Source organism: Sphingomonadaceae bacterium OTU29LAMAA1, assembly GCA_024072375.1.
Taxonomy (GTDB): Bacteria; Pseudomonadota; Alphaproteobacteria; order Sphingomonadales; family Sphingomonadaceae; genus Sphingomonas.
On record CP099617.1, the window covers coordinates 793,576 to 849,620 of the forward strand.

54 protein-coding genes and 2 tRNA genes (2 of these 56 only partly in view) are annotated in these 56,045 nt (G+C 65.8%); 23 read left to right on the top strand and 33 right to left on the bottom strand.

The genetic code is table 11. The annotated features are described in order from the left end of the window. The 3 genes in view from argC to NF699_04055 are tightly spaced (at most 52 nt apart) and all read right to left on the bottom strand, a layout consistent with a single transcriptional unit that may run on beyond the window. Nucleotides 1-449: the beginning of an N-acetyl-gamma-glutamyl-phosphate reductase gene (gene argC / locus NF699_04045; protein USU05872.1), read on the bottom strand. 481 nt of this gene lie to the left of the window's left edge; 449 of the gene's 930 nt are visible here — the first part of the coding sequence; its start codon is at nucleotides 447-449; its stop codon lies beyond the left edge, outside the window. Next, nucleotides 446-712 (bottom strand): SH3 domain-containing protein, encoded by a 267-nt coding sequence (locus NF699_04050; GenBank protein USU05873.1) that lies wholly within the window; start codon nucleotides 710-712, stop codon nucleotides 446-448. The genes argC and NF699_04050 overlap by 4 nt, the downstream gene beginning before the upstream one ends. Before the next feature lie 52 nt (nucleotides 713-764). Beyond that, complete coding sequence (locus tag NF699_04055; protein USU06987.1) at nucleotides 765-1,085, bottom strand: MarR family transcriptional regulator; 321 nt, start codon at nucleotides 1,083-1,085, stop codon at nucleotides 765-767. A gap of 234 nt (nucleotides 1,086-1,319) precedes the next feature. On the opposite strand from NF699_04055, the gene secG reads away from it, so the two are divergent. Continuing rightward, entirely contained in the window at nucleotides 1,320-1,664 is a 345-nt protein-coding gene (gene secG / locus NF699_04060) for a preprotein translocase subunit SecG (protein ID USU05874.1), read from the top strand. Nucleotides 1,665-1,753: 89 nt separating this feature from the next. Further along, a complete protein-coding gene (locus NF699_04065; GenBank protein USU05875.1) occupies nucleotides 1,754-3,388 on the top strand; it encodes a CTP synthase in 1,635 nt (544 codons plus the stop codon). A gap of 120 nt (nucleotides 3,389-3,508) precedes the next feature. On the opposite strand, the gene mltG is transcribed toward NF699_04065, so the two are convergent. From mltG to fabD, 6 genes are all read right to left on the bottom strand, one after another. Then, the gene (mltG, locus tag NF699_04070) at nucleotides 3,509-4,477 is read right to left on the bottom strand and encodes an endolytic transglycosylase MltG (protein USU05876.1); all 969 of its coding nucleotides are present in this window, start codon (nucleotides 4,475-4,477) and stop codon (nucleotides 3,509-3,511) included. Nucleotides 4,478-4,481: 4 nt separating this feature from the next. After that, a complete protein-coding gene (gene fabF, locus NF699_04075) occupies nucleotides 4,482-5,741 on the bottom strand; it encodes a beta-ketoacyl-ACP synthase II (protein ID USU05877.1) in 1,260 nt (419 codons plus the stop codon). Between the two features lie 182 nt (nucleotides 5,742-5,923). After that, nucleotides 5,924-6,160, bottom strand: a complete 237-nt coding sequence (locus NF699_04080) for an acyl carrier protein (GenBank protein ID USU05878.1) — start codon at nucleotides 6,158-6,160, stop codon at nucleotides 5,924-5,926. 120 nt (nucleotides 6,161-6,280) lie between these two features. Then, a complete protein-coding gene (fabG, locus tag NF699_04085) occupies nucleotides 6,281-7,021 on the bottom strand; it encodes a 3-oxoacyl-[acyl-carrier-protein] reductase (protein ID USU05879.1) in 741 nt (246 codons plus the stop codon). A gap of 2 nt (nucleotides 7,022-7,023) precedes the next feature. After that, a complete protein-coding gene (locus NF699_04090; protein USU05880.1) occupies nucleotides 7,024-7,452 on the bottom strand; it encodes a GxxExxY protein in 429 nt (142 codons plus the stop codon). Nucleotides 7,453-7,517: 65 nt separating this feature from the next. After that, nucleotides 7,518-8,477, bottom strand: a complete 960-nt coding sequence (gene fabD, locus NF699_04095; protein ID USU05881.1) for an ACP S-malonyltransferase — start codon at nucleotides 8,475-8,477, stop codon at nucleotides 7,518-7,520. 195 nt (nucleotides 8,478-8,672) lie between these two features. Between fabD and NF699_04100 the strand changes: the two genes are divergently transcribed. From NF699_04100 to rplI, 4 genes are all read left to right on the top strand, one after another. Further along, complete coding sequence (locus tag NF699_04100; protein USU05882.1) at nucleotides 8,673-9,050, top strand: RcnB family protein; 378 nt, start codon at nucleotides 8,673-8,675, stop codon at nucleotides 9,048-9,050. A 158-nt stretch (nucleotides 9,051-9,208) separates the two neighbouring features. After that, a complete protein-coding gene (gene rpsF, locus NF699_04105) occupies nucleotides 9,209-9,652 on the top strand; it encodes a 30S ribosomal protein S6 (protein ID USU05883.1) in 444 nt (147 codons plus the stop codon). Next, on the top strand, nucleotides 9,652-9,876 hold the full coding sequence (gene rpsR / locus NF699_04110) for a 30S ribosomal protein S18 (GenBank protein ID USU05884.1): 225 nt from the start codon (nucleotides 9,652-9,654) through the stop codon (nucleotides 9,874-9,876). Before rpsF ends, rpsR begins: the two co-directional genes overlap by 1 nt. 11 nt (nucleotides 9,877-9,887) lie before the next feature. Beyond that, a complete protein-coding gene (gene rplI / locus NF699_04115) occupies nucleotides 9,888-10,493 on the top strand; it encodes a 50S ribosomal protein L9 (protein ID USU05885.1) in 606 nt (201 codons plus the stop codon). 421 nt (nucleotides 10,494-10,914) lie between these two features. Here rplI and mutL read toward each other — a convergent pair whose 3' ends face one another. Further along, nucleotides 10,915-12,684, bottom strand: a complete 1,770-nt coding sequence (gene mutL, locus NF699_04120) for a DNA mismatch repair endonuclease MutL (GenBank protein USU05886.1) — start codon at nucleotides 12,682-12,684, stop codon at nucleotides 10,915-10,917. Between the two features lie 163 nt (nucleotides 12,685-12,847). On the opposite strand from mutL, the gene NF699_04125 reads away from it, so the two are divergent. The 6 genes from NF699_04125 (at nucleotide 12,848) to NF699_04150 (ending at nucleotide 18,711) form a co-directional block, all read left to right on the top strand. Continuing rightward, complete coding sequence (locus NF699_04125) at nucleotides 12,848-13,861, top strand: rod shape-determining protein (GenBank protein USU06988.1); 1,014 nt, start codon at nucleotides 12,848-12,850, stop codon at nucleotides 13,859-13,861. Between the two features lie 50 nt (nucleotides 13,862-13,911). Continuing rightward, nucleotides 13,912-14,790 carry a rod shape-determining protein MreC gene (locus NF699_04130; protein ID USU05887.1) on the top strand — a complete coding sequence of 293 codons (879 nt, stop codon included), beginning with the start codon at nucleotides 13,912-13,914 and terminating at the stop codon, nucleotides 14,788-14,790. 4 nt (nucleotides 14,791-14,794) lie between these two features. Continuing rightward, a complete protein-coding gene (gene mreD / locus NF699_04135; GenBank protein USU05888.1) occupies nucleotides 14,795-15,319 on the top strand; it encodes a rod shape-determining protein MreD in 525 nt (174 codons plus the stop codon). Continuing rightward, nucleotides 15,316-17,415 carry a penicillin-binding protein 2 gene (gene mrdA, locus NF699_04140; GenBank protein USU05889.1) on the top strand — a complete coding sequence of 700 codons (2,100 nt, stop codon included), beginning with the start codon at nucleotides 15,316-15,318 and terminating at the stop codon, nucleotides 17,413-17,415. Before mreD ends, mrdA begins: the two co-directional genes overlap by 4 nt. Further along, the gene (gene rodA / locus NF699_04145) at nucleotides 17,412-18,521 is read left to right on the top strand and encodes a rod shape-determining protein RodA (protein ID USU05890.1); all 1,110 of its coding nucleotides are present in this window, start codon (nucleotides 17,412-17,414) and stop codon (nucleotides 18,519-18,521) included. The genes mrdA and rodA overlap by 4 nt, the downstream gene beginning before the upstream one ends. A gap of 114 nt (nucleotides 18,522-18,635) precedes the next feature. Beyond that, nucleotides 18,636-18,711 (top strand) — tRNA-Lys (locus NF699_04150). Nucleotides 18,712-18,824: 113 nt separating this feature from the next. On the opposite strand, the gene NF699_04155 is transcribed toward NF699_04150, so the two are convergent. The 4 genes from NF699_04155 to NF699_04170 all read right to left on the bottom strand — a co-directional run bounded on the left by NF699_04155 (nucleotide 18,825) and on the right by NF699_04170 (nucleotide 22,674). Then, nucleotides 18,825-19,292 (bottom strand): DUF4411 family protein, encoded by a 468-nt coding sequence (locus tag NF699_04155; GenBank protein ID USU05891.1) that lies wholly within the window; start codon nucleotides 19,290-19,292, stop codon nucleotides 18,825-18,827. Further along, a complete protein-coding gene (locus tag NF699_04160; GenBank protein USU05892.1) occupies nucleotides 19,292-20,431 on the bottom strand; it encodes an XRE family transcriptional regulator in 1,140 nt (379 codons plus the stop codon). The genes NF699_04155 and NF699_04160 overlap by 1 nt, the downstream gene beginning before the upstream one ends. Before the next feature lie 715 nt (nucleotides 20,432-21,146). Beyond that, nucleotides 21,147-21,221 (bottom strand) — tRNA-Glu (locus NF699_04165). Between the two features lie 79 nt (nucleotides 21,222-21,300). After that, entirely contained in the window at nucleotides 21,301-22,674 is a 1,374-nt protein-coding gene (locus NF699_04170; protein USU06989.1) for a 3-deoxy-7-phosphoheptulonate synthase class II, read from the bottom strand. A gap of 129 nt (nucleotides 22,675-22,803) precedes the next feature. Here NF699_04170 and NF699_04175 point away from each other — a divergent pair, with 129 nt between their 5' ends. The 3 genes from NF699_04175 to NF699_04185 are packed head-to-tail and all read left to right on the top strand — an operon-like array spanning nucleotide 22,804 to nucleotide 24,125. Next, complete coding sequence (locus NF699_04175) at nucleotides 22,804-22,941, top strand: hypothetical protein (GenBank protein USU05893.1); 138 nt, start codon at nucleotides 22,804-22,806, stop codon at nucleotides 22,939-22,941. Beyond that, nucleotides 22,938-23,087: a hypothetical protein gene (locus NF699_04180; GenBank protein ID USU05894.1), complete on the top strand. Its 150-nt coding sequence runs from the start codon at nucleotides 22,938-22,940 to the stop codon at nucleotides 23,085-23,087. The genes NF699_04175 and NF699_04180 overlap by 4 nt, the downstream gene beginning before the upstream one ends. Nucleotides 23,088-23,096: 9 nt before the next feature. Further along, entirely contained in the window at nucleotides 23,097-24,125 is a 1,029-nt protein-coding gene (locus NF699_04185) for a M48 family metallopeptidase (GenBank protein USU05895.1), read from the top strand. Between the two features lie 13 nt (nucleotides 24,126-24,138). Here NF699_04185 and NF699_04190 read toward each other — a convergent pair whose 3' ends face one another. The 8 genes from NF699_04190 to NF699_04225 all read right to left on the bottom strand — a co-directional run bounded on the left by NF699_04190 (nucleotide 24,139) and on the right by NF699_04225 (nucleotide 35,727). Beyond that, entirely contained in the window at nucleotides 24,139-25,077 is a 939-nt protein-coding gene (locus NF699_04190) for a D-2-hydroxyacid dehydrogenase (protein USU06990.1), read from the bottom strand. 2 nt (nucleotides 25,078-25,079) lie between these two features. After that, nucleotides 25,080-26,501, bottom strand: a complete 1,422-nt coding sequence (gene cysS, locus NF699_04195; GenBank protein USU05896.1) for a cysteine--tRNA ligase — start codon at nucleotides 26,499-26,501, stop codon at nucleotides 25,080-25,082. A gap of 55 nt (nucleotides 26,502-26,556) precedes the next feature. Next, a complete protein-coding gene (locus NF699_04200) occupies nucleotides 26,557-27,030 on the bottom strand; it encodes a nuclear transport factor 2 family protein (protein USU05897.1) in 474 nt (157 codons plus the stop codon). A gap of 107 nt (nucleotides 27,031-27,137) precedes the next feature. Further along, on the bottom strand, nucleotides 27,138-28,646 hold the full coding sequence (locus NF699_04205; protein USU05898.1) for an MFS transporter: 1,509 nt from the start codon (nucleotides 28,644-28,646) through the stop codon (nucleotides 27,138-27,140). After that, a complete protein-coding gene (locus NF699_04210; protein USU05899.1) occupies nucleotides 28,643-30,055 on the bottom strand; it encodes a tryptophan 7-halogenase in 1,413 nt (470 codons plus the stop codon). Before NF699_04210 ends, NF699_04205 begins: the two co-directional genes overlap by 4 nt. A 154-nt stretch (nucleotides 30,056-30,209) precedes the next feature. Continuing rightward, the gene (locus NF699_04215; GenBank protein ID USU05900.1) at nucleotides 30,210-32,303 is read right to left on the bottom strand and encodes a glycoside hydrolase family 97 protein; all 2,094 of its coding nucleotides are present in this window, start codon (nucleotides 32,301-32,303) and stop codon (nucleotides 30,210-30,212) included. Continuing rightward, nucleotides 32,300-33,907 carry an alpha-glucosidase family protein gene (locus NF699_04220; GenBank protein ID USU05901.1) on the bottom strand — a complete coding sequence of 536 codons (1,608 nt, stop codon included), beginning with the start codon at nucleotides 33,905-33,907 and terminating at the stop codon, nucleotides 32,300-32,302. Before NF699_04220 ends, NF699_04215 begins: the two co-directional genes overlap by 4 nt. Beyond that, complete coding sequence (locus NF699_04225; GenBank protein USU05902.1) at nucleotides 33,904-35,727, bottom strand: alpha-amylase family glycosyl hydrolase; 1,824 nt, start codon at nucleotides 35,725-35,727, stop codon at nucleotides 33,904-33,906. Before NF699_04225 ends, NF699_04220 begins: the two co-directional genes overlap by 4 nt. Before the next feature lie 157 nt (nucleotides 35,728-35,884). Between NF699_04225 and NF699_04230 the strand changes: the two genes are divergently transcribed. Next, nucleotides 35,885-36,937, top strand: a complete 1,053-nt coding sequence (locus NF699_04230) for a LacI family DNA-binding transcriptional regulator (protein USU05903.1) — start codon at nucleotides 35,885-35,887, stop codon at nucleotides 36,935-36,937. An 84-nt stretch (nucleotides 36,938-37,021) separates the two neighbouring features. Here the strand turns inward: NF699_04230 and NF699_04235 are convergent, their stop codons facing one another. From NF699_04235 to NF699_04245, 3 genes are all read right to left on the bottom strand, one after another. Further along, complete coding sequence (locus NF699_04235; GenBank protein USU05904.1) at nucleotides 37,022-38,524, bottom strand: tryptophan 7-halogenase; 1,503 nt, start codon at nucleotides 38,522-38,524, stop codon at nucleotides 37,022-37,024. Nucleotides 38,525-38,601: 77 nt separating this feature from the next. Then, a complete protein-coding gene (locus NF699_04240) occupies nucleotides 38,602-41,541 on the bottom strand; it encodes a TonB-dependent receptor (protein ID USU05905.1) in 2,940 nt (979 codons plus the stop codon). Nucleotides 41,542-41,708: 167 nt separating this feature from the next. After that, entirely contained in the window at nucleotides 41,709-42,380 is a 672-nt protein-coding gene (locus NF699_04245; protein ID USU05906.1) for a DUF6445 family protein, read from the bottom strand. A 118-nt stretch (nucleotides 42,381-42,498) separates the two neighbouring features. Between NF699_04245 and NF699_04250 the strand changes: the two genes are divergently transcribed. After that, on the top strand, nucleotides 42,499-42,846 hold the full coding sequence (locus tag NF699_04250) for a hypothetical protein (GenBank protein ID USU05907.1): 348 nt from the start codon (nucleotides 42,499-42,501) through the stop codon (nucleotides 42,844-42,846). Nucleotides 42,847-43,034: 188 nt separating this feature from the next. Here NF699_04250 and NF699_04255 read toward each other — a convergent pair whose 3' ends face one another. Further along, entirely contained in the window at nucleotides 43,035-45,620 is a 2,586-nt protein-coding gene (locus tag NF699_04255; GenBank protein USU05908.1) for a M1 family metallopeptidase, read from the bottom strand. Nucleotides 45,621-45,773: 153 nt separating this feature from the next. Here NF699_04255 and NF699_04260 point away from each other — a divergent pair, with 153 nt between their 5' ends. Continuing rightward, entirely contained in the window at nucleotides 45,774-46,730 is a 957-nt protein-coding gene (locus tag NF699_04260) for a nitronate monooxygenase family protein (protein USU05909.1), read from the top strand. A 23-nt stretch (nucleotides 46,731-46,753) separates the two neighbouring features. On the opposite strand, the gene NF699_04265 is transcribed toward NF699_04260, so the two are convergent. After that, entirely contained in the window at nucleotides 46,754-47,212 is a 459-nt protein-coding gene (locus tag NF699_04265) for a DUF1465 family protein (protein ID USU05910.1), read from the bottom strand. Between the two features lie 88 nt (nucleotides 47,213-47,300). Beyond that, entirely contained in the window at nucleotides 47,301-47,498 is a 198-nt protein-coding gene (locus tag NF699_04270) for a DUF465 domain-containing protein (GenBank protein ID USU05911.1), read from the bottom strand. A gap of 168 nt (nucleotides 47,499-47,666) precedes the next feature. Between NF699_04270 and NF699_04275 the strand changes: the two genes are divergently transcribed. Then, nucleotides 47,667-47,822, top strand: coding sequence for a DUF465 domain-containing protein (locus tag NF699_04275; GenBank protein ID USU05912.1), 156 nt, complete (start codon nucleotides 47,667-47,669; stop codon nucleotides 47,820-47,822). 40 nt (nucleotides 47,823-47,862) lie between these two features. Here NF699_04275 and NF699_04280 read toward each other — a convergent pair whose 3' ends face one another. The 4 genes from NF699_04280 to NF699_04295 all read right to left on the bottom strand — a co-directional run bounded on the left by NF699_04280 (nucleotide 47,863) and on the right by NF699_04295 (nucleotide 50,793). Then, nucleotides 47,863-48,198 (bottom strand): PilZ domain-containing protein, encoded by a 336-nt coding sequence (locus tag NF699_04280; GenBank protein ID USU05913.1) that lies wholly within the window; start codon nucleotides 48,196-48,198, stop codon nucleotides 47,863-47,865. A 144-nt stretch (nucleotides 48,199-48,342) separates the two neighbouring features. Next, nucleotides 48,343-48,807: an RNA polymerase-binding protein DksA gene (gene dksA / locus NF699_04285; protein ID USU05914.1), complete on the bottom strand. Its 465-nt coding sequence runs from the start codon at nucleotides 48,805-48,807 to the stop codon at nucleotides 48,343-48,345. Between the two features lie 551 nt (nucleotides 48,808-49,358). Beyond that, entirely contained in the window at nucleotides 49,359-49,970 is a 612-nt protein-coding gene (locus NF699_04290; GenBank protein USU05915.1) for a hypothetical protein, read from the bottom strand. Between the two features lie 313 nt (nucleotides 49,971-50,283). Next, a complete protein-coding gene (locus tag NF699_04295; GenBank protein USU05916.1) occupies nucleotides 50,284-50,793 on the bottom strand; it encodes a host attachment family protein in 510 nt (169 codons plus the stop codon). Nucleotides 50,794-50,897: 104 nt separating this feature from the next. Here NF699_04295 and serS point away from each other — a divergent pair, with 104 nt between their 5' ends. From serS to NF699_04315, 4 genes are all read left to right on the top strand, one after another. Next, complete coding sequence (gene serS / locus NF699_04300; GenBank protein ID USU05917.1) at nucleotides 50,898-52,178, top strand: serine--tRNA ligase; 1,281 nt, start codon at nucleotides 50,898-50,900, stop codon at nucleotides 52,176-52,178. Nucleotides 52,179-52,188: 10 nt separating this feature from the next. Continuing rightward, nucleotides 52,189-53,313: a M23 family metallopeptidase gene (locus NF699_04305; GenBank protein ID USU05918.1), complete on the top strand. Its 1,125-nt coding sequence runs from the start codon at nucleotides 52,189-52,191 to the stop codon at nucleotides 53,311-53,313. A 32-nt stretch (nucleotides 53,314-53,345) separates the two neighbouring features. Beyond that, on the top strand, nucleotides 53,346-54,575 hold the full coding sequence (gene tyrS, locus NF699_04310; GenBank protein ID USU05919.1) for a tyrosine--tRNA ligase: 1,230 nt from the start codon (nucleotides 53,346-53,348) through the stop codon (nucleotides 54,573-54,575). Nucleotides 54,576-54,645: 70 nt separating this feature from the next. Next, complete coding sequence (locus tag NF699_04315) at nucleotides 54,646-54,957, top strand: PilZ domain-containing protein (GenBank protein USU05920.1); 312 nt, start codon at nucleotides 54,646-54,648, stop codon at nucleotides 54,955-54,957. Between the two features lie 6 nt (nucleotides 54,958-54,963). Here the strand turns inward: NF699_04315 and recG are convergent, their stop codons facing one another. Continuing rightward, nucleotides 54,964-56,045: the 3' portion of an ATP-dependent DNA helicase RecG gene (gene recG, locus NF699_04320; protein ID USU05921.1), read on the bottom strand. 970 nt of this gene lie beyond the right edge of the window; only the last 1,082 of its 2,052 coding nucleotides appear in the window; its start codon lies off the right edge, out of view; the stop codon is at nucleotides 54,964-54,966.

The window sequence follows — 56,045 nt, forward strand, 5'->3', positions numbered from 1 at the left end:
CCCGAATAGCCGGATGTGGCATTGTAGGTCAGCGGCCAGTCGGTCGGCACCAGCCCGGCGCGAACCAGCGGCGCCATCAGTGCGAGGAAGGCGGTGGGGTAGCAGCCCGGATTCGACACGAAGCGGGACATGGCGATCCGTTCGCCCTGTCCTGGCGCCAGTTCCGGAAAGCCGTAGGTCCATCCGTCGGCCACGCGGTGCGCGGAGGATGCATCGATGATCCGCGTCGTCCCGCCCCGTACCAAAGCAACGGCCTCGCGCGCGGCCTCGTCCGGCAGGCAGAGAATGGCGATATCCGCATCGTTCAGGGCTTCGGCGCGCGCCGAAGCGTCCTTACGCCGATCGTCATCCAGCGTCACGACCGTCAGGTCGGTCCTGCCGGCGAGTCGATCACGGATGTCTATACCGGTCGTACCGACCGCACCGTCGATGAAGACCGTAACACTCACGAATCGAAATCCGAAACCTTGTCGAGCGCCGTGCGATCGACATAACCAACCATTCCCGCCCGTACGGAAAGCCCCCAGGCATGCTTCCCGGCGAGTTCCAGCACCTCGAACACGTCTCCCGGAGCAAGATCGCCAATCGGCTCACTGAGGTTGCGATCGGCGAACAGGGCGATGCCAGTCAGCACCCGCGCCTTCAGCGGCGCCGCGTAATGCGGAGCAAATACCTGTTCAGCCAAGCGAACATCGGCGAGGTCGCCACGCACCGCGTGCGTCTTCGGGTCGAGGTCGACCGATGGGCCGGTGAGGGCGAAGGCCCTACGCGAGGGCTGGCTGGAGCGACCGGGGGTCGCCTTCGCCAAGGAATTGCCCGAACTCTTCAAGAAACTCTGCCCCTTCGGAAGTACGCGCGACGAAGATGTTGCGCTTGTCGCTGTCGTCACGTTGACGGCGCAGATAGCCGAGCGCACCCAGCCTGTTCAAGGCGCGCGTGACGACGGGCTTCGAGACGTTCAGCGCCCGCGCCAAACCGCGCACTGTATGAGGGCCGGGATTGAGGTAGACGAGAAGGAGCAGCGCCATCTGACGATTGGTCAGATCGGGCTCTCCCGACCGGACGTAATCGACCAGGGCCGTCATCCAGGTGGCAAGGGACTGCGCGGCTGTACCCACGATCAAATATCCGTTTCTGCGCCGTTTTCGGGGCTTTGTTTCGCGGTCATAACGCCCCCGCACGTCCCGGGTTTCCGTTAAATGAACAGGTATGTGTAATAAGTCGGACATCCTGCCGGTGACGGTCGGCAGGAACGGGCGGTTGATCGCGGGCCGGCCCTCGCCTATGTGCGCGCCTTCATCCGATATTCGGGACCTTAGATGTTCACCTTCCTTCTCGTCCTACATGCCATCATCGCCGCCGCGCTCGTGACGGTGATCCTGATGCAGCGGTCGGAGGGTGGTGGCCTCGGCATGGGCGGTAGCCCGTCGGGACTGATGTCGGCGCGCGGTGCGGCCGATTTCCTCACCAAGATGACGGCGATCCTCGCCACGGTGTTCGTCTGCATGTCGATCGCGCTCGCCTTCATCGCGGCCAGCCGCCAGACGCAGACGATCGATACGTCGCTCGCCCGGACGCCCCCGGCGGCTGCCGCACCGGCTCCGGCACAGGATGCCGTGCCGAACACGCCTGCCGACAACGGCGCGGTGCCGCTCCAGCGCTAAGCCGATCCACCGTTCATCGTAAATCGCGCGCGGGTCCCCCCCGCGCGCTCTTGTCGTTCGACCCCCAAACACGCTAGGCGATTTCTCCCATGGCGCGGTACATCTTCATCACCGGCGGCGTGGTCTCGTCGCTCGGCAAGGGCCTCATGGCGGCCTCTCTCGCAGCTTTGCTTCAGGCACGCGGTTATCACGTCCGGATTCGAAAGTTCGATCCCTATCTCAACGTCGATCCGGGCACGATGAGCCCGTACCAGCATGGCGAAGTCTACGTCACCGACGACGGCGCGGAGACCGACCTCGACCTCGGTCATTACGAACGCTTCACCGGCGTCGCATCGCGCCAGTCGGACAACGTCACCTCCGGCCGGATCTACAAGACGATCATCGAGCGCGAGCGGCGCGGCGACTACCTCGGCGCTACGGTGCAGGTGATCCCGCACGTCACGGACGCGATCAAGGCATTCGCGCGGGCGGAAACCGACGACCTCGACTTCGTGCTGTGCGAGATCGGCGGCACCGTCGGCGACATCGAATCGCTGCCGTTCATCGAGGCGATCCGCCAGTTGAAGAACGAAGTCGGCCGCGGCAATGCCATCAGCATCCACGTGACGCTGGTGCCGTACATTGCGGCAGCGGGGGAATTGAAGACCAAGCCGACGCAGCATTCGGTGCGCGAGCTCGCGGCGCTGGGCGTACAGCCCGATGTGCTGGTCTGCCGTTGCGAACACCCGCTGCCGCCGTCGGAGCGCGCCAAGATCGCCTTGTTCTGCAACGTGCCGGAAAGCGCCGTCATCCCGGCGCTGGATGCCAAGAGCATCTATGCGGTACCGCTGCAATATCACGGCGAAGGCCTCGATTCGGAGGTGCTGCGCGCCTTCGGCATCACGCCGTCCTCCGCGCCGGACCTGTCTCGGTGGACGGAGATCATGGATCGCCTGACCAATCCCGAGGGGGAGGTCACCGTCGGAGTGGTCGGCAAGTATGTCGGCCTCCAGGACGCCTACAAGTCGCTGAACGAGGCTCTGGTCCACGGCGGCATCGCCAACCGGGTTAAGGTCAACGTCCGCTGGATCGACGCCGAACTGTTCGAAAACGACGATTCGGAGATCATCGGCCAGCTCGAACCCTGCGACGCGATCCTCGTGCCCGGCGCGTTCGGCGAGCGTGGTGCCGAAGGAAAAATCAAGTCGGTCAAATTCGCCCGCGAGCGCGAGATCCCCTATTTCGGCATTTGTTTCGGCATGCAGATGGCCTGTGTCGAGGGTGCACGCGACCTCGCCGGCATCGCGGGCGCGTCATCGACGGAGTTTGGGCCCACCGAGGAACCCGTAGTCGGCCTCATCACCGAATGGATGGGCCGCGATGGTCTCGAAAAGCGTGAAGAGCAGGGCGACATGGGCGGCACGATGCGACTCGGCGCCTATGAAGCCGCACTGGATGGCAACAGCGTCGTGTCGTCGATCTACGGCGGCACCACGATCCACGAACGTCACCGCCACCGCTACGAAGTCAACACCAACTACAAGGATGCGCTGGAACAGGGCGGTCTGGTGTTCAGCGGCATGTCGCCGGACGGCACCCTGCCCGAGATCGTCGAGCGGCCGGATCACCCCTGGTTCGTCGGCGTCCAGTTCCATCCGGAACTAAAGAGCAAGCCGTTCGACCCGCATCCCCTGTTCGCGAGCTTCATCGAGGCTGCGGTGAAGCAGAGCCGCCTGGTCTGATCCGGGCGGCTCTGCCGGCGCTCTTCCCGCGCTTCGTTATCGCAGCGTAGCGAAGTGATCGCTGCGAGCGCGGATGTCGCGTCGCCTACATTCCTGACAATGACGGCAGCGGGTAAACGCCTACATCTCGCCGCGCTGGCGGCGGATCGCGTACCATTTGCGTACGTTCGCATTATGCTGATCGAGCGTGTCGGCGAAGACATGCCCGCCGGTGCCATCCGCAACGAAGTACAGTGCGTTGGACTGCGCCGGATCGAGCACGGCGTCGATCGACGCCCGTCCGGGATTCGCGATCGGTCCCGCCGGTAGCCCGGCCTCGGCATAGGTGTTGTACCCGTTCTTGGCTCGCAGCTCCGACCGCAGGATGCGGCGGCCGAGCGGGCGCCCTTTGGTGATCGGATAGATCACTGTTGGGTCCGCCTGCAGCGGCATGCCACGCTTCAGGCGATTGGCGTACACCGCAGCAACCGTGCGCCGTTCGGACGGCTTGCCGGTTTCCTTTTCGACGATCGAGGCGAGAATGATCGCCTGTTCGGGCGTGCTCACCGCAATTCCCGGCTTCCGTTTCGTCCATGCCTGAGCAAGATAGTCCCGCATCGCGGTCTGCATCCGGGTCACCACCGATGCCCGCGTATCGCCGCGCTGGAAGGCGTAGCTGTCGGGTAGCACCGAACCCTCGGCAGGCACCGGCACGCTGCCGGTCAGCCCGTCGGCCTTGGCCAGCGCATCATGGACCAGCACCGACGGATAGCCCTCCGGCACCACCACCAGCCGTTGCAGCACCTTTCCGCCCTGCAACATCTTCAGGATATCGGACGGGCTGGTGCGTGCGGGAATGCGGTACTCGCCCGCCTTGATCGGCTCGCCCGACCCGAACACTCGCGCCAGCAGCCGGAACCGGCTGGCGGACCTTATCGCACCTGCCTGCTCCAGTTCCCGGGCGGCGGCGGCGAGGCTGCTGCCCTCCGCTACCTGCACGGTCAGGGTCTTCGGCGCGGGACCGCTCCCGCCCCAGCCCTGTACCACGAGGAACGCGGCGACGATCGCCGCAAGGCCGATCAGCAAACCGAGGCAACCGACCTTGCGCACGCGATCAGAGCGCCTTCATCACCAGCGACGCATTGGTGCCGCCGAACCCGAACGAATTGTTCAGCACCGCCTTCACCTGCCGCTTCTTGGCGACATGCGGGACGAGGTCAACGCCGACACAATTCTCACTCGGATTGTCGAGGTTGAGCGTCGGCGGCACGATGCCGTCGCGCATCGCGAGGATGCAGAAGATCGATTCGACCGCACCCGCGCCGCCGAGCAGATGGCCGATCGCCGACTTGGTCGACGACATCGACACGCCGTCGAGCGACGCTCCGAACAGCTTGCGCACCGCGCCCAGTTCCAGTTCGTCGCCGAGCGGGGTCGAGGTGCCGTGCGCGTTGATATAGTCGATGTCCTCCAGCCGCAGGCCGGACTTGCGCATCGCCATCTCCATCGACCGGAACGCGCCCGAGCCCTCCGGATGCGGCGCGGTGACGTGATAGGCATCGCCGGACAGGCCGTAACCGATCACCTCGGCATAGATATGCGCGCCGCGCGCCTTGGCCCGCTCGTATTCCTCAAGGCACAGCACGCCCGCACCCTCGCCCATGACGAAGCCGTCGCGGTCGCGGTCGTAGGGGCGGCTGCCGCGCCACGGTTCGTCGCGGAAGTTGGTGGACAGCGCGCGCGCCTGCCCGAAGCCGGCGATGCCGATCGGACAGATCGCGCTCTCCGCGCCGCCCGCGAGCATCACGTCGGCATCGTCCATCGCGATCATCCGCGCGGCGTCGCCGATCGAATGCGCGCCGGTCGAACAGGCGGTGACGACCGCATGGTTGGGGCCCATCAGCCCGTATTTGATAGAGACCTGACCCGAGATCAGGTTGATCAGCCGACCATGGACGAAGTGCGGCGACACGCGCTTCGGCCCCTTGGCGGCAAGCACCAGCGATTCGCTCTCGATCCCCGGCAGGCCACCGATGCCCGACCCGATCGAACAGCCGGCGCGGAAGCGCTCGGCCTCGGTCATCTCGGTCAGGCCCGCATCCTCGAGCGCCTGACCGGCGGCATCGATGCCATAGACGATGAACGGATCGACCTGGCGCTGGATCTTGTGATCGACGCGCTTGCCCGCGTCGAAGCCATATTCGTGATCCGCCGGCTTCACTTCGCAGGCGTAATTCGAATGATAGTCTGTCGCATCGAAACGCCGGATCGTGTCCGCGCCCGACTTCGAGGCGATGATGTTGGCCCAGGCGGTTTCCACATCCGCGCCCAGCGGGGTGACGAGGCCAAGACCGGTGACGACGACGCGACGCATGCTGTTCTTCCTTCTTTCGTCATCTCCGGCTCGACACCGGAAACCTCATGCCGCCTGAGACCCCGCATTCGCGACGGGGCGACGTTCCTTACAACGCGAAACGGCTCCCCGCCCTCTAGCCGGGGACGGGGAGCCGTTCAAATCCGACCCGATGACATCGGGTTTGGCCTCAGCCGCGGATCTTAGGCCTTGTGCTCGTCGATATAGGTGATCGCGTCCTTGACGGTCGTGATCTTCTCGGCGGCGTCGTCGGGGATCTCGACCCCGAACTCTTCCTCGAACGCCATGACGAGCTCGACGATGTCGAGGCTGTCGGCACCCAGGTCGTCGATGAAGCTCGCGTCCTCGGTCACCTTGTCGGCTTCGACGCCGAGATGCTCGACGACGATCTTCTTCACGCGGTCGGCGGTCTCGCTCATGGTATATTCCCTCTTCGCTTTGGGGGTGTTTGTTTGTTCCTGAACGCCCGTAGAACGGGCAGGTTCAGGTGGCAAGCGTCTGTTCAGGGTCGTGCCGAACGGCCCATCCCCAAACCCGGCCTAGATCATGGCCATACCGCCGTTGACGTGCAAGGTCTGTCCGGTGACATATCCCGCCTCGCGGCTGGCGAGATAGACGACCGCGGCACCGATGTCCTCTCCGGTGCCGAGGTCGCCCGCCGGAATGCGGCCGAGCAGCGCGGTTTTCTGCGCCTCGGGCAGGCCGTCGGTCATCGCCGAGCGGATGAACCCGGGCGCGACGCAATTGACGGTGATATTACGGCTGGCGAGTTCCTGCGCCAGCGCCTTCGACATGCCGACGAGGCCCGCCTTCGACGCGGCGTAGTTCGCCTGCCCCGGATTGCCGGTCTGGCCGACGACCGAGGTGATCGACACGACGCGGCCGAAGCGCTGCTTCATCATCGGCTTGGCGGCCGCGCGGATCAGCCGGAATGCGGCTTCGAGGTTGACGCGGATCACCTGATCCCATTCCTCGTCCTTCATCCGCATCGCCAGATTATCGCGCGTGACGCCGGCGTTGTTGACGAGGATATCGATCCGCCCCCCTAACGCCGCCACCGCCTGCGGCACCAATGCATCCACCGCGGCGGCATCCGACAGGTCGCAAGGCACCGCGACATGCTCGCCCCCCAACCCGGCGCGAAACGCCTCCAGCTTGTCGGCATTGGACCCCGACACCGCCAGCTTGGCTCCCTGCCCCGCCAGCGCCTTGGCGATAGCGGACCCGATACCGCCGGAAGCGCCGGTGACGAGCGCGGTCATACCTGTGAGATCGAACATAATTAGTCTCCAAGAAGGTTGTTCACGCGGAGACGCGGAGACGCGGAGGGGCGATGATCGTTGACGATCCGTCGCACTCCCTCCTTGAGCGTCGCGCCACCGAAGTTGATGAGCAACCCGACGGGCTGCTTGGTGAGGCGTAGATAGGTAAGCAATTGTTTGGCGTGGATGATCGTCAGCCGCTCGACCGATTTGATCTCGACGAGCAGTCGCTCGTCGACAAGAAGATCGATGCGGAACGCTACGTCGAAGCGCATACCCTCGAACTCGATCCCGACCGGCCGTTGGCGGGCAACGGAATAGCCAAGCGCGATAAGCTTGCCAGCAAGCACGGTTTCATAAACGCTTTCGAGCAGTCCTGGCCCAAGATCGCGATGCATCCTCAAAGCCAGATCAAGAACGTCACCGCTGATCTGGTCGATGTCCCTCACTTCTTCTCCGCGTCTCCGCGTCTCCGCGTCTCCGCGTGAACAAACCTTCATGCGCTGGCTCTCGATCACACCTTCTTAAGCAAATCCTCGATGTCGTCCATCGTGACCACGCTGATCGCCTCCGCGTCGGGGGCGATGCGCTTGACCATGGGGGAGAGGACCTTGCCGCCGAATTCGACGAACTGCGTCACCCCCGCATCGACCATCGCGAGCACCGATTCGCGCCAACGGACCATGCCCGTCACCTGCTGCACCAGAGCCACCCGGATCGCGCCGGGATCGGCGATTGCCACCGCATCGACGTTGGCGAACACCGGCACCAGCGGCGCGGTGATGCGCGCCTCGGCAAGCGCCGCGTCCATTGCATCCGCGGCTGGCTGCATCAGCGGGCAGTGGAACGGCGCCGATACCGGCAGCAGAACCGCACGCTTGGCGCCCAGATCCTTCGCCATCGCCACCGCGCGCTCGATTGCGAGACGATGGCCGGAAATCACCACCTGCGACGGATCGTTGTCGTTCGCCACGGTGCAGACCAGTTCCTTGCCGCCTTCAGCGAAAAGCGCGTCCACTGCCGCCCCGGCGATCGTCTGCGCCTTGTCGAGGTCCGCGCCGAGCAGCGCCGCCATCGCCCCCTCACCGACCGGCACCGCCGCCTGCATCGCCTGTCCCCGCAGCTTCAGCAGTCGCGCCGTCGTCGCCAGATCAAACGTGCCTGCCGCGCACAGGGCGCTATATTCGCCAAGGCTATGCCCGGCGACATAATCTGCTTTGTCGGCCAGCCGCACGCCGCCTTCCTGCTCCAGCACGCGCAGCGTTGCGATCGCATTCGCCATGATAGCGGGCTGTGCATTCTCGGTGAGTTGCAGGTCCTCCGCCGGCCCCTCGGTCATCAGCCGGAACAGATGCTGGCCCAGCGCCTCGTCGACCTCGCCGAACACCTCGCGTGCGACCGGGCTGGCTTCGCGCAACGCCTTGCCCATGCCGACCGCCTGGCTCCCCTGCCCCGGAAAGATGAATGCCCGCATCGCGCGTCTCCTGTGATTGCAGGGTCGCGGCACTAGGCCCGCTCCGGCCGACACGCAACCTGAACGAACCTTGCCGAGTTGCGACACGTTGCGACCGTTTTGCGAGGTTGTTGAAAGAGGTATGCGACATCTCGCTCCTATCTCTTGCTTCGACGCCGGACAGAACGGCGCCTGTAATCAAATGGGAGTTTTGTCATGAAGAAGCTGATCCTGAGCGCCATCGCCGCTACCCTGGTCGCCAGCCCGATGGCCGTAAGCGCCGCGGAGGCTGCGCCGGTCCAGCGCGAGCGCACCGTCACGACCGTCAAGGAGCGTCCGAACGGTCGCACCATTGTGACGCAGCGCACGACCGTCCGCAATAACGGCATTCGCAACAACGGCCCGCGCAACTGGCGCGCCGGCCAGCGCTTCGACCGCCGTTACGCCACCAACTACCGGGTTGTCCGCGACTATCGCACCTATCGTCTCGCCGCTCCGGGGCGCGGGCAGTATTGGGCGCGTTCGGGCAACGATGCGATCCTCGTACGCAACAACGGCACTGTGGTCCGCGTGATCCAGCGTTCGTTCCGCTAACCGCCAAGTCACCTTGCTATTAGTGGCGAGGTCGGTATGAGGCCCACATCCGGGGTGGAGAGCCAGTCTCTCCGCCCCGGTTCGTATTGCACGAGAGAAGACAGCCGGAGGGGCGTCGCATGGGGCGGCGTCAGCGATCGGCCAACGAAGGACAAGGCATGGCTCTGTACGAGCACACGTTCCTTGCGCGCCAGGATCTGGCACAGGCGCAGGTGGACGCGCTGGCGGAAAACGCCACCAAGATCATCGAAGACAATGGCGGCAAGGTCGTCAAGACCGAGACGTGGGGCCTTCGCAGCCTCGCCTATCGCATCGCCAAGAACCGCAAGGCGCATTACGTCATGCTCGAGATCGATGCCCCGGGCAACGTGGTCGCCGAGCTGGAGCGCCAGACCCAGATCAACGAGGACGTGATCCGCTACATGACCGTCAAGGTCGATGAGCTGGAAGACGGTCCGACCGTGATGATGCGCAAGCAGGAGCGTGATCGTGAGCGTCGTGGCGACCGTGAAGGTGGCCGTGATGGCGGACGCGATGGTGGCCCGCGCGGCGACCGTCCTGATCGTGGCCCCCGTCGTGACCGTGAAGAGGAGGCCGCATAATGGCTCGCCCGTTTTTCCGCCGCCGCAAGTCCTGCCCGTTCTCGGCCAAGGATGCTCCCCGGATCGACTATAAGGACGTCCGGTTGCTCCAGGGCTTCGTGTCCGAGCGTGGCAAGATCGTGCCGTCGCGCATCACCTCGGTAAGCGCCAAGAAGCAGCGCGAGCTGGCCCAGGCCATCAAGCGCGCCCGTCATCTGGGCCTGCTGCCCTACGTCGTTAAGTAAGGAACGGACACATGGACGTTATTCTGCTGGAACGCGTCGAGAAGCTCGGCGCCATCGGCGACGTGGTGAAGGTGAAGGACGGTTTCGCCCGTAACTTCCTGCTGCCGAACAAGAAGGCGCTGCGCGCCAACGAAGCCAACCGCAAGGTGTTCGAGGCCAACCGTGCCCGCATCGAATCGGACAATGCCAACCGTCGCGGCGAAGCCGAGAAGGATGCGCAGAGCTTCAAGGACGCGTCGGTCACCCTGATTCGTCAGGCATCGAACACCGGCCAGCTCTATGGCTCGGTCGCGGCTCGCGATCTGATCGAGGCGCTGGAGGCCGATGGCCACAAGGTCGCAAAGAACCAGATCGTGCTCGACAAGCCGATCAAGTCGATCGGCGTGTACGAGGTGCGCGTCGCGTTGCACCCGGAAGTTGCGGTGACCGTCAAGGTCAATGTCGCACGCTCGCCCGAAGAGGCCGAGATGCAGGCGACCGGCGTCGATGTCATGGCATCGATGTTCGAGCGCGACGAAGCCGGCTTCGTCGAGGATTACGATCCCAACGCCGAGCCGGGAGCGACTGCCGAAGTGCAGTCGGACGACCGTGCTGATGCGGAGCAGGCGCAGGGCTAATCTGCCTCTGCCGGCCCATCGCCGACATACGAAAAGGCCGCCCGGTGGATCACCGGACGGCCTTTTCTTTGTCGAAATGGTCCGTCGATCAGGGGCAGCTGAAGCACGCACCCACCACCGCGGCGAGTGGGATCAACGCGAGGACGACCGGAAAAATCTGCTTCATGATACGGCAACCCAGAATGATGGTGTCAGAGTCTGAATGCACGCCGACCGCAAAGGTTGCGATTGCATGAACGCCGCAGGAACCGGCATCCCAAACCGGCACATCACTTTAGGCATGACAACACCTCCGCGAAAGCGGCTTTGACAAGGATGTCTGCGACTGTGCTTGCGGAGGACTGATCAAAGGGTCCGGCAAGCGGCTTTTTTGCCGCTGCAGACGCGCCCAACTAACGCACCGGGAGCTAGGCCAAGCTGATCATTTTCGGCCGAAAAGCTTTTCCACATCCGTCATCGACAATTTTACCCATGTGGGACGACCGTGGTTGCACTGGCCGGAATGCGGCGTCACCTCCATCTCGCGGAGCAATGCATTCATCTCGGCCACGCCGAGCACCCGCCCCGCGCGGACCGAACCGTGGCACGCCATCGTTCCGGCTACCGCATCCAGTCGCTCGCGCAACGACAGGGCTTCGTCGAAGGCGGAGAGTTCGTCGGCAAGGTCGGTGACCAAGCCGGTCGGGTCCGCCTGCCCCAGCAGCGCCGGCGTCGACCGAACCAGCATCGCAGCGGGACCGAATCGTTCGAGGTCGAGGCCCAGCTCGGCAAGTTCATCCGCACGCGCCTCCAGCCGGTCGCATGCCGGCTCGTCCAGCTCGACGACCTCCGGAATCAGCAAGGCCTGGGCCGCGATTTGTCCCCCGGCGAGCGCCGCGCGCATCCGTTCGAGCACCAGTCGTTCATGCGCGGCATGCTGGTCGACCAGCACCAAGCCATCTTCCGCCTCCGCGACGATATAGGTCTGGGCAACCTGCCCGCGGGCTACGCCGAGCGGATGCGCTACGGTTTGCGGCGCCGGCGCCCATGCGGGTTCGGCGCGCGCCGCCGGCGGCGCCGTAAAGAACGTCGGGCGATCGCGCACGCCCTGATAACCCGCTGCCCCCGGGCCGGCATCCGCCATTGGCCCCCATCCCGGCACTGGCACGGCAGCCACCTCGGGCCGCCACATCGCCAGCGCATCCTCGCTCGGTCGCTGGACACTGCGATGTCCGGCCGCATCCAGCGCCCGGCGCAGACCGGATACGATCATCCCCCGCACCATCGCAGGATCGCGAAAGCGCACTTCGGTCTTCGCCGGATGGACGTTCACATCCACCTCGCTCGGCGGCACGTCGAGGAACAGCGCCACCACCGCGTGTCGATCCCGCGGCAGCATCTCCGCATAGGCGCCCCGGATCGCGCCCATCAGCAGCCGGTCACGCACCGGTCGCCCGTTGACGAACAGATATTGGTGATCCGCGACCCCGCGATTGTAGGTCGGAATGCTCGCCACCCCGCCCAGCACGATCCCGTCGCGCTCGAGATCGACCGGCACCGCATTGTCGGCAAGCGCCCGATCCGTCAGCGCCGCGACCCGTGCCGGTCGGTCGTCCGCCTGAGCCACACCAAGCGCCCGTCGCCCGTCATGTTCCAACGTGAAGGCAAGGTCGGGTCGCGCCATCGCGAGCCGGCGTACGACATCGAGACAGGCGGCATATTCCGCCCGCGCTGATCGCAGGAACTTGCGCCGCGCCGGCACCCGCCCGAACAATTCCTCGACGATCACCCGCGTGCCCGGCGGCAGCGCGGCGGGCCCTTCGCGCACGACCGCGCCATTATCCACCACCCGCGCCCAGCCCTCCGCACCCACAACGCGGGACTCGATCGTCAGCCGCGCGACGCTGGCGATCGACGGCAGCGCCTCACCGCGAAACCCGAGGGTCGTCACCAGATCGATCGCCTCATCGGGCAATTTTGACGTTGCATGCCGTTCCAGCGCCAAAGCCATGTCGGCGGGCGTCATGCCGCAGCCATCATCCGCCACCTCGATCCGCGAAAGTCCTCCTTCGGAAAGGCTTACTGCGATCCGACTCGCGCCAGCGTCGATCGCGTTCTCGACCAGCTCCTTCAACGCGCTGGCGGGCCTTTCCACCACTTCACCGGCGGCGATACGATTGACGAGATGTTCGGGAAGACGGCGTATTGACACGCCGCAAGCTCTATACCAAGCGAACGCATCCCGCGAGCCTTCCGCACAACGTGACGAACTTCATGGCCGACACGGTCTGCGGCGGATCATGCGGAGCTTTTTGCGTCCCGAACACGGAACCCAGCGCCCGATGGCATTTCCATTCCCCCGCTTCTTCAAATTCATGTCCCACGACATGGCGATCGATCTCGGCACAGCGAATACGCTGGTCTACGTCCGCGGTCGCGGCATCGTGCTCAACGAACCGTCGGTGGTGGCGGTCGAGACGATCAACGGCGTCAAGCGGGTGAAGGCGGTCGGTGACGATGCCAAGCTGATGATGGGCAAGACCCCCGGCTCGATCGAGGCGATCCGCCCGCTCCGCGATGGCGTCATCGCCGACATCGACGTCGCGGAGGAGATGATCAAGCACTTCATCCGCAAGGTGCACGGACCGCGCAAGTTCGCCCGCTGGCCGGAAATCGTGATCTGCGTGCCTTCGGGATCGACCAAGGTCGAACGCCGCGCGATCCGCGACGCCGCCTCTAACGCCGGTGCGAGCCAGGTCTACCTGATCGAGGAGCCGATGGCCGCCGCGATCGGCGCCGACATGCCCGTCACGGAGCCGATCGGTTCGATGGTCGTCGACATCGGCGGCGGCACGACGGAAGTCGCGGTGCTGTCGCTTCGCGGCCTCGCCTACACCACCAGCGTGCGAGTCGGTGGTGACAAGATGGACGAGGCCATCGTCAGCTACGTCCGCCGCAACCACAACCTGCTGATCGGCGAAGCCACCGCAGAACGCATCAAGCAGGAGGTCGGCATCGCCCGCCCACCCGCCGACGGCATCGGCAAGATCATCTTCATCAAGGGCCGCGACCTCGTCAACGGCGTGCCGAAGGAGATCCAGATCAATCAGGGCCAGATCGCCGAGGCGCTGTCCGAACCGGTCGCGACGATCGTCGAGGGCGTCCGCGTCGCGCTGGAGAACACCGCGCCTGAACTCGCCGCAGACATCGTCGATCAGGGCATCGTCCTGACCGGTGGCGGCGCGCTGCTCGAAGGGCTGGATGAGGTGCTGCGCGACGAAACCGGCCTGCCGGTGACCGTCGCCGAAGACCCGCTGACCTGCGTCGCTCTCGGCACCGGTCGTGCGCTGGAAGATCCGATGTTTCGGGGCGTGTTGCAGACGGGCTGAGCCCGGCGAGCTATACGGCGTAACTTCTCAACAGACGGGGGGACCGGCGCATGGCGCCTGCCCGCGACCGTCGCACGGGTTTCTCGCGGCGGCGGCAATATTCGACGTTTCTCGGCTACGTACTCGCGGTGGCGGGTGCGGTGGTGGGGGCGGTTTTGCTCGTCGTCTCGACCTTCAATCCGCCAGCGTTCAGTGCGTTGCGGATGGGTGCCGCCAGCGTCACCACCCCGGTCGCATCGGGCCTCGATGCCGTGTCGGACGCGGTGATGACGGTGCCGCAGGCGATCGGGACGTGGTTCCGCGTTCATGGTGAGAACGACGATCTGCGCGCCGAGGCGAAGCGGGACCGCGCGTTGCTGACGCGGGCGCGTACGATTGCCTATGACAATCGCCGGTTGCGCGCCTTGCTGGCCGTGCGGGAGCGCACGCCAGAACCGGTGGTCACGGCGCGGCTGGTCGGATCAACTGCGTCGAGCGGTCGCCGCTTCGCCCTGCTCAATGCGGGCCGTTTCCAGGGCGTACGGCCCGGTATGCCCGTACGCGGTCCCAACGGCCTCGTCGGGCGCGTCCTCGAAACCGGCCCGGTCGCCGCACGTGTGCTGTTGCTGACCGACCCCGAAAGTCTGGTGCCAGTGCGCCGCACCCGCGACGGCCTGCCCGCAATCGCTGCCGGGCGCGGCGACGGGCGCATCGACATCCGCTCGGTCAACGCCACCAACGTTCGCTTCGCGCAGGGTGATATGTTCGTCACCTCCGGCACCGGTGGGCTCTATGCGCCCGGCGTACCGGTCGCACAGGTCGAACGGGGTGGCGCAGACAGCGTCACCGCTATCCCCTTCGCCGCGCCCGACTCGCTCGATTTTGCGCTGGTCGAGCGCCCGTTCATGCCGATGCCACTCCCGCCCGTACCCCGTCCCGCGGCACCTTGATACGGTGACCCGGAATACGATCGACTATCGGCCGTTCGAGCCGTCGTTGCCGCCGGGACGGGCCCGCGCCGTGCCATGGTCGACCGTGCTCGGCGGATCCGCGCTCACCGCCGTAGTGCCGGTCGTCGCCAGCCTGCCGTTGATGCCCCCGCTCGGCCTCATCATGCTGCTGACATGGCGACTGCTTGCGCGTTTCGCACTCCGTCCATGGGCCGCCGCCCCGCTCGGACTGTTCGACGATCTGGTCAGCGGTCAGCCGTTGGGTTCGGCGGTGCTGCTCTGGTCGCTCTGCTTTATTGCGATCGACCTCACCGAGCAGCGACTGGTTTTTCGCGATTTCTGGCAGGACTGGCTGATCGCAAGCGGCGGCATCGCCTTCTGCCTCACGATCGGGCGCTGGATCGCTCTGCCCATCGGCGCGCACGTCGATACCGTGCTATTGGCGCAGATCATGATCGCGGTGATGCTCTTTCCCCTCTCGGCCCGTCTGGTAGCGTGGATCGATCGCAAACGGGGTCCGGCGCAATGAGGCGTTCGCCGCGGATCGTTACCGAAGCGATGCAGCAGTACAGCTTTTCGCGGCGCGCCTGGCTGCTCGGCACCGCGCAAGCGGGTATCGGCGTGCTGCTCGCCGGGCGGATGGGGTGGCTGGCGATCGCGCAGAACGAGAAGTACAATCTCCTCTCCGAAAGCAACCGTGTCAATCTGACGATGATTCCGCCGCGGCGGGGCTGGATCGTAGATCGCCACGGCGCGCCGCTCGCCAACAACCGCACCGATTTCCGCGTCGACATCATTCCCGACCGGCTGGAGGGCGGAGACGAGGGCCGCGACCGCGTGCTCCGGCTGCTCGCGAGCCTCCTCGCGCTGCCGCCCGAAGAGGTCGAACGCATCAAGATCGATATCGAAAGCGCCGCGGGTTTTCAGCCGGTGCAGGTCGCCGAGAACATCAGTTGGGACAAGTTTGCCGCGGTCAGCCTGCGCCAGCCGGAACTGCCTGGCGTTGCGCCGACCCGCGGTTTCGCGCGTGCCTATCCCGCCGGCGCCGCAGTCGCGCATCTGACCGGCTATGTCGGTGCCGCCAACGCCGAACAATATAAGGAAACGCGCGACCCGCTGCTCGTCACGCCTGGTTTCAAGCTGGGCAAGGACGGGCTGGAAAAGCAGCTGGAAAAGCAGTTGCGCGGGACGGCCGGCGCCAAGCGTGTGGAGGTGACGGCGCGCGGCAAGGTCGTGGCGGAACTTCCGACCCGTGCCGATGTGCCAGGCAAGACGGCGCGTCTGACCATCGACGCCGGGCTCCAGGAATATGCCGCCAGACGCCTCGGCACAAATTCCGGTTCGGCGGTGGTGCTCGACTGCCGCACCGGCGAAATGCTGGCTTCGGTATCGATGCCTGCCTACGATCCCAACAGCTTCTCGGACGGGATCAGCCACCTCGAATGGCAGATGCTGTCGGAGGACGATCACGTTCCACTGATGAACAAGGTGACGCAGGGCCTGTATCCGCCCGGATCGACGGTGAAGCCGATGAACGGCCTCGCGTTGCTCTCCGCCGGCGTCGGCGCGCACGATCGAATCTTCTGCTCGGGCGCAATGCGGGTCGGCAGCGGCGTCTTCCACTGCCACAAGCGCGGTGGTCACGGTCCGCTCGACCTGAAGGGGGCGATTGAGCAGAGTTGTGACATCTATTTTTTCGAGATGGTCCGCCGGCTGGGCTACGACAAGATTGCTCCCACCGCGCGCCTGCTCGGGCTAGGCGAGAAATTCGACCTGCCGCTCGCTACCCAGCGCTACGGTACGGTGCCCGATTCGGCATGGAAGCGGCGTAAGTACAAGACGAACTGGACCGTCGCCGACGGCATCAACGCCTCTATCGGCCAGGGTTATGTGCTGACCAACCCGCTACAACTCGCGGTGATGGCGGCACGGCTCGCATCCGGTCGCGCGCTGCAGCCGAGCCTGCTTGCCAACCGCGTCCATCTCGACGCACCCGCCCTCCCGGTGGCGTCCGAACACCTCGCGATCGTCCGCGACGCGATGTACGGCGTCGTCAATCAGGGTGGTACCGGCGGGGCCGCCCGCCTGCTGATCCCCGGCGTGAGCCTCGCCGCCAAGACGGGGACGGCCCAGGTCCGGCGCATCACCATGGCGGAACGGCGGAGCACCGGCGTGCTCAAGAACGGCCAACTGCCCTTCAAGCTGCGCGATCACGCGCTGTTCGTCTGCTTCGCACCCGCCGACAACCCGCGCTACGCCGCGGCCGTCGTGCTCGAACACAACGGCCATACCGTCCGCAACCTCGACACACCGATGATCGGCCGCGACATCATGACCTGGCTGTTCGATCGCGATCGCGCGATGAAGAGCCTCGCCGAGGTCGAACCGAGCTGGGGCGGCGACATCGCGACGCGGATGAACGCACAGGCCGCCGCCTATCGCGCCGCCCAGTCGCCACCACCCGCCGCCAACGCGACGAAGACGGACGCCACCGTCCCCAGCGATTCGGACGCGGTGGAAGCCGCGACGGACCTCGCCAACCGGACGCAGGCGGCGCTCGCCCCCGAAAGCCCCTTCGGCAACAGCGTCGCCGAGGATGGCTCCACCGAACGGACCGAACCATGAACCGCGGCGGCTTCATCCCCGATCCCATCGCCCGGCTTCCCTGGCGGGTAATCCTGCTGGTCGTCCTGATCGGCGGTTTCGGACAGGTCGTGCTCTATTCGGCCGCTGGCGGCTCGCTGAGGCCGTGGGCGTTGTCGCAGGGCATCCGCTTCTTCGTGCTGCTCGCCGCCGCGCTGGGCCTGTCCTACGTGCCCGAAAGGACATGGCGATCGGCGGCGTTGCCGGCCTATGTCATCATCGTCATTGCCCTCGTGCTGGTCGAGCTCGTCGGAGCCGTCCGCGGCGGCAGCCAGCGCTGGCTCGATGTCGGCATCCGCCTGCAACCGTCCGAATTCATGAAGCCCGCGATCGTGCTCGCCTGCGCGCGCTTCTACGACATGCTCCCGCCGAACGAGACGCGGCGCTTCGGCGCGATCTGGCCAGCGGCGCTGCTGATCGGAATCCCGGCGCTGCTGATCATGAAACAACCCGACCTCGGCACTGCGCTGATGGTCTGTGGCGGCGGCGTCGTGGTGATGTTCCTCGCCGGCGTGCCATTGCGGCTGTTCATCGGCGGCGCGCTCAGCCTCGCCATCGCCGTACCAATCGCGTTCAACTTCCTGCTGCACGACTATCAGCGCAATCGGGTACTCATCTTCCTCGATCCCGAAAGCGATCCACTCGGAACCGGCTACCATATCAGCCAGTCGAAGATCGCGATCGGCTCCGGCGGGCTGTGGGGCAAGGGGTTCCTCAACGGCACGCAGAGCCATCTCGACTATCTGCCCGAAGGTCACACCGACTTCGTCTTCGCGACCATGGCCGAGGAATGGGGCCTGATCGGCGGCTGCCTGTTGATCCTGGCGTTCCTGCTGGTGATTCGCTGGGGCATCAACGTCGGCCAGCAGGCGACCAGCCGTTTCGCGCGCCTGACGGCCGCAGGGCTGGCGACGACGATATTCTTCTACGTCGCGATCAATCTCTCGATGGTCATGGGCCTGGCTCCCGTCGTCGGCATCCCCTTGCCGCTCGTCAGTTTCGGCAGTTCCGCCCAGATGACGGTGTTGCTGTGCCTCGGCATCCTGATGTCGATCGACCGCCAGAACCGCCGCACCGTCCGCTGGTGATGAAAAATTTCGCCGCAGTGCGAAAAAGGGTTTGCACGATCCGAAACCACTGCTAATTGGCCGCCTCCCGACGGGGCCGGCGCCTCTCCAAAGCGCCACTTACAGGCCGGTCATGGACGCATAGCTCAGTTGGTAGAGCAGCTGACTCTTAATCAGCGGGTCCTTGGTTCGAGCCCAAGTGCGTCCACCACCCTCCAGGGCGATAACAAGCACTTAGCAGCCCCCGCGCGGCCACGGCATGAGGTCACCAGCGTGCCCATAAGCCAATCGTAAGTGCCAGCTAGGGTGGCACCCGATGCGCCGCTAGAACTGCCAGCCCTCGCGTTCCATGAAGGCCTCCAGCGAGAGGCATTCCACGCCGAAGTGGTCGCAGATGTTCGGGATCTTGGCGCCGTGCTCCTTGAACTGCTCCATGGTGACCACGCACCGCCCCTCTGTGGCAGCCTTGGCGATCACGAAGGGGTCAGCGTTACGGCCGCCCTTCAAAAGCTTCCGCTGTTCGATGTTCTGCTGGAAGTGCACGACGCCGTATATCTGCCCTACGAACCCACCCTCGGCGGCACCCGGGATGTGGAAGAACTCCTCGCGCTCTCCCGCCCAGTCGCGGAGGGTCTCGACTGGACCGTCGACGCACTCGCGGCGCACCTCCCGCGTGGAGATGATGCGCCCATCCGCCACAAGCCCATCGAAGCGGTCCCACAGGGTCGGGAAGCGGCGTCGGTAGTAGTTCTTGAACAGCGTCGAGAGGGGTGAGGTGTCGAACACATACATCAAGCAGCCCCCCGGCTAAAATACTCCTCGAGCGCCCCTACGTGGCGCGGCTTTGTGTCGAGGAAGTCGGCCAGCTGCCCCTCATCGATCCTGTTCTGATGGTACTGCGAAAGCGCCAGCGCCACGTACTCCCGGCCGAGATACGCGAGCTTGGTCCAGTACGGGTTGCCGCCCGGCGTGCGCTCGCCCTGGCGCTGAGCATTCCACCGTTCCACGGCTCGGTCGTACTGGTTCTGGGCGATCCTCCCGTGGTCGAGCAGGCGGCGGAAGACTACCTCCCTGCTGACGTGGAACTGCGCAGCCAGCGCCTCCGCGGTCGCCTCGGTTGCCTGCCGACCTGCCATCGCACGCTGGAAAGCGTCCTCCGGCATGAGCACGTGAGCCGCGAAGCTGTTGCAGATCACCTCGATCTGCCGAGCGTCGCCCGCGAGGCGCTCAACGTAACCGTCGCGAACCTTGTCGATGCCGCTGGTGTGGAAAACGAGGTGCGCCAACTCGTGGAAGTAGGTGAAAATCTGCCGCGTCTTCGTCGAGCTGTTGTTCGCGTAGATAATCGGGAACTCGTCGTCGTAGAGGCAGAACCCAGAGAAGTCCTCCGCTCGGAACGCGTCCTTGAAGACGAACACGCCGACGTTGAGCAGCGCGGTCCGCCACTCCTTCAACGCCGCGTCATCACCACGCCATGTCTGTTGCTGCTCGACGGACACACCGATGTACTCCCGCACCGTGGCCGCCATCGCGGCCATGTCCACGTCGGGTGCGAATTGCAGGTCTCGCGTGATGAGGCGGTCGGCAGGGTTCCTCCCCTGGGTAAGCTCCGCCAGGTTGATCTGCATGGCTTTGGCCTTGCGCATCAACATGCGGACCCGGCTCGGCAGGCGCTCCAGCTCGGCCTCCGGCAGCGTGCGGAACGTCTCATTAATCGAGGGCACGTCAGGCGGATCAGGGAAGAAGAAGACCGCAATCGGCACCTTAAGCGTGTCCGATAGCTGCTCAAGCTGCGGGTACGTAGGCGCGGACGCGCCCGCTTCCCAGTCGGCTATGCGCCTGAACTTCTGCGCGGCCTCGTCACGGCTCAGCCCCGCCCGTTGGCGTGCCCACACGAGTAGGGCTGGGTTGATGGGAATCTGCTCGACCATTGCGCCGGGGGTTATAGCCGAGGGCTGCATTCTTCCTATGCCAAAGATCGCGGCACTTACTCGACACTTACGCGTGGTAAGCAGGCCTCGCATCCGTTGTGCGAGACCTACGGTTTAGCGCCGCCATCCTCCTGATTAGATGTCTGAAGGTCGGCTGCGGCGGGCGGGGCCGGTTGCCGACTGGCTCCGACGCACGTCACTTGTTCTTGTCGGGCCGCTGCGACAGGACAGACCCTGCCGCGGTAGTCGAGTCCTTGCCGGTGCGGCCATTCCGGAGGACGTTGTAGGCAGCCTTGCCGGCCTCCTCGTTCGTGTGCTCGTTTTTTGCCATCGTTCAGGCTCCAAGCTCACACAATCTGGTGGTGCAAGACCGAGAACAGTCCTCAGTTGATTAGTTCCCGTCCTGTTCTGGTTTATCGCTGCAACAGCGCCCGGACCCTAGGAGTGCGGGTGCGGGGATTGTCGCGTCGGTAGCGTTCGCCGCTGAGCCGTCCGCTGGCCCATGCCCCCCGGACGGCTGTCCCTAGTGACAACATGGTTGATACTGACACCGGGACCTATTCATTCAACGCGATAAATTTCTCCCGCATTTCACTGAGGAGCGCCAATGTGTTCGGCTACAACAGCGCCGCGCAGTTCGCGCGGCCAACTCCGACACCGACCGGCAGCGTCACTGATGGCTATATCGGAAACGCCGTCGTCGGCGCGGTAGACCTGGTGACCCCTACGAGAATCGAACTCGTGCTTACGCCGTGAGAGGGCGTCGTCCTAACCGCTAGACGAAGGGGCCATGTCCGGTGGAGGGGCGCATTTAGTCCGGGGGCCGGGGGGCGTCAAGCATGATTGCCGGACGCCCCCGCTTTTGTCACTCAGGCCGCGACCTTGCGGCGCTCCGCCATCTCAGCATTGAGCATCTCTGCGAGCAGGAACGCCAGTTCCAGGCTCTGCCCGGCGTTGAGGCGCGGGTCGCAATGCGTGTGGTACCGGTCGGCGAGGCTCTGTTCGGTCACATCGATCGCGCCGCCGGTGCATTCGGTGACGTTCTGTCCGGTCATTTCGGCATGGATGCCGCCGGCATGTGTCCCCTCGGCACGGTGGACGGCGAAGAAGCCGCGCACCTCGGCGAGGATGCGGTCGAACGGCCGCGTCTTGTAGCCCGTCACCGCCTTCACGGTGTTGCCGTGCATCGGGTCGCAGCTCCACACCACCGGATGCCCCTCGCGCGTCACCGCACGGACCAGTTTCGGCAGATGCGCCTCGATCTTGTCGAAGCCGTAGCGGGTGATGAGCGTCATGCGGCCGGGAATGCGGCCTGGGTTGAGCGTGTCGAGCATCCGCAGCAGGTTGTCCGGCTCCAGGCTCGGGCCGCACTTCACGCCAATCGGATTGCCGATGCCGCGCAGGAACTCGACGTGCGCCGACCCTTCGAAGCGGGTGCGGTCACCGATCCACAGGAAGTGCGCGCTGGTGTCGTACCAGTCGCCGGTCAGCGAATCCTGCCGAGTCAGCGCCTGTTCGAACGGCAGCAGCAGCGCTTCGTGACTGGTATAGAAGTGGGTTTGCGCCAGTTGCGGCACCGTCTCGGGATCGATGCCGCAAGCGGCCATGAACTCCAGAGCCTCGCCGATCCGGTCGGCGGTTTCGGCATATTTCTTCGACCACGGGCTGCGGCCCATGAAATCGTGCGTCCAGCGGTGAACCTGATGCAGGTTCGCATAGCCGCCCTGCGCGAAGGCCCGGAGCAGGTTCAGCGTTGCCGCCGACTGCGAATAGGCACGGATCATCCGCTGTGGATCGGGAATGCGGCTTTCGGCGGTAAAGGCGATGTCGTTGACGTTGTCGCCGCGGTAGCTCGGCAGTTCGACGCCATCGATCGTCTCGTTCGGGGTCGAGCGCGGCTTGGCGAACTGGCCCGCCATCCGGCCGAGCTTCACCACCGGCAGCTTCGATGCGTAGGTCAGCACCACCGCCATCTGGAGGATGACGCGGAAGGTATCGCGGATGTTGTTGGCGCTATGCTCGGCAAAGGATTCGGCGCAGTCGCCACCCTGTAACAGGAACGCCTTGCCCTCGGCGACCTTGGCAAGCTCGGCGGTCAGGTTGCGCGCCTCGCCCGCAAAGACGAGCGGCGGGAACGTCTCCAGCGTGTCGGTCGCGCGGGTCAGCGCGCCGGCGTCGGGATAGTCGGGAAGCTGACGGGCCTCGGCCTTGGTCCAGCTGTCGGGGGCCCAGTTCGCGGCCATGATCATGTCGTCCTTCGGGGTGTAAACGCGCCGCGACATGCGCCCAAAACGGTCCTTGCGCAATGAAGGAACGCTTGGGGGCGTGATACGGCGACGTGCCGGGCATTGCGATGCCCGCTTCGGCGGGACATGATCGCGGCACGGGATCTGGCGGTGCCGCCCGGCAGCGGCTATACGCTCGCGCTGTATGACGCCGGGCGGACGGTCAGCGTCCATCCATCGATCATGGGGCAGATCGACAAGAGCGAAGCCTTGCCGTCTCGATGACCGAATTCGATGGTTCCGTACACGCCTATCCGACCTTCCGATCGCTGCCGGCCCCCAAACAGGTGTGGGATCTGGTCGCGAGCGGCCGGTCGAGCGGCACGACCAAGGGCACGAATATCACGCTCGACCCGAACGCGCTGAAGTGAGCCGGTCCGATGTTCCGCGTTCAGGGTCGCTGGACTAGAACCGTCGGCATGACGATCACCTTCCGCCACATTGCCGCCGTCCTGCTGGCGTTCGGCGCCTGCCCTGCCCTGGCGCAGGACAGCGCCGCGACCTTCGATGCGTTGCGCGAGGTCGATGCGCGAATGGCGGGGATCGCGTATCGCCTGACCACCGCCAATGCGGCCTTGTGCCGTGATCTGGCGCCGACGCCGGGATGGGCGATCCATGCCCTCGGCCAATATGATCCCTCCACGCGGGATCAGGCCCGCAAGACCTTCGGGTTCGAGGCGCCGATCGCGGTGGAGGCGGTCGTCCCGGGCTCGCCCGCCGCCGCAGCGGGCGTTCGGCAAAACGACTCGATCATCTCTGTCGAAGGAATGCCGATGCGCGAGACGATGCCGGCGAAGGGTTCGAACAGCGCGGGCCGCGACGCGGCGGTGGAAGCGATCACGGCACTGCCGGCGGCGCGACCGCTGAGGGTGCAGCTGCTGCGCGACGGGCGGACCCGCAGCGTCGGCATCGCCGCATCACCGGGATGTCGCAGTGCGTTCGAGGTGCTGATCGGCCCGGGTATGACCGCCTCGGCCGACGGCCGTATCGTGCAGATCGGTGTGCGGTTCTTCGAGCGCTATACCGACGACGAGGTCGCCGTGGTGGTGGCGCACGAGCTATCGCACAACATCCTGCACCACGCGCGCCGACTGGATGCTGCGGGGGTCAAGCGTGGGCTGCTGGCGGAGGTGGGGCGGAACGGCCGGCTGTTCCGCCTGACCGAGGACCAGGCGGACCTGCTCGGCATGCACCTGCTGCGCAATGCCGGCTACGACCCGCAGATCGCGGTCCGGTTCTGGCGCGAGCATGGCGGCGACGTTGATGGCGGCCTGTTCCGCAGCCGGACTCATCCGTCGTCCTCGGCACGCGCCAAGGCGATCGAGGCGGAGATCGCGCGGATACCGGCGGGTGCTGCCAAGCCTTTCGTACCGCCGCTGATCGCAGAAGCGGATCGGCCGCTGGAATAAGGCAGGCCGGCGCCTAGTATCCTGCGTCGAGATCGGCGACGTTCCGCATCGGCTGACCCGCGACGAACGCCTTCAGATTGTCGAGAAACAACGCTGCCCCGCGTTGGAACATCTTGGTCTGGCTGCGCCCCGACATATGCATCGAAATCATGCAATTAGGGGCAGTCCATAGCGGATGCCCTGTCGGCAACGGTTCGGGATCGGTGGGATCGAGAAACGCACCCGCGATTGCTCCCGACCGCAAAGCCGCCACGAGAGCGTCCTGATCGACCATATCGCCGCGCGCGATATTGATGAGCCACGCATCATGCCGCATCGCCGCCAGTTCCGTCGTACCGATCATCGCCCTGGTGGCATCGGTCGAGGGAGCCGCGAGCACCACCCAGTCGTATTCGCCCAACCGGGTCGCCCAGGCGTCCGGCATCAGCGTGCCGTCGCGCCCGGATCGGGTGACGCCCGTCACCTCCACCCCGAACGCCGCCAGACGGTTGCCGATCAGCCGGCCGATCGTGCCGTAGCCGATCACCAGTGCACGCGTACCATCCAGTTCGACCTTGCCCGGCGCATCCTTCAGCCACTCCTGCCGGTCGGCGGCACGAACGACGGTGTCGAACCGCTTCGCCGCAGCCAGCATCCCCAGCACGGCATATTCGGCGACCGCCACTGCGTTTATTCCGGCTCCGTTGGTGAGGATGACACCACGGCTGCGCAGCAGGTCGAGCGGGAACGCATCCAGTCCGGCGTAGATCGTCGACACCCACGCCAGCCGATCACCCGACGCGCGGATCGCCTCCGCCACCAGCGACGTCGGCTGCATATCGACCCAGGCGATATCGGCATCCGCGATCATCGCGTTCGCCTCGGCAGGCGAGGTGAACCATGCCGCCTCGACCCCGGCTGGCAGTTGCGGTTCGAGCAAGCCGCGCGCGATCGCCGGCAGAACGGCCTTCATCATCACAGCTTCCAGTCCCAGCCGAGCGGATCGCCGTCCATCACCTCGACGCCGGCCGCGGCGAGTTCGTCGCGGATCGCGTCGGACCGCGGAAAATCCTTCGCCGCACGTGCCTCGCGACGTTCGGCAAGCCGTACCGCGATGCCGCCCTCGTCGATCGTCGCCCCTTTCGGCCGGACCCGCAGATCCTCGCGCGACAGCGTCGACAGGCCGAGGCCGAGCACCGCGTCGAAATCGGCGAGCGCCGCCAGCCGGTCCGCAGGGCTCACCTTCTTGTCCGCCAGCAGCTCGTCGAGCACGGGCAGTGCCCGCGGCGTGTTGAGGTCGTCGGACAGCGCCGCGTCCAGTCGCTCGGCATAGGGCGAGGCAGAGGCCGCCCCCTTTCCTTCGCCGCGCGCCCGTAGCGCCGCGACCGTCTGCACCAGCCGCTTCAGCCGCGTCTGCGCGGCCGCCAGATTGTCCCACGAAAACTCCAGCTCGCTGCGATAATGCGCCTGCAAGCACATCAAGCGATAGGCATGCGGATGAAAACCGCGTTCGATCAACGTCGGCAGGGTCAGGAACTCGCCCGAGGATTTCGACATCTTGCCGGTGCGATCGACGATGAAGTTGTTGTGCATCCACAGCGTCGCGCCGGTGTCCGCCGAACAGCCGATCGCCTGATTCTGCGCGATCTCGTTCGGGTGGTGGATCTCGCGATGATCGATCCCGCCGGTATGGATGTCGAAATGCGGCCCCAGATATTGCCGGCTCATCACCGAACATTCGAGATGCCAGCCGGGTGCGCCACGCCCCCAAGGGCTGTCCCATTCCATCTGCCGGTTCTCGCCCGGCGCGCTGGTCCGCCAGATCGCGAAGTCGGCGGCATGGCGCTTGCCCGCCACCGTGTCGATCCGCCCCTCGGCCGGCCCGTCGTCGCGGTGACCGGCCAGCCGGCCATAGTCGGGCACGGTCGAGGTATCGAAATACAGGCCGTCCGGCAGGCGGTAGCAATGCTTGTCCGCGATCGACTGCCCGAATGCGATCATCGCGTCGATATGATCGGTCGCCAGCGGAAAGCGCGCGGGATCGCGGATGTTCAGCGCCTTCAGATCCGCCTTGAACGCCTGCGTGTAATGATCGGCGACCGCCCAGATGTCGCGGCCGCTCGCCCGCGCCGCCGCCTCCATCTTGTCGTCACCGGCATCGGCGTCGCTGGTCAGATGGCCGACGTCGGTGATGTTGATGATATGGGTCAGGCCATAGCCTTTCCACGTCAGCACCCGACCGAGCGTATCGGTGAACAGATAGGCGCGCAGATTGCCGATATGGGCGTAGTGATACACCGTCGGCCCACAGGAATAGACGCGAACATCGGCGGGATCGGCGGGAACGAACAGCTCAGCGCTGCGCGTCAGGCTGTTATAGAGAGATAGCGGCGTCATGCCCCGGCCTTAGCCCCGGCTACCGCGCTTGAGCAATGCGGTGCGCGGCAATCGATCAGTTCGACGGGCAGCCGGTCGTGCGCTGCGACCAGGTGACGTTCAGCACCTTCCACGCTCCGTTCTCGCGGATCAGATCGAAGTGATCGGCGCCGCAATGGTGCAGCTTGCCATTCACCGTGAAGGTATACGGGCCCCACACCATCGCGATGTCGCCATCGACCTCGATCGCGGTATCGGTCAGCTTCTCTTCCAGTCGATCCGGCCCCGGCTTCACGCCGGCAGCAAACTCCGTCCAACTCATGCGGCGGATGCTGCGCGTGCCGTCCGGCTTTTCCACCGCGACGGTTGCGCCGCCGTCGGGACGGACCTGCGCGAGGATGGCGGCACCGTCGTGTGCGGCCAGTCCGCGGAACATCGCATCGATCGGCGCCATCACCGCCCCGGCGACGGGATCGGCATAGGGCAAGGGATTGGCGGGCGGCAAACGATCCGCCGATTGCAGCGCCAGCAGCAGAAGAGCGGGGATCATGGCAGCCTCCGAAACGCCGTCATCGCCGGCAGGATACGGCAATGTACATGAAACCCGTTTGCGACGGTAGCGCGATGCATCGCGGTACGCCGATCACGTAGGGGCGATCATCGGCTGGTGCTGACCACCTCAACCCGCATCATGGCGAGTGCAGCCAGCACCAGCGCACCGGCGGCGAAGGCCAGCGTCCAGATCGGTTGGGTCGGGAAGAGATGCTTGGTGATCGACCCCATGATCGTTGCCACCAGCAGTTGCGGCACGACGACGAAGACGTTGAACAGGCCCATGTAGATGCCGAGCTTGCGCTGCGGCAGGCTGCTGGCGAGGATGGCGTAGGGCATGGCGAGGATCGAGGCCCAGGCGATGCCGATGCCGATCTCGCTCGCCAGCAGCCAGCGCGGATCGGTGACGACGAAGAAGCTGGCGAACCCGGCCGCTCCGCACAGCAGGCCGACGATATGGGTCTTCGCCTGCCCGATCCGGCGGGACAGCAGCGGCAGCAGGGTGAGCGCCGCGACGGCGGCGATGCCGTTGTAGGTCGCGAACAGCACGTCGACCCAATTGGCGCCCTCCTGATAGAGCGGGCTCTTGGCATCCGGTGCGCCGTAGAAGGCGCCGGCGACGATCGGCGTGGTGTTGATCCACATGATGAACAGCGCCGACCAGCTGAAGAATTGCGCCACCGCGAGCCGCTTCATCAGCACCGGCATGCCGCCGAAATCGCCGACGATATGGCCGAGCATGTCGGCGGGCTTGCCGCTGCGCGCGCGGCCAATCGCGATGATGCTGGCGAGGCCGTAGGCGGCGAGTAGCGCGCCGAGGAGGTAGACTTCCTTTTCCAGCCTGAGGGCGACGACGACGGCGATGACGACCGCGCCGATGGCGATCCAGATCACGCTGCCGGTGAAGCTGCGCGCGGCGAGCACCTGCGTCGTGTGCGCCTGATCGTCGTCCGCCGCGCCGTGGAAGCCCGCCATCTGCTGGGGCGAATATTCGCGGGTGGTGAGCACGGTCCACAGCACGGCACAGAACAGCGCCGCGCCGCCGAACCAGAAGGCGAAACGGACCGTGTCGGGGATGCCGCCGGCGGCCGCGACGTTGGACACGCCGAGGTGCTCCAGCAGCCACGGGAAGATCGACCCGAGCACCGCGCCGGTGCCGATGAAGGCGGTCTGCACGGCATAGCCGGCCGCATGCTGATCCTTGTCGAGCATGTCGCCGACGAAGGCGCGGAACGGCTCCATCGAGACGTTGAGCGAGGCGTCGAGCAGCCACAGCAGCAGCGCGGCCATCAGCAGGCCGGGGCTTTCCGGCATCAGCACCAGCGCGATCGCGGCGAGGATCGCGCCGGCGAGGAAATACGGCCGCCGCCGACCGAGCCGACCGAGCCAGGTGCGGTCGCTGAGGTGGCCGATGATCGGCTGGACCAGCAGCCCGGTCAGCGGCGCCGCGACCCATAGCGCGGGCAGATCGTCGAGGCTGGTGCCGAGCGACTGGAAGATCCGGCTCATGTTCGCATTCTGCAACGCGAAGCCGATCTGGATGCCGAGAAAGCCGAACGAGATGTTGAACAGGCCGGCCCAGCTCTGCCGCGGGCGGGTGGTGATCGCAGTCATGGCGTCCTCCGGGCGAGTGCCGCCCCGTGATCGGGAAAGTTGAGCAGGCAGCCCTCGAGCAAGGCGTCGATGCCGGCGAGGTCGGCGACCGGCGCGGCGGGGCGCAAGCGGGCGGTATCCGGAAAGGTGCCGTAGCCGGCGAGAAGCACCTCCCACGACATTGGCGCATAGTAACCGGCGAGGTCGCGTCCCTCGACGACGGCGGCGATGTCGCGGCCGGTGAACCAGGCGGACATGATCGCCTTCAGATCGTCGGAGAGGTCGTCGTTGGCGGCATTCTCGCGCCAGAAGTCGCCCACGCGGCGGTTGAGACGGTAATGGGCGACGATATAGTCGCGGATGCCTTCGTAGCGGCGGGCGATGGCGGCGTTGAAGGCGTCGCGCTGGTCGGTGTCGTGCGCGGTGATGAAGCCTTCGACCGTCGCCTGGACGATGTGGAGGGCGGTGGCTTCGAGCGGTTCGATGAACCCCTGCGCCAGGCCGATGGCGAGGCAGTTGACGGTCCAGGTGGTGGCGACGCGGCCGACCTTCATCGTCAGGTGACGCGCGGCGACATCGGTGTCGAGCAGGCCGAGGTGGGTGCGGAGTTCGGTTTCGGCGGCGTCGGGCGAGAGGTGGCGGGAGGAATAGACGTAGCCGTTGCCGGTGCGGCTGGTGAGCGGGATGTCCCATGCCCAGCCTGCGGTCAGCGCGGTCGCCTTGGTCCGGACCGGCAGGCGGTCGCCGCGCGGGGAGGGCATGACGACGGCGCGGTCGGTGAACAGGGTGTTGGCGAAGGAATGGAACGGGACCCCTAGCGCGTCCTGTGCGATTACCGAGCGGAAGCCGCTGGCGTCGACGAACAGGTCCGCAGTGACGGTGTCGCCGCCGTCGAGGTCGAGGCGCGCCACGTGCCCGTCCGTGACTTCGACGTGCGTTACGCGCCGGGCGAGGTGCCGGACGCCGCGGGTGAGCGCGTGGGCGCGGAGGACGTGGCCGACCTTGTGCGCGTCGAAATGGTAGCCGTAGCCGATGCGGAACGGGAAATTGGACGCTGCGACCGGCGCCTTATGTGCCGCGGCGAGGCGGGCGTTGAGGAAGAAGCGGTCGGGATGCGCCGGCACGTCCGCGCCGAGCCGCCGTGCCTGCGCGCTGGCGGCGAAGGCGGGCTGGGTGTGGAGGTCGATCTGGCCGGCGAAGGGGTGGAAGTAGGCGGGCGTATCGTCGGCCCAGCCGTGGAAGGCGATGCCGGTCTTGTAGGTGGCGTCGGCGGCCGGCATCCATTCGGCTTCGGCGATGCCGAGGGTGTCGAACAGCGCCTTCAGTTGCGGCGTGCTGCCTTCGCCGACGCCGACGATGCCGATGTCGGGGGATTCGACGACGGTGATGGCGGTGCGCGGCCATGCCCTGGCGAGCAGGCATGCGGCCATCCAGCCGGCCGTGCCGCCGCCTAATATTGCGATGGAGGATGGAGGGGCGCTCACCCCTCCGCATGCTCCTGCGAACACGGGAACCCAGTGTTCCGGGCGGCCCGCGTGACCCTGGGTTCCTGCGTTTGCAGGAACACGAGGACCGTGCGTGACGTCACTGCCGCCGCTTCCCACCGCTGGCGACGAAGCGGATCGCCTGGCCGCCGCCGGGGGCCAGCGCGAGCGACATCGTGTCGCCGCGCTTCACGCTGCGCTTTTCGATCGCGATCGCGTGGCGGGCGTCGGTGCGGTAGTCCGCGCCGGCACCGTCGCGGTAGATTTCCGCGGTGTAGCTGCGCCCGGGGTCGAGGAAGTCGAGCGGTAGCGACAGCGTGCGGGCGGCGTCGTTGGTGATGCTGCCGACGTACCAGTCGTCGCTCGCGCGATCCTTGCGGGCGACCGTCACATAGTCGCCGACCTCGCCGTTCAGCACGCGGGTATCGGACCAGTCGACCGGCACGTCGCGGATGAACTGGAACGCGTCCATGTGCTTCGCGTAATTCTCGGGCGTGTCCGCCGCCATCTGCACCGGCGAATAGATCACGACGTATAGCGCCAGCTGCTTCGTCGCGGTGGACATCAGCGGACTGCCGCCCTGCCCTTCGAGGCTGAGCATCCCCGGCGTGAAATCCATCGGCCCGCCGAGCCATTGGGTGAAGAACATGTTGGCTTCGTGGTTTGGCGGGTTCTTCCCCGGCCAGGCGTTATATTCCATGCCGCGGCCGCCCTCGCGCGCCAGCCAGTTGGGATAGGTACGGCGCAGGCCGGTGTCCTTGACCGGTTCGTGGCTGTCGATCCCGACCTTGTGCTTCGCCGCGGCCTGCACGACGCGAAGGTAGTGGTTCACCATCCACTGGCCCTCATGCCATTCCCGCTTCTTGGTGCCGTCGGCATCGACGCGCTCGATCTGGCCGGCATCAGTCACGTAACCGGTCTTCACCACCGGTTCGCCATGCGCGGCGGCCCAGGCGAAGGCGCGGTCGAGCTGCGCGTCGTAATGGCTCGCGGAACCGCCGGTTTCGTGGTGGCCGATCAGATACACGCCCTTCGACTTGGCGTAGGCGGCGAGCGCGTCGGCGTCGAAGTCGGGCGTCGGCGTGTCGAATTGCATCGCATTGCCGTTGCCGAACCAGTCGCCATCCCAGCCGACGTTCCAGCCCTCGACCAGCACGCCGGGAATTTTGTTCGCGGCGGCGAAGTCGATGTATTTGCGCACGTTGACGTTGGTCGCGCCGTGGATCGGGCCGGTCGCCCAGCTCCAGTCGCCCTTGATCATCTTCCACCACACGCCGACGAATTTGGCGGGCTTGATCCAGCTCACGTCGCCGAGCTTGTTCGGTTCGTTGAGGTTGAGTTCGAGGTGGCTCATGTAGAGGCCGGGCGCGTCGTCCGACAGGATCACCGTCCGCCACGGCGACGCGAACGGCGCCATCCGCGTCACCTTGGGCGCGCCGGCGCCGGGGGTCAGCGACGCCTTCAGCGTGTTCCCCTCGGTACGGGCGAGGTTCATTGCGGCATAGTCGACCAGCGCCGCCTCGTGCAGCGCCGCATGGGTGCCGTCGGCCAGCTTGACCGTCATCACCGTCTGCGCGGTGCCGACCGCGTTCAGCGGCGTCTTCTCGTAGAGATATTCCTCGCGGTTCCACTGATATGCGGGCTTCCACCACGCGGTGCCGGATTGCGCGAAGGCGAATTCGGTCAGTTCGTCGGCGATGTTCGCCTGATGCAGATTGGGCTGATCGGGGAAGCTGTAGCGGAAACCGATACCGTCGTCGAAGACGCGGAAGGTCACGTCCATCTCGCGCTTCATCCCCGCCTTTTCGCGAAAGCGCAGGGTCAGTTCGTTGTGACGATCGCGGATCGTCTTCCATTCGCCGAACGGCTGGGTCCAGCTGCTGTCGGCGCTGTCCTTCGACTGGCCGATCAGCTCCATGTTGCGCTCGATCTTGGGCGCGTCGGTGAACATGACGCCGAGGCGGCCGGGGTTGAGCACCGGCTTGCCCTTGCGGGTGACGGCGTAGGTCGGGCGGCCGTCGTTGTCGAAGGCGATGGTGACGACCAGCGACCTGTCGGGGGATGTGGCGGTAGCGACGGGCTTGAACTGCGTCGCCGGCACCTGCGCGACGGCCGTGGAGTCGGTCTGCGCGGTGGCGGGGGTCGCCAGCAGCACGAGCGCCATCGCGGCGCCGCAACGAAAGTGCATCATCATCCTCGTCCCATCTGTTTGGCGATCAATGCGCCATATCCGTCGAAATGCCACCCCTGCGTCGCGCTGTCGGCGACCGGCTGCCATGCGTCGGGATCGGCGGGGGACCAGCGTTGCGGCTCGGGCGAGAGGTTGAAGACGCAGAGCATCGTCTCGTCCGCACTGCTACGTTCGATCGCCAGCATCGCATCGCTCGCCTCGACCACGCGGATGTCGCCCGTCAGCAGCGCCGGGTGGCGCTTGCGCAGGGCGAGCACGTCGCGGGTCCAGTGGATCAGCGCATGCGGATCGCGCTCCTGCCGGTCGACGGCGAGCGCGGCATGGTCCTCGCCGACCGGCAGCCATGGCGTCGCGGTGGAGAAGCCGAGGTTCGGAGCGTCCGCGCTCCACGGCATCGGCGTGCGGGCGCCGTCGCGCGACAGGGTGCGCGGCCAGTTGGCGATCGCCTCGGGGTCTTGCAGATGCTCGAACGGCACGTCGACCTGCGTCAGGCCAAGCTCCTCGCCATAATAGAGGAAGATATTGCCGCGCAGCGACGCCAGCAGCAGCATCTTCATGCGGGCGAAGGCGTCGCGCTTGTCGGCGGCGACCCAGCGGCTGATCGCGCGCGGGGCGTCGTGGTTCTCGAACGCCCAGCTCGGCCAGCCGACGCCGTCCTGTTCGGGCCATTTCTGCACCGCATCGGCGACGGCAGCGGGGGTCAGTGCGGGGGCGTAGAGGAAGTCGAAGCCATAGGCGCTGTGCAGGCGACGACCTTCGGCGGTGAACAGCTTCATCTCGCGCTCGCTGTCCGCGCCGCCGACCTCCGCCACGGTGAAGCGCGCGTCGTAGCTGTCGAACAACGCTCGGACGCGTTCGAGGAAGCCGGGTATCGCGTCATGGCTCTGGTTGAAGGTGTGGAGCTGGTAGTCGAACGGGCGGGTGCGCGGGATGCCGTCGTCGAGCGGCGCGGGCGGATTGTCGCGCAGGTCGGGGTCGAACATCATGAAGTTGATCGCATCGATGCGGAAGCCGTCGATGCCGCGTTCCAGCCAGAAGCGCGCGACGTCGAGGAACGCCTGCTGCACCTGAGGGTGATGGCCGTTGACCTGCGGCTGCTCCTTCAGGAAATTGTGCATGTAATATTGGTTGCGGCGCGCGTCCCACGTCCACGCCGGGCCGCCGAACACCGACTGCCAGTTGTTGGGGGGTGAGCCGTCCGGCTTCGGATCGCGCCAGACGTACCAGTCGGCATGTGCATTGTCGCGGTTGGAGCGGCTCTCGACGAACCACGGGTGCCGGTCGCTGGTGTGCGCCCAGACCTGATCCACGATCACCTTCAGCCCGAGCGCATGCGCGCGGGCGACCAGAGCATCGAAATCGGCGAGCGTGCCGAAGATTGGGTCTACGTCGCAATAATCGGATACGTCATAGCCGAAATCGGCCATTGGCGACCGGAAGAACGGCGACAGCCAGATCGCCTCGACCCCCAGGCTGGCGACGTGATCGAGTTGCGCGGTGATGCCGGCAAGGTCGCCGATGCCGTCGCCGTTCGCATCGGCGAAACTGCGCGGATAGATCTGGTAGATGGTCGCGCCGTGCCACCACGGGCGGTCGGTCAGGGTCATCGGGTCGCCTTCAAAGCGCACACGGCATAGCCGAGGGGGGGAAGCGTGACGGTCAGGCTGCCGGGTGCGGCAACGCGGCCGCAACCACTGCCCGCGAGCGTGGCGGCGGCGGTGGCGGCGGTGCCGACCTCGACCTGCCGGGTCAGCGGCTGGGTCGCGCTGTTGAACGCCAGCAGCACCTCGGCACCGGTCGTGGGGTCGATGCGGGAGATGGCGGTGAGGCCGGGCGTATCGCTGCGCGCGCGCAAGACGGTGGAGCCTCGTGTCAACGCCGGTGTCACGGTGCGCAGCTTCGACAGCATCGCGATCTCGCGGAACAGCGGATGGTCCTGCCCGAAGTTCGCGACCGCCGTCGTCGCGGTGGTCCCGAGCAGGCGATTGTCGTTATAGACCGCGACCTTGCTCGCGAACATGTCCTCGCGGCTGTCCTGATCATTGCCGTCACCGACGAAGCCCTGCTCGTCGCCCGAATAGATCGTCGGCACCCCGCGCAGCGTCAGCAGCATCGCATGCGCGAGCGCCACACGCTTCAGCACCTCGTCGTCGCTCGCCTGCGGCAATGCCTTGCGGAGATAGGTGGCGAGCCGCCCCGCATCGTGATTGCTGACGAAGGTCGGCAGCGTCACCGCGGTGTCGTAGCCGCCGGCGTACAGGCTGTCGCCGAGCGTCAATTTATCCCACGCGTCGGGCTGCTGCTTCGCAGTCACCGTTTCCAGGATCGCCTGCCGCGTTGCGAAATCGAGAACGCCGGGCAGTTTGTCGACCTGCGTGTATTTGGCGAGGCTGCCTACATCCAGCGTCTCGTACGCGACCTCGCCGAAGATGTGAAAGTTGGGGATACCCTTGGCTTTCGCGCGCGCCTGCATGGCCGGCACGAACGCCTGCCAGAACTCCGGGTTGACGTGCCGCGCGGTGTCGATGCGGAAGCCGTCGATGCCGTAGCGGTCGATCCAGTCGCCGTAGATCTGGATCATCCCCTCGACCACCTTCGGATGCTCGGTCATCAGATCGTCCAGCCCGACGAAATCGCCCATCGTGCTGCTTTCGTTGAGGAACGTCGTGTTGCCGCGATTGTGGTAATAGATTGGGTCGTTGAGCCACGCCGGCACCTTCACGGTCCGCTCCGCCGCGGGGACGAGGGGCGTGTAGGCGAAGGCCGGGTCGGTCAGCCGGGCGAAGTTCTCCGCGGTCTGCACGCCGTCACCGACGAAGCCCGGATTGATCGCCCTGCCCGCGACGCCGCCCTTGCGCTGGTACGGGTAACCGGCGCGGCTGCGGTAGGTGCAATCCGTCTTGCCGCCGCATTCGCGATACTGGATCACGTCGGCGGTGTGGTTGATGATGATGTCCATGTACACCTTCATCCCGCGGGCGTGCGCGGCCTTCACCAGCGCGTCGAAATCGGCGTTGGTGCCGAGGTGCGGATCGACCTGCGTGAAGTCGGTGATCCAATAGCCGTGATAGCCGGCGGATTGCTGGCCGGGTCCGCCCTGCACCGCCTTGTTCTTGAACACCGGCCCGACCCAGAGCGCGGTCGCGCCAAGCGACTGGATATAGTCGAGGCGCTTGGTCAGTCCCTTCAGGTCGCCGCCGTGGTAATAGCCCTTGGCGATCGGATCGAAGCCGGTGGTCGCCGGTCCGCCCTTCAGCCCGCCGCGATCATTGGCGGTGTCGCCGTTCTCGAACCGGTCGGGGAGCAGGAAATAAATGACCTCGTCCTGCGGCAGGCGCGCGCGATAGTCGGTCGCCTGCGCACTCGCCGCGGGGGCGGCGAACAGCAGCGCGAGCGCGGTCGCGGTCTTGGTGGCCAGCTTCAGCATGCATCCCCTCGAGTGTTGCGCGTGCCGATCCTTCGCCGGCTGCATACGTGACGGTGTTGTGCGGGTGCGGACGCGCCAAGCCAAGCAAAGGGCATACGTATTCAGGTCGCCGTCAGCGGCGCTTTCGCGATGCCCGCGACTGCTGTAAGCTCACGGCATGGCCGTGAAGACTAGAGGCCGGGGCGCGCCGGGGAGTGGCGACAAACCGACATCGTTCGATATCGCCGCCCTCGCGGGCGTCTCGCAACCCACCGTCAGCCGTGCGCTCCGCGGCGACCGCACCGTGAGCGGCGCCACCCGCATGCGGATCGAGGCGATCGCGCGGCAACTGAACTACAAGGTCGACAAGAACGCATCCTCGCTGCGCCGCGGGCAGAGCATGACGCTGGCGCTGCTGTTCTTCGAGGACCCGCTGGACGACGGCAGCTTCATCAACCCGTTCTTCCTGTCGATGCTAGGGTCGATCCTGCGCACATGCGCGGCGCGGGGGTATGACCTGCTGACCTCGTTCCAGCAATTGTCGGCCAATTGGCACATGGATTTCGAGGATAGCCGCAAGGCGGACGGGATCATCCTGCTCGGCTATGGCGACTACGAACTTTACAAGGCGCGGCTGGAGGCGTTGGTCGCGCAGGGGACGCATTTCGTGCGCTGGGGTTCGGTCGACAGCCACAATATCGGCGTGACGATCGGCTGCGACAACGTCGCCGGCGGGCGCATGGCGGGCGAGCATCTGATCGCGCGCGGCGCCAGGCGGGTCGGCTTCATCGGCGATGCCGACGATCATTATCCCGAATTCCGCGACCGCTATCGCGGGTTGTGTGCGGCGTTGCGTGAGGCAGGGCTGGCGGTGAATCCGGGGCTGCACGCCGATGCGCTGTCGGTAGAGCAGTCGGGCTATGATGCGACGAAGCGGCTGCTGGCGCGGGAATTACCGTTCGACGCGCTGTTCGCGGCGTCGGACCTGATCGCGCTCGGCGCGGTGCGGGCGTTGTCGGAGGCGGGCCTGCGCGTGCCGGAGGATGTGGCGATCGTCGGGTTCGACGACATCCCCGCCGCCGCGACGACGCAGCCGCCGTTGACGACGGTGGCGCAGGATTACCGCAAGGCGGGCGAGGTGCTGGTCGACACGCTGCTGCGGCGGATCGCCGAGGAACTGACGGATACCGCGCTGCTGCAACCGCGGTTGATCGTGCGCGGGTCGAGCTAGCGCGGTCCATCCGGCCCTCTCTATCCGTCATCCCGGCGTTTGCCGGGATGACGGCGGGAGGTGGGGTGCAAGCAGACCTCGATCTCAGCGTTTCGCCGCGCAATGCTGCGCGATATAGTCGCCGTGCATCGGCATCGCATTGGCCTCTCGCCGGTACAATAATTCCAGAGTTTCCAAATACTCCGCCAGATCCTCTGCCCCGATCTGATCGGCCAGCGGGTGGTGCGCCCGCGCCTCCACCCCCTGACCCGCCAGCACCTGGAGCCAGCCGTCCTCGGTGAACAGTTCCTCATGCTCGCGCGTGATCGTGCCGGCCTGTTGCCACAGCGCGATCTTGGCCTGGAGCGTATCGGGCAGCGCCATCGATCGGCACACCTGCCAGAAGGGTTCGGACCGGCCGTTCGCCCAATAATGCAGGATCAGGAAATCGCGGATGCGTTCGATCTCGAAATCGGTCTGGCGATTGTATTCGGCGCGCACCGCATCCGCGATCGGCAACGCCGGAAGCAGCTTGACCAGCCGCGCGATGGCCGACTGGATCAGGTGGATGCTGGTCGATTCCAGCGGTTCGAGGAAGCCGCTCGCCAGCCCCATCGCGACGACGTTGCGGTTCCACGCCAGCTTTCGCCGGCCGGTGGTGAAGCGCAGGTGGCGCGGGTCCGCCTGCGGCTCGCCCTCGATATTGGCGAGCAACGTCGCCGTCGCCGCATCCTGATCGATGAAGGCGCTGCAATAGACGTGGCCGTTGCCGGTGCGATGCTGCAACGGGATGCGCCATTGCCAGCCGGCTTCGCGGGCGATGGCACGGGTGTAAGGCAAAGGTGAGCCGACATTGGCGCTCGGCACCGCAACCGCGCGGTCGCAGGGTAGCCAGCGGGTCCAGTCCTCGTACCCCGTCTCGAGTGCGCCCTCGATCAGCAGGCCGCGGAAGCCGGTGCAGTCGAGGAACAGGTCGCCCGCGATCCGCTCGCCCGATGCGAGGACCAGCGCCGCCACATCGCCGCTTTCGCCGTCGCGCTCGACCTCCGCGATCCTGCCCTCCGTTCTCTCGACGCCACGGTTGACCGCGAACCGACGGAGGTAGGCGGCGTAGAGACCTGCGTCGAAATGGAAGGCGTAGGGCATCGCCGGGATCGTCGCCGCGGTCAGCGGTCCGCCGCGATGCATGCGCCCGGCGCGGCCCGCGACCTCGTTCAGGGCGTAGGCCACGAGCGGCTTTGCGATCCCCAGCTTGCTGGCGCGGAGCCAGTAATGCTGGAACGCGATCAACCCGACGTCGCGGCCCACGTCGCCGAATGCATGCATGTAGCTGTGGCCGGGTTCCCGCCAGCCGTCGAAGCTGATGCCCAGCTTGAACGTGCCGCCGGTCGCGCGGAGGAACGCGTCTTCGTCGAGGCCGAGCGCTTGATTGAACAGGCGGATCTGCGGGATCGTCGCCTCCCCCACGCCGACTGTGCCGATCTCCTCCGATTCGACCAGTCGGATACGGTAGCCCTGCTCGAGGAACCGTCCGAACGTCGCGGCAGCCATCCACCCCGCGGTGCCGCCGCCGGCGATGACGATCGTGGTGATGGGCCGGTCGGACATGGCACCCTCTCATAACAAGAAAAAGGGCTGCCGTCCTGCGACGACAGCCCTGAGGTGGTTCGGGGGAGGAACCTCGGTTAGAACTTGTAGGTGACGCCGACGTAATAATCGCGGCCATAGCGCTGGTAGTCGATTACCTGCCGCGGATCGGCGTTCTGATAGGTGATGAACGGCCGGTCGGTCAGGTTCTTGGCCTGCGCCAGGATCGAGAAGCCCCGAAGGAACCCTTCCTGGAATTCATAGCCGATCTGCGCATCCAGAATGCCTTCCGCCTTGGCCGTCCGGTACGTCGGATTTGCGGAAAGACCGGCGACCTCCGCCAGGAACGACGAGCGGTAGCGGTAGTTGGCGCGCGCCTGGAAGCCCCATTTCTCGAAATAGACGGTGCCGCTGGCGGTGTATTTCGACAGGCCGGGCAAGGTGATGGCGGTCGCCGCATTGGCGTATTTGATCGTCGACTGCGTGTAATTGCCGCTGACGAAGGCGCCGAAGCCGTCGAGCGTGCTGGTGATCGCCTTGAACGGCAGCGACAGCGTCGCCTCGACACCCAGCACGTCGCCACGCCCCGTATTAGCCGGCGCGCTGACCGTGCCGATCGTCTGTCCCGACGCGGTCACCTGCGCCTGCTGCGCTGGCGTCAATGCCCCGAGCAGACCGCTGAAGTCGAACGGCAGCGTATTGTTGGGATCGACGAAGTCGGTCAGGTCCTTGAAATAGCCCGACAGCGCGACGTATCCGCCAGCGTCGAAATACTTTTCGAACGACAGATCGATGTTGGTCGACTGGTACGGCCGTAGTGCGACGTTGCCGCCGGTGGATGAGAAGACCGGGAACTGGCCGATCGGCGTCTGGCCGATATTGCCGATGTTCACAGCCACGTCTTGCGTCACCCGCTCCTGATCGAGGCGCGGGCGGACCATGGTTTGCGATGCACCCATTTTAACGAAGCCGTTGTCGATGAGCTCGACCGAGAAGGTCGCCGACGGCAGCACGTTGGTGTACTTCTCCGTCTGGTCAGCGGGCGCGATCGTCACGACCGTACCGACGAGGCTGGCGATCTGGCCGACGGAGCGCTGTTCGGATCGGACGACCTGAACGCCGATCGCGCCCTTGACCGCCTTGCCGCCCAGCTCGCCGTCGATGTTGAGCTTGGCGTAGCCCGTATAGACGTCCTCGATCACTCGATTGTCGCGGACCAGCGCGGACGGGCGCCCGTCGAATGCCGCCGTCAGCGAATTGTTGTACACATACAGCGGGTCGTAGGTCAGCATCGCCGGAATGCCGAGGTAATCGAGCGGAATGTTGGTGCCGAGCAGCGCCTCGCTCGGCACGTTGCCGGTACGCGGCGTGCCGCTCGCGACGGTGCAGCCGGTGCCGGTGCCGCGCGGGCAGAGGAAGTAGGAGGTGTAGGCGCTGGTCTTCTTGCGCTTGCTATAATTCGCGCCGACTTCCCAGCTCTTGAGCAGGCTCCCCTCGAACTCGCCGTTCAGGCTGGCGCGGAGCGACTTCAGGTCGTCCTTGAAACTCGGCTGGTTGAGGAAGCCCGACTGCACGACCTGCTGCGTGCCGTTGTTGCCCCAGCCCTGCGGGTCGGTGAGCTTGAAGATGTTGGTGTTGGTGTAATCCAGCGTCGGCGCGATCGAATAGGTGCCGTTGCCGTTCTGCGTGATCCGCACGGTATCGGCGACGCCACTCTTGCCAAAGCCGGTGCCGGTGTTGGTTTCCAGCAGGAAGTCGGTGCGCTTGGCGCGCGACCAGCTGGCGTCGACGTTGAAGTGGATCGTATCGGTCAGCTTGAAATCGTTGTTCCAGCCGAGCGACAGGTTCTTCGCCGAACGCTTGTTATAATCGTTGCGCTGTACCGCGAAGACGTTGTTGAACGTAGCGCCTGTCACGAAGCCGTCCTGCGACGTCAGGTTTGACGCGGTCGTCCCGTTGTCGGTCGCATTCGTCGGATCGTCGAGCTGACCGGCGAGTGGGAATTCGATGCCGCGCAGGCGCTGTTCCTCGGTGAAATCCGAATAGAGAGCGTCGAACGTCGAATGGAAGCGGTCCGAGGGCGCCCATTCGATCGTGCCTACCGCGCCGTAACGCTTCAGTTCGTTCGACTGGACGTAAGGCTTGGCGCCGTTGAGGATGTACGGGCTGGTGGCGGTGCCGGTGCCGTTATAGCCCCAGGCGTTGTAGCGTTCGTTCTGCGACGGCGTCTGCGTGCCGGATACGCCGATGGCGATGCCAAGCGTGTCGTTGGCGAACTTGTCGACATAGGTCGCCGAGGCGCGATAGCCGTAGCGCGATGAATCCGGGTTGAGATTGTCGATGCCGTTCATCTGACCGCGCGCGTTGATCGCGAAGATGCGGCCCGACTGTTCCAGCGGACGCAACATGCGCAGGTCGACGGTGCCGGAAATGCCCGCAGCAATCAGCGAGGCATCGGCGGACTTGTAGACGTTGACGTTGCGAAAGAATTCCGACGGGTACTGATCGTATTCCACGCCGCGGTTGTCGCCGACGGTCACCTGCTCGCGGCCATTGAGCAGCGTGGTCGAGAAATCGGGGCCGAGGCCGCGGATCGACAGGCGCTGGTCACGCCCTTCCAGACGCTGTGCGGTGACACCCGGCAGACGGGCGAGCGAATCTGCGATCGAGACGTCGGGCAGCTTGCCGACATCCTCGGCCGAGACGCTGTCGACGATCAGCGTCGAGTTACGCTTGATCTTGGCCGAGTTGGCGAGCGAAGCACGGATGCCGGTCACGACGATGTCCGCATCGCCGGCGGCGGCATCGTCGACCGTCTGCGCCTGAGCGATATTCTGGTTCGGCGTCGGCTCGGCGGCGGGGGCCGGCGACTGTACGGTCGCGGCGGCGGGCGGGTTGGCGGTCGGCGACTGCGGGTTCGGCGCCTCCTGCGCGAACGCCGCGCCACCGGTGACCAGCAGGATGCTGCCGATCGCGACGGAGCTGGAGCGCAGCGCGATCCGCGCGCGCTTCGAAAAACGGGAATCGATGTGGGACATGAGAAATCCTCCCCCTGCGTGGCGCCATGCCCCCGTTCGCTACCATCGCGGACGATCGGCTGACTGTCTGGCGGGCTATTGAACCCGGTGGGAAAGCGCGTGAAGTCGACCACATACGTATTCAGGGGGCATTCGAGAGACCGTGCTTTTTCTGCAACAGAGCCTGCCTAAAACGTCCCGTTCAGGAAGGTATTCACTGTCAGGCGTCCCGTCTCCGGATCGGGATCGAGCGCCATCTTCTCCGGCAGTTGCGCACAGTGCAGCGTGTTGGAGCGATACAGGATCGCGCGGTTGAACCGACCGGCGTACGATGCGACCTGTTCGAACACCGGCGTGTCACCGGCGATGTATCGAGCATCGGGTATGCCATGACGCTGCAAATCCATCTCCAGCGCCGTTCGATAGGACGCCAGCCGATCGGGCCGGATCGATTCGTAGCCGGTGCTGCGATGCCGGTAGAAGGCGGTGCCGCTGCCCTCATCGGGTGACAGATAATGGAGCAACGCGAGACGCGTCGGCGACACCTCGTCGAAATGCGGCAGCCGCTGGATCGGGGTCAGTGCGGCAGGCGGCGTGGTGACGATGGAATAGAAAGCATCGACCACCTCCAGCCCCGCCGTCCCGAACACCTCGGCCGCGACCGGCTGCAGCCGCGCGAGCAGATCTCGCAACATCGCCGGTGCCACGATCGCACGAATACCCGGATAGTGCGGGCCGATCGGTGCAAACGACAGGAAAGCAGCGTCGTCGCGAAAACGATCCGCATCGGCGAAGCCGTCGATCACCACTACGGGTTGCGCCTCGATGCCATACCGCTCGATGGAAACCTGCCAGTTCATGCATTCGCCTGTGCCACCGGTTCTGCGCGAAGATCAACCGGAACGCAGGCGGCGCGCTTGTCGTTCACCCGTTCGGCCGCCTATGTCTGAAGCGGCACGATCGGCGGGGATACATACGATGCGCATGAAAGCGGTGATGGGATTTGGTCTGGTCGCAATGTTGGCAGGATGCGGATCACCCCCTGCGGAGCAACCCGCCGCCAACACCGCCGCCGCGCCGAAAGAAGCGGGCTATATCGCCAAGGTGCTGGCGCTGCCGCCGCGCCAGCTGAACGGCGTTCTCTATCGCGCGATCGACGACGCCAAGCGTCCATGCCAGGGCATCGCCGAAGCGACCCGTCAGGCGGATCGTCAGGGCAAGCCGGTGTGGGCGGTGCGCTGCCTCGACAACAGTGCCTGGCTGATCGCGCTGGGCGACGACGGCATGGCCGACGTCACGGGCATTCCGGGTCAGGCCGGCGGCTGAGCGGGTCACGATCCTGCCGGCCCCACCCCGGTTTGAACAGGTTCAGCGCCGGTATTCGTTCCGCATCGCATGATCAGCTGACAATAGGACGGGGTTAGATGCACGCCGGTCCGAGTCGACGGCCTTGAACGCGGTCCGGCCCGCATCTCCTCGCGAAACCGCTCCCCGGCCGTAACCGGGGAGCCACCTCACTTCCCTTTGGCGACCCAGGCCTGCACCGCCGGACGCAGGCGGTCCGCCGCCGCCTTGCGCACGGCGATACCCGACACGACCCGCTTAGCCGGGCTGCGTGAGGTTTCCGGCAGCGTCTGGGCGAACGCAGTGATCTTGCCCGGCATGGCGGGATCGTTCGATCCACCGCCCAGGCTCACGATGAAGCTCGAACGGCTGCTTTCCTCGAGGAAACTCTCGACCAGCGGGCGATTTGCGACCGCCCAGTCGAACGCCATGTCGGGATGGCTGCCCGACACCGCACGCAGCAGCGCCGCCTTTTGCGGGGCGGTGAAGGTGTCCGTCTTCAACAGCTCCAGCGCCCGCGTCGCCAGCGTATCGTCCTTCGCCGCACCCAGCAGCGAGACGAAGCGGTTCTTGGCGACCGGGTTCGTCTCCGCCTTGGTCAGCGCCAGCAGCTGCTCCCAGTCCGCAGCGGTGGCGTTGATCGCGTAGGTGGACAGGATTGGCTGGCGGATCGCGGGCGGGATCGCGGTCGGGTTGCCAGCAAGCTGCCCGACATAGGTGCGCGCCTGCCGCATCACCTCGGGATCGCCATTCGCGCCGAGCCGTCCGACGAGGCTTTCGCGAAGGTTGCCGACCAGCGGGGATTCACCCGGCGTGGCGGCGAACCCGATGCGCTGGAGCACCGGCGCGAGGATGGCGACCGACTTCGCACGCAGCGGATCGGCGAGGGGCGTTCCCTCGTACAGCCCGCCGAGGCCACCCAGGCGCCCGGCAACCAGCGACCATTCGAGCGGATCGGCCGCGACGCCGACCTGCCCCATCGTGGAGAAGAAGCGCGACAGGTCCTGATAACCACCGGCTGCCAAAGCGTAGTCGTCGGCCAGCGTTCCCAGCCGGTCCGCCAGCGGCAGCTTCGTATAGTCGCGGACCAGCGCGTCATGGGTCGGCTGGTCGTACATGACGCGGGTATAGCTACCCTTGCCCTTGTTGAGCAGCAGCGTGCCGCAGCTCTTGACCGACACATTGGTCGCCGGACCAGTGACGATCGTCCGCGTCTCGCCGCCACCCAGCGTGCTGACGACCAGCGGCACCTGCCACGTCTGCGGCGTCTTCGATGTGGCATCCAGCCCGAACCGCCCCTGCGCCAGCGTCGCCGTCGTGGTGCCGCCGGCGCAGCGCGCGTTCGACAGCGTCACCAGTGGCACCCCGCCCTGCAACGTATAGCCATGCGCGATCTCCGCCACCGGTTGTCCGGCGGCTGCGGACAGTTCCGCCCACAGGTTTTCGGTGACCGTGTTACCGTATTTGTACTTCGCCATGTAGCTGCGGATGCCCTTGCGGAACGTATCCGGCCCCAGCGTCGATTCGAGCATGCCGATCACGGCCTGCCCCTTCGAATAGGTGATGCCGTCGAACGCCTCGCCGATCTGGTCGACGGTCTCGATCTTGCGGATGATCGGATGCGTTGCGGCCGTCGCGTCGATGCCCATCGCGGCCTCGCGATCGCTCGATACCGCCGCAGCTTCCGCCTTCCACGCCGGATTGAGGTCGTTCGCCGCCTTGTTCTCCATCCACGACGCGAAGCCTTCGTTCAGCCACAGGTCGTCCCACCATTGCATGGTGACGAGATCGCCGAACCATTGGTGCGCCATTTCATGCGCGACGACGGTGAAGATACGCTGACGCCCGCTCTCGGTCGCGCGCTGCGGATCGAACAGCAATTCGGGCTCGAAGTAGAAGATCGCACCCCAATTCTCCATCGCGCCAAAGAACTGGCTGGAACCGGGGCCGGCGATCATGTCGAGCTTGGGCAGCGGATAGGGCTGGCCGAAATAATCGTTGTAATAGGGCAGCATCCGCTTCGCCTGTTCCAGCGCGTAATCGCCCTGCCCCGACACGCCGCGGCGGGTGACGACGCCGATCTCGACGTTTCCGGCCATCACGGTCTTGCGCTCCAGATCGCCCATGCCGAGGTACAGGAGATAGCTCGACATCACCGGCGTCTCGGCGAAACTGTAAAGCTGCGTCCCGTTCGCCTGCTTCGCCACATTGGTGACGGGCATGTTCGAGATCGCGAGCTGGCCGGCGGGCGCGACCGCCTTCAGCCGGAACTTCGCCTTGAACGCCGGCTCGTCCCACATCGGTGCGAACCGCCGCGCATCGGGAGCCTCGAATTGGGTCGCGAGCATCCGCGCCTTCGATCCGTCCTGATTGGTGTAATCGATCGCAAACAGCCCGGCGGCGGACTGGCCGATCTTGCCGCTCCAGCTGAAGCCGACGGTGTGGCGGCCGACGTTCGCCGCGGTCGGCAGCGTCAGCGTCAGCTGCTGCTTGTCCTTGTCCAGCGCATAGCGGACCAGTTTGCCGTCGAAGGTCGCGGCCGACAGCGCCAGATCAGCGGCGTTCAGCGTGATCGTGGTGGTCGCGGCCTTGACGTCGATCTGCACCGTCTCGGTGCCGGTGAAGGTCATCGCCTGCGCATCCGGCGTCACCGAGATGTCGTAGACGACGGGAACGACGTTGGTCGGAAGGCTGCCCGCGGCGAGTGCCGGGGTGGATACGGTGAGCGCAAGAGCGGTGGCGAAGGCAAGCTTCATGAGGAACGCGACTCCGGATTGGGTGTATGATTTCGCCCATACGCCTTTGTTTGACCACGGCAAGATGCGGGTGGCTGCAAAACCGTCCCGTGGCTTGCTGGACAGCAAGATCGGTTTCGGTAAACAACCGATCCCGAGAGGATGCCGACGCTTATGACACTCACCATCTTTGACCGCCTGCGCCTGCCCGTGATCGGTTCGCCGCTGTTCATCATCTCCGGTCCGGAACTGGTGATCGCGCAATGCAAGGCCGGGATCGTCGGCTCGTTCCCCGCGCTCAACGCGCGGCCCCAGGCGCTGCTTGACGAATGGCTCCACCGGATTACCGAGGAACTGGCCGCGCACAATCGCGATTATCCCGACGCACCCGCCGCGCCGTTCGCGGTCAACCAGATCGTCCACAAATCGAACGATCGGCTGGAGGCCGACCTCGAAACCTGCGCCAAATGGCAGGTGCCGATCGTCATCACCTCGCTGGGCGCGCGCGAGGATCTGAACACCGCAGTCCATGGCTGGGGCGGGATCACATTGCACGACGTCATCGACGATCGCTTCGCCCGCAAGGCGGTGGAGAAGGGCGCCGACGGCCTGATCGCGGTGGCGGCGGGCGCGGGTGGCCATGCCGGCAAGCTGTCGCCGTTCGCCATCATCCAGGAAATCCGCCAATGGTTCGACGGGCCGCTCGCGCTATCCGGCTCGATCGCAACCGGCGGCGCGGTGCTGGCGGCGCAGGCGATGGGCGCCGATTTCGCCTATATCGGCTCACCCTTCATCGCGACCGCCGAGGCGAATGCCGCTCCCGAATACAAGGAGTCGATCGTCGCCAGCCGGGCAGCGGACATCGTCTATTCCAACCTGTTCACCGGCGTACACGGCAACTACCTGCGCAGCTCGATCGCCGCATCGGGTCTCGACCCCGACAATCTGCCCGAGGGCGATCTCAAGACGATGGATTTCGGCGGCGGCAACGGATCGAAAGCCAAAGCGTGGCGCGACATCTGGGGATCGGGTCAGGGCATCGGTGTCGTCGATCGCGTCGAGAGCGTCGCGGACCGTGTCGCACGTCTATCGAGCGAATATGCTGCGGCGAAGGCGCGGCTGGCGGGCTAATTCGCCCGGGTGTGGCTGACGGGTCAGAACGCCAGCGCCAACCGGTTGTGCAGCTGATGCACCGGGCTGTGATCTGGCTGCGTCTCCTGCGCGGCGTCGAGCATTCCGACACGTCGATGGAGGTTCGCGCTCGCCTCCACCAGCGCGCGTGCACGCTGCGGCAGTGCGCCGACCAGATCGGCATCGAATTGCGGCGCGCCGCCCAGTCGTCGCGCTGCATCCAGCGCATCGCGCGGCTTCAATTCACCGGCGTCGACTGCGCGCTGGGTCAGGAGCCACGCGATGACGTGCATCAGGCGTGTCGTGACCTTCAGCGATTCGCAGGAAAACCCTACCCGGATCAGCGGGTCCAGCGCCTCGCGCTCGGCACGGCCGGCCTCGTCGAAATATGAACGCGCCTCGTCCGCAAGCAGCATGGCCTCCGTATAGAGGGCGTCGATCAGTCGACGATGGATGCGGGATTCATTGCTGCGACCGGTCATGTCGCCTTGGTGACACAGCATGCCGTCGCTGCACAGCGACACGTGAACGTCAGGTGTACCAAAATAGCGCCGTTACGGCCGCTCGGCGTCAAGCGATGATGTCCGGGATCAATTGATCTTCGCAATTGGCGATCTCGTCGCGCAGCCGCAGCTTGCGCTTCTTCAGCCGCGCGATCTGCAACTGGTCGGGCACGCCGGTGAGTGCCAGCGCATCGATCGCCGCGTCGAGGTCGCGATGCTCGATCCGCAGCAGGTCGAGCCGGGCGATGATCTGCGCTTCGTCCATCCAAAACCCCCTGGCACCTGGCGCCTCCCTAGCCGAGCGGAGCCGCCGCACCAAGTCGTCGCGCGCATCCACTCGGCTAATCGCGTTCACCAATTTGGGTGAGGACTTTTAAGCCTGCCGATGGTTTACTCGGTTCCCCAACACGCGTGCATCAGGAGGTACACCGAAATGCAGACGACGCATCAGCAGGCCCTGGAGACCAAGCATGCGGCACTCGACCGCCGCATCGCAGACGAAGCTCATCGCCCGATGCCCAACTCCGCGATGATTGCCGACCTGAAACGGAAGAAGCTGAAACTGAAGGAAGAGCTCAGCGGGCTCTAGCCGTCGCTTCGCCCCTCCCTTCGCGGAGGGGCTTTTCGTATCAGCGCTTGCCCGTCACCGGCTTGCGCGCACGCTTCGGGTCGATCGGTCGATCGAGTGCGATACCGATGCGACCTTCGGTGCACCAGGCGACCTTGCCCTCTACCTCGCCGATACCGCGCAGATCGAGGCTGACCGGCGTGCCGGTATCCTTCACGTTGGTACAATCGACCATCAGGCCGCCTTCGGACAGATTACGGACCCGCACCTCGCGCACCGTCGTCTCTCCGTTGAAACGAAGCTGCGCCATCAGGAACAGGCTGTCACGCGAACGGCTGCGCTGCGACCCGCCGGCGTCATCGGCCTTGGAAGACGGGTCGTAGGAGAAGCTGTCCATGTTTGAAACGTACCTTGCTGTTCGAGCCGTCGGAGTCCGGGCGACGGGGTGCCGAGCCGATAGCCTGTCCTGCGCGTAACGGCGAAGAATAGCCAAACCCTTAACCACGCCGCATGGAAACCGTGCCGCCCGGATTACCGCAGCTCAATCCTCTCGCGAGATCTTTTCGTTGCGCTCGTGACGTTCCTGCGCCTCCAGCGTCATCGTGGCGATCGGGCGCGCCTCCAGCCGGCCGAGGCTGATCGGTTCGCCGGTCACCTCGCAATAGCCGTATTCGCCCTCATCAATGCGCCGGATCGCCGCTTCGATCTTGGACACCAGCTTCCGCTGCCGATCGCGGGTACGTAACTCGATAGACCAGTCAGTTTCGCTCGACGCCCGGTCGGTCAGGTCCGACTCACGCAAGGAATCGAGTTGCAGCTGGTTTAGCGTACCGGCCGCGTCCTGCAGGATCGCGTCCTTCCACTTCAGCAATTTGTCACGGAAATACGCCTGCTGTCGCAGGCTCATGAACGGTTCGTCGGCACTCGGCCGATATCCATCATCGGCATCATTGGCCGGTAACGGATTGGAATTCATATCGTGTACGCGACTGACTTGCGTTGCCATACCACTCTCCCTCCGGCCCCATGTTGACCTCGGGGCCGCCCCCAAATGGTGAAGGCGCCTATAATCGTGCGCGAACAGAACCACAAGCGACTGGAGTTGCCGAATCGTACCCGGTCACGAACGTTTATTGCGAATTGCGGCTTTCGCGCATCACCTGATACAGGGTTCCAGAGGGTCGCGATGGTAAACAGGGCAGTCAGCTTCTGTTCCACTCTGGCACGTTAACGGCGATGGCGTCCGACCGGGACCAAGAAAAGCGACTCATTGGGCCAAGATCATGATTAACGAACTTGCGCTTAATCGTTTGTTTTGCACTTGGTAGCATAGCGGCAATGCTCTGCTGCGACCGGGATTCTGGGGCAGTCGCGCCAGCAACGAGAAAGAGACGTTATGTCCGTACGGATGGCTTTGGCTAAATTGTGCGCTTGCGCATGTGGGGGAGCGTTGATCGGTGGTGGCGCTGTGCACGTCGCAGAGCGCCCGAACCGTCCGGCCTACGTCAAGCACGCCAAGAAGCGCGTCGTCGCCCGCCGTCAGGTCGCAGCGGTCCGTCACGGCGGCACCCGCCGGCGAATCGTGACGACCACGACCACCGCCTGCGCACCCGCAGTCGTGACGGTGGCGAGCCAGGCCGCACCCGTTCCGGTACCCCTGCCCGCATCCGAAGGCTTCATCAGCGGCGGTGGCGGCGGCGTGCCGGTGGTCGTCGGCGGCAGCGGCGGTTTCGGGGGCGGCTTCGGCGGTGGATTCGGGGGCGGCTTCTTCGGCGGTGGTTCGTCGGGATCGAGCGGCAGCATCGTGATCTCGTCCACGTCCAGCGGCGGATCGTCATCGACTTCGTCGGGCGGTTCGTCCTCTTCAACGTCGAGCGGCGGCTCGTCCACCTCGACGGGCGGATCATCGACCTCGACGGGGGGATCGTCGACCTCGACCGGCGGCGTGAGCAGCACGTCCTCGACATCGAGCGGCAACGTCAGCAGCACGTCCTCGTCGGGCAACGTCAGCAGCACTTCATCGTCGAGCGGTAACGTATCCTCGTCGTCGAGCGGCAACGTCTCGTCTTCTTCCAGCGGCAACGTATCGTCATCCAGTTCGTCCTCGTCGAGCGGTAACGTGTCGTCCTCGTCGAGCAGCAGCGGTTCGTCGTCCGGTTCCAGCTCCACCTCGTCGAGCAGTTCGTCCTACGGCTCGAGTTCCAAGGGCTGGAGCACCAGCGGCGGCTGGTCGTCTAACGGCGGCTGGACCTCCAGCGGTCACCACGGCTCGTCGGGATCCAATGGCTCGACCGGATCGTCGGGCGGTCCGCCCGCACCGGTTCCTGCGCCGCCGATGGTATTGTTGTTCGGCGCCGCTGCCGCGGCGCTGGTCGCCCGCAAGCGACTGGCGAAACCGCAGGCCGCCTGAACGCCTCGGCCAAGCCAAATATAGGGGCTGCCGGACGATCGTTCGGCAGCCCCTTTTTTTGTTTCGCGACGATCAGGCGGAACGGAGCGCCTGTTCGATATCAGGCACGGAATGACCGGTCAGATCCTTGGCCAGTTCGGCCGTCAACCGCTCGCTGACCGCCTTATGATAGTGCTTCCGCAACTCGCCCAGCGTCTTCGGCGGGGCGACGATGATCAACGATTCGAATTCGTTCGCCAGGGCCCGTCGCTTGAGCATGTCCGCCGTATCCGCGGCAAAGCGATCTTCCTCCTGCTGATGGTAGTCGGTCTCGCCCATCGATCCACGTGACGGCGCGAACTGCGCGCCGCCGCCGCTTGCATGGTTCGATCCACTCTGCGCCACTGCCGGCGCACCGGCGCCACTCTGCGTCGACCGGGCACCGCCCGCAGCGTCGGTCTTCTGGTCGCGATCGGCCGGGTTCACATGCTCCTCGGCGTGCTCGACCTGCAGATTGGGGTATTCGGCATCGCCCTCGTTGCGGAAGAACAAGGCCTTGCGCCCGTCCGCAACCAGCACGAACGCGTTATGGGGGATCTGCATCGTCGCTTACTCCTGGTCGTTGCAATCACGGGTCTTAACGCGGCGGGGCACGAGAGGGTTGCCGGCTTGCGCGCATGCGGACAGCCCGCCATAGCCGTGAGACTATGCACGACATCCGCGCCATCCGGGACGATCCCGCCGCATTCGACGCCGCCCTTGCCCGCCGCGGCGTCGCCCCGCACGCAGCGACCCTGCTGTCGCTTGACGATGCCCGCCGTGCCGCGATCGCCGGGGCGCAAGAGGCGCAGACGCGCCGCAACGACGTGTCCAAGCAGATCGGCCAGGCCAAGGCGCAGAAGGACGAGGCGCGAGCGCAGGCGTTGATGGCGGAGGTCGCCATCTTGAAGGACGCTTTGCCCCGGCTGGTCGCCGACGAAAGCACCGCTGCCGCTGCACTGGACGACCTGCTCGCCGCCCTGCCCAACCTGCCCGCAGCCGATGTCCCGGACGGCGAGGACGAGGAAAGCAATATTGTCGTCCATGAGCGCGGCACGATCCCCGATTTCGCCTTTCCAGTTAAGGAGCATGACGCCATCGGTCCGGCGATCGGGCTGGATTTCGAAACCGGCGTCGCCATCGCCGGCGCGCGCTTCACGCTTGTCCGTGGTCCCGCCGCACGGCTCCAGCGTGCGCTCGGCCAGTTCATGCTCGATACCCTGACGCAGCGTCATGGCTATGAAGAGGTCGCGCCGCCGCTGCTGGTAAAAGACGAGGCGGTGTTCGGCACCGGCCAGTTGCCCAAGTTCGCCGAGGACCTGTTCCGCACCACCGATGGCCGCTGGCTGATCCCAACCGCCGAGGTGTCGCTGACGAACATCGTGCGCGAGGCGATCCTGCCCCCCGGAGAACTACCGCTGCGCTTTGCGGCATTGACCCCCTGCTTTCGGTCCGAGGCCGGGGCGGCCGGTCGCGACACCCGCGGCTACATCCGCCAGCATCAGTTCGACAAGGTCGAGATGGTGTCGATCGTGCCCGAGGACGCATCCGACGCCGAACACGAGCGGATGACAGCCTGTGCGGAGGGCATGCTCGATGCGCTCCGGTTGCCGTATCGCCGGATGCTGCTGTGTGCGGGCGACATGGGGTTCACCGCGCGCCGCACCTACGATCTGGAGGTGTGGCTGCCCGGCCAGAACACCTATCGGGAGATTTCGAGCTGCTCGACGTGCGGTGATTTCCAGGCCCGTCGGATGAACGCCCGCTATCGGCCTGAGGGCGAGAAGGCGACCCGCTTCGTCCATACGCTGAACGGCTCAGGGCTGGCCGTCGGGCGAACGCTGGTCGCGGTGCTGGAGAATTATCAGCAGCAGGACGGATCGGTCGCAGTGCCCGACGTGCTGCAACCGTATCTCGGCGGGCTTACCCGGCTCGAACCCCGCGGTTAGGAGACGGCGGATGCGACGCTGGCGGATCATCGGCTGTACGGCGCTCACCGGTGCCGCGTTATCCGCCTGCATCCCGAGCGTCGGCGGCGCCGGCCCAGAAGCGGACGCTCCCCCGCCCGTGACGCGCGGCGGTCCGCAGCGCTATGATCCGCCTTCGGATCGGAACGACGATCTTCCCGCCCGCGGATCCGGGATGCGTAGCGATGTCGCCATGCCGCCCACCGCCAAACCCGCGTGGGAGGCCCGCCCTGTCAGGCCCGATGGCCAGATCGTGGCCGACCAGAGCTACACTGTCACGGCGGGCGATTCGCTGCGCCGCGTCGCCGAACGTACGGGCGCGGGATCGGAAGCGATCGCCCGCGCCAATGGCCTTCAACCGCCATTCACCATCCGGCTCGGCCAGACGCTGACCATCCCCGGCGGTCGCTACCATCTGGTCCGGCAGGGCGAGACGGGCATCGCCATCGCCCGCGCCTATGGCGTCGAATGGTCGCGGATCGTCGCCGCGAACGCACTCGAAGAACCCTATGTCCTGCGTGCCGGCCAGCGGGTGCTGATCCCCGGCGATCCGGCACGTCCGCCTAGCCGGGCCGATCGTGCCGCCGCCTTCCGCCTCGATATCGACGACATCCTCACCGGGGGCGAGCCGACACCAGCGCCGCGGCAGGCACCGGCAAAGCCCGTCGCAACTCCTCGCCGGGTACTTCCCCCGACTGCCGTCGTCGCCGCGCCGCCGCGGTTGCAGGGCGGCTTCGTCTGGCCCGTCGAGGGTCAGGTCGTCCGCCGCTTTGGTCCCGGCAAGAGCGGCGAACGCAACGACGGCATCAAGATCGCCGTCCCCGTCTCGACCCCGATCCACGCCACGGCCGATGGTGTCGTCGCTTATGCCGGCGACGGGATCGCTGCGCTGGGTGGGCTGGTGATCGTCAAGCATGGCACCGGCTGGACCAGCGTCTATGGCCACGCCAGCAAGCTGCTCGTCCAGCGCGGCCAGAGCGTGAAGCGCGGCCAGACGATCGCGCTGTCGGGCGACACCGGTTTCGCCGATCGGCCGGAGGTGCATTTCGAGCTGCGCAAGGGCCGCACGCCGGTCGATCCCCAGGCGCAATTGCCCCGTGACCAGAGGGGCAGCTAGCGGGAACGCCCGCGCCTTGCTAACCGGCGCGCATGACCTACCAGTCCGATCTGCTCAACACGCTCGCCGCGCGCGGCTACGTCCACCAGATGACCGATGCGTCCGCGCTCGATACGCTCGCGACGAAGCAGGTCGTGCCGGGCTATATCGGCTTCGATCCGACCGCACCGTCGCTGCATGTCGGCAGCCTCGTCCAGATCATGCTGCTTCGCCGGCTCCAGCAGACCGGTCATAAGCCGATCGTGCTGATGGGCGGTGGCACCGGCAAGATCGGTGATCCGAGCTTCAAGGACGAAGCGCGCAAGCTGCTCGGTGAAGAGGGGATCAAGGCGAACGTCGCCTCGATCAAGCGCATCTTCGAACGCTTCCTGACGTTCGGTGACGGCCCCACCGATGCGGTGATGCTCGACAATGCCGAGTGGCTCGACCAGCTGGAATACATCCCCTTCCTGCGCGATGTCGGCCAGCATTTCAGCGTGAACCGGATGCTCAGCTTCGATTCCGTCAAGCTGCGGCTCGACCGCGAACAATCGCTCAGCTTTCTCGAATTCAACTACATGATCCTTCAGGCCTATGATTTTCTGGAACTCTCCCGCCGCGCCGGCTGCCGGTTGCAGATGGGCGGCAGCGATCAATGGGGCAACATCGTCAATGGCATTGAACTGTCGCGGCGGATGGACGGCACGGAGGTGTTCGGCGTCACCACGCCTCTGATCACGACGGCGGACGGCGGCAAGATGGGCAAGACGATGTCCGGCGCGGTGTGGCTGCACGAGGACCAGCTGTCGCATTTCGATTACTGGCAATTCTGGCGGAACACCGACGATCGCGACGTCGGCCGCTTCCTGCGACTGTTCACCGACCTGCCGCTGGACCGGATCGTCGAACTGGAAGCTCGCGAGGGTGCAGGGATCAACGAGGCGAAGAAGGTACTGGCCAACGAAGCGACGGCGATGTGCCGCGGCCGGGACGCTGCCGAACAGGCCGCGGAAACCGCGCGGCGGACGTTCGAGGAGGGTGGCAGCGGCGACGCGCTGCCTGCCGTCACGGTCGAAGCCGGATCGATCGTTATCATTGATGCGCTGCTCCAGCTCGGCTTTGCGAAGTCGAAAGGGGAAGCCCGTCGACTGGTGGCAGGCGGCGGCGCCAAGGTGAACGGGGAGCGCGTCGATGACGATACGTTGATGATTTCCGTCGCTGACGAGCCGATTCGCGTGTCAGCGGGAAAGAAGAACCACGGCCTGCTCATTTCGGGGCAGTAAGCCTCTGTAAACAGGTTCGATGTACCGATAAGTCCGAAACGGTCAGCGCCCTGGCCGTGAGGAGTGCGTAGTGTTCACTGGAGCGACGAATCCAATCGACGATCGCACCGAGCCGCGTGACGAGGTCCATCACCGCAGTCGCGCGATGTTGGCGGACCGACGGTCCGTATCGGTCTTGATCGTCAATCTGTCGCCGCAGGGATTGATGATCCGTAGCGACGCGCCGGTCAGCGTCGGCGAATGGCTGCGTATACAACTGCCGGTCGTGGGGGAGGTACAGGTCGCCGTTCGCTGGGCGCTGGGCGGGCGGATCGGTTGTCAACTGGAACGGCCAATCGCCGCCAACCGCTATCACATGGTACTAGGCGCGATGAGCGCCTGAGCGAGCTCATCCCGATCGCAGCAGCGCCACGCCGGCATCCCGATCGAAGAGGTAGAGGGCGACACGCGCCGCCTGTCCGCGTGGCCCCTCCAGCCCGCCATCGCGATCGATCAGCAACCGCGCGTCGTCCTGCGCACATTGCAGCAGGTCGGCGAGCATATCCGGCAGCGCCAGCCGGAACGCCACCTCACCCGATTGCCGCGTGCCCAGTAATTCGCCGCCGCCACGCAGCCGCAGATCCTCCTCGGCGATCCGGAAGCCATCGTTGGTCTCACGCATCAACGCCAGCCGCGCCCGGGACGTCTCGCTGAGCGACGTACCGCGCAGCAACAGACACCGCGACAGTCCCCCGCCCCGCCCGACGCGCCCGCGCAACTGGTGCAATTGGGCAAGACCGAACCGGTCCGCGTGCTCGATCACGATCAGCGTCGCGTTCGGTACGTCGACGCCGACCTCGATCACCGTCGTCGCGACCAGCACGCTCAGCCGGTTACCGGCGAACGCCTCCATCACCGCGTCCTTTTCGGCGGGCTTCATCCGCCCATGAACCACACCGATCCGCTCGCCGAAGCGTGCACGCAGCGACCCGGCGCGCATCTCGGCCGCGGCAAGGTCGCTCTTCTCGCTCTCCTCGACCAGCGGGCAGACCCAATAGGCTTGCCCGCCATCCGCCATGTGGCGACCGATCGCATTGACGACCTCGTCCAGCCGGTCCTCCGACACCACCCGCGTCTCGATCGGCTCGCGGCCCGGCGGCATCTCGTCGAGCCGGCTGACGTCCATCTCGCCATATTGCGCCAGCGTCAGCGTGCGCGGGATCGGCGTCGCCGTCATCGCCAGCAGATGCGGCGGCGCCTTACCCTTCGCCTGCAACATCATCCGCTCGGCGACACCGAAGCGATGCTGCTCGTCGACCACGACCAGCGCGAGGTCGCGGTAACCGACCGCTTCCTGAAAGATCGCATGCGTACCGACGAGGATATCGATCTCGCCCGCCGCGAGCGCCATCAGCGTCGCCTCGCGCGCCTTGCCCTTGTCGCGTCCCGTCAGCACCGCGATCTCCAGCGGCAGGCCGGAGAGCATCTTGC

Excerpts from the sequence above, each read along its gene's own strand:
- NF699_04055 (USU06987.1), bottom strand. The coding sequence starts at position 1,085 with ATGACGGCCCTGGTCGATTACGTCCGGTCGGGAGAGCCCGATCTGACC.
- secG (USU05874.1), top strand. The coding sequence starts at position 1,320 with ATGTTCACCTTCCTTCTCGTCCTACATGCCATCATCGCCGCCGCGCTC.
- NF699_04065 (USU05875.1), top strand. The coding sequence starts at position 1,754 with ATGGCGCGGTACATCTTCATCACCGGCGGCGTGGTCTCGTCGCTCGGC.
- fabF (USU05877.1), bottom strand. The coding sequence starts at position 5,741 with ATGCGTCGCGTCGTCGTCACCGGTCTTGGCCTCGTCACCCCGCTGGGC.
- NF699_04080 (USU05878.1), bottom strand. The coding sequence starts at position 6,160 with ATGAGCGAGACCGCCGACCGCGTGAAGAAGATCGTCGTCGAGCATCTC.
- fabG (USU05879.1), bottom strand. The coding sequence starts at position 7,021 with ATGTTCGATCTCACAGGTATGACCGCGCTCGTCACCGGCGCTTCCGGC.
- fabD (USU05881.1), bottom strand. The coding sequence starts at position 8,477 with ATGCGGGCATTCATCTTTCCGGGGCAGGGGAGCCAGGCGGTCGGCATG.
- NF699_04100 (USU05882.1), top strand. The coding sequence starts at position 8,673 with ATGAAGAAGCTGATCCTGAGCGCCATCGCCGCTACCCTGGTCGCCAGC.
- rpsF (USU05883.1), top strand. The coding sequence starts at position 9,209 with ATGGCTCTGTACGAGCACACGTTCCTTGCGCGCCAGGATCTGGCACAG.
- rpsR (USU05884.1), top strand. The coding sequence starts at position 9,652 with ATGGCTCGCCCGTTTTTCCGCCGCCGCAAGTCCTGCCCGTTCTCGGCC.
- rplI (USU05885.1), top strand. The coding sequence starts at position 9,888 with ATGGACGTTATTCTGCTGGAACGCGTCGAGAAGCTCGGCGCCATCGGC.
- NF699_04125 (USU06988.1), top strand. The coding sequence starts at position 12,848 with ATGTCCCACGACATGGCGATCGATCTCGGCACAGCGAATACGCTGGTC.
- NF699_04130 (USU05887.1), top strand. The coding sequence starts at position 13,912 with ATGGCGCCTGCCCGCGACCGTCGCACGGGTTTCTCGCGGCGGCGGCAA.
- mrdA (USU05889.1), top strand. The coding sequence starts at position 15,316 with ATGAGGCGTTCGCCGCGGATCGTTACCGAAGCGATGCAGCAGTACAGC.
- rodA (USU05890.1), top strand. The coding sequence starts at position 17,412 with ATGAACCGCGGCGGCTTCATCCCCGATCCCATCGCCCGGCTTCCCTGG.
- NF699_04155 (USU05891.1), bottom strand. The coding sequence starts at position 19,292 with ATGTATGTGTTCGACACCTCACCCCTCTCGACGCTGTTCAAGAACTAC.
- NF699_04160 (USU05892.1), bottom strand. The coding sequence starts at position 20,431 with ATGGTCGAGCAGATTCCCATCAACCCAGCCCTACTCGTGTGGGCACGC.
- NF699_04170 (USU06989.1), bottom strand. The coding sequence starts at position 22,674 with ATGGCCGCGAACTGGGCCCCCGACAGCTGGACCAAGGCCGAGGCCCGT.
- NF699_04175 (USU05893.1), top strand. The coding sequence starts at position 22,804 with ATGATCGCGGCACGGGATCTGGCGGTGCCGCCCGGCAGCGGCTATACG.
- NF699_04180 (USU05894.1), top strand. The coding sequence starts at position 22,938 with ATGACCGAATTCGATGGTTCCGTACACGCCTATCCGACCTTCCGATCG.
- NF699_04185 (USU05895.1), top strand. The coding sequence starts at position 23,097 with ATGTTCCGCGTTCAGGGTCGCTGGACTAGAACCGTCGGCATGACGATC.
- NF699_04190 (USU06990.1), bottom strand. The coding sequence starts at position 25,077 with ATGAAGGCCGTTCTGCCGGCGATCGCGCGCGGCTTGCTCGAACCGCAA.
- cysS (USU05896.1), bottom strand. The coding sequence starts at position 26,501 with ATGACGCCGCTATCTCTCTATAACAGCCTGACGCGCAGCGCTGAGCTG.
- NF699_04200 (USU05897.1), bottom strand. The coding sequence starts at position 27,030 with ATGATCCCCGCTCTTCTGCTGCTGGCGCTGCAATCGGCGGATCGTTTG.
- NF699_04205 (USU05898.1), bottom strand. The coding sequence starts at position 28,646 with ATGACTGCGATCACCACCCGCCCGCGGCAGAGCTGGGCCGGCCTGTTC.
- NF699_04210 (USU05899.1), bottom strand. The coding sequence starts at position 30,055 with ATGGCCGCATGCCTGCTCGCCAGGGCATGGCCGCGCACCGCCATCACC.
- NF699_04215 (USU05900.1), bottom strand. The coding sequence starts at position 32,303 with ATGATGATGCACTTTCGTTGCGGCGCCGCGATGGCGCTCGTGCTGCTG.
- NF699_04220 (USU05901.1), bottom strand. The coding sequence starts at position 33,907 with ATGACCCTGACCGACCGCCCGTGGTGGCACGGCGCGACCATCTACCAG.
- NF699_04225 (USU05902.1), bottom strand. The coding sequence starts at position 35,727 with ATGCTGAAGCTGGCCACCAAGACCGCGACCGCGCTCGCGCTGCTGTTC.
- NF699_04230 (USU05903.1), top strand. The coding sequence starts at position 35,885 with ATGGCCGTGAAGACTAGAGGCCGGGGCGCGCCGGGGAGTGGCGACAAA.
- NF699_04235 (USU05904.1), bottom strand. The coding sequence starts at position 38,524 with ATGTCCGACCGGCCCATCACCACGATCGTCATCGCCGGCGGCGGCACC.
- NF699_04240 (USU05905.1), bottom strand. The coding sequence starts at position 41,541 with ATGTCCCACATCGATTCCCGTTTTTCGAAGCGCGCGCGGATCGCGCTG.
- NF699_04245 (USU05906.1), bottom strand. The coding sequence starts at position 42,380 with ATGAACTGGCAGGTTTCCATCGAGCGGTATGGCATCGAGGCGCAACCC.
- NF699_04250 (USU05907.1), top strand. The coding sequence starts at position 42,499 with ATGCGCATGAAAGCGGTGATGGGATTTGGTCTGGTCGCAATGTTGGCA.
- NF699_04255 (USU05908.1), bottom strand. The coding sequence starts at position 45,620 with ATGAAGCTTGCCTTCGCCACCGCTCTTGCGCTCACCGTATCCACCCCG.
- NF699_04260 (USU05909.1), top strand. The coding sequence starts at position 45,774 with ATGACACTCACCATCTTTGACCGCCTGCGCCTGCCCGTGATCGGTTCG.
- NF699_04265 (USU05910.1), bottom strand. The coding sequence starts at position 47,212 with ATGACCGGTCGCAGCAATGAATCCCGCATCCATCGTCGACTGATCGAC.
- NF699_04270 (USU05911.1), bottom strand. The coding sequence starts at position 47,498 with ATGGACGAAGCGCAGATCATCGCCCGGCTCGACCTGCTGCGGATCGAG.
- NF699_04275 (USU05912.1), top strand. The coding sequence starts at position 47,667 with ATGCAGACGACGCATCAGCAGGCCCTGGAGACCAAGCATGCGGCACTC.
- NF699_04280 (USU05913.1), bottom strand. The coding sequence starts at position 48,198 with ATGGACAGCTTCTCCTACGACCCGTCTTCCAAGGCCGATGACGCCGGC.
- dksA (USU05914.1), bottom strand. The coding sequence starts at position 48,807 with ATGGCAACGCAAGTCAGTCGCGTACACGATATGAATTCCAATCCGTTA.
- NF699_04295 (USU05916.1), bottom strand. The coding sequence starts at position 50,793 with ATGCAGATCCCCCATAACGCGTTCGTGCTGGTTGCGGACGGGCGCAAG.
- serS (USU05917.1), top strand. The coding sequence starts at position 50,898 with ATGCACGACATCCGCGCCATCCGGGACGATCCCGCCGCATTCGACGCC.
- NF699_04305 (USU05918.1), top strand. The coding sequence starts at position 52,189 with ATGCGACGCTGGCGGATCATCGGCTGTACGGCGCTCACCGGTGCCGCG.
- tyrS (USU05919.1), top strand. The coding sequence starts at position 53,346 with ATGACCTACCAGTCCGATCTGCTCAACACGCTCGCCGCGCGCGGCTAC.